The 53,588-nt window shown below is 69.1% G+C and carries 70 protein-coding genes and 2 pseudogenes (1 of these 72 running past the window's edge); 17 read left to right on the top strand and 55 right to left on the bottom strand.

Going from position 1 to position 53,588, the window contains the following annotated elements:
* Window positions 1-907, top strand: partial view of a prolyl oligopeptidase family serine peptidase gene (locus ACIRGA_RS18705; RefSeq protein ID WP_400942588.1) — the end only. Its footprint begins 938 nt before the window's first position; the window shows 907 of its 1,845 coding nt (coding positions 939-1,845); its start codon lies off the left edge, out of view; its stop codon occupies window positions 905-907.
* A gap of 13 nt (window positions 908-920) precedes the next feature.
* Here ACIRGA_RS18705 and ACIRGA_RS18700 read toward each other — a convergent pair whose 3' ends face one another.
* From ACIRGA_RS18700 to ACIRGA_RS18675, 6 genes are all read right to left on the bottom strand, one after another.
* Entirely contained in the window at window positions 921-1,106 is a 186-nt protein-coding gene (locus tag ACIRGA_RS18700) for a 2-hydroxymuconate tautomerase (protein ID WP_016337898.1), read from the bottom strand.
* A gap of 174 nt (window positions 1,107-1,280) precedes the next feature.
* Complete coding sequence (locus ACIRGA_RS18695) at window positions 1,281-1,907, bottom strand: TIGR03085 family metal-binding protein (protein WP_400942585.1); 627 nt, start codon at window positions 1,905-1,907, stop codon at window positions 1,281-1,283.
* Between the two features lie 62 nt (window positions 1,908-1,969).
* Entirely contained in the window at window positions 1,970-3,343 is a 1,374-nt protein-coding gene (locus ACIRGA_RS18690) for a glutamate decarboxylase (RefSeq protein WP_400942584.1), read from the bottom strand.
* A gap of 72 nt (window positions 3,344-3,415) precedes the next feature.
* Entirely contained in the window at window positions 3,416-3,892 is a 477-nt protein-coding gene (locus ACIRGA_RS18685; protein ID WP_400942583.1) for a Dps family protein, read from the bottom strand.
* A 58-nt stretch (window positions 3,893-3,950) separates the two neighbouring features.
* Entirely contained in the window at window positions 3,951-4,373 is a 423-nt protein-coding gene (locus ACIRGA_RS18680; protein WP_400942581.1) for an organic hydroperoxide resistance protein, read from the bottom strand.
* Between the two features lie 138 nt (window positions 4,374-4,511).
* Window positions 4,512-5,081, bottom strand: a complete 570-nt coding sequence (locus ACIRGA_RS18675; RefSeq protein WP_400942579.1) for an NADPH-dependent FMN reductase — start codon at window positions 5,079-5,081, stop codon at window positions 4,512-4,514.
* Between the two features lie 148 nt (window positions 5,082-5,229).
* Here ACIRGA_RS18675 and ACIRGA_RS18670 point away from each other — a divergent pair, with 148 nt between their 5' ends.
* Window positions 5,230-6,276 carry an alpha/beta hydrolase gene (locus ACIRGA_RS18670; RefSeq protein ID WP_400942578.1) on the top strand — a complete coding sequence of 349 codons (1,047 nt, stop codon included), beginning with the start codon at window positions 5,230-5,232 and terminating at the stop codon, window positions 6,274-6,276.
* A gap of 280 nt (window positions 6,277-6,556) precedes the next feature.
* Here ACIRGA_RS18670 and ACIRGA_RS18665 read toward each other — a convergent pair whose 3' ends face one another.
* Together ACIRGA_RS18665 and ACIRGA_RS18660 are read right to left on the bottom strand one after the other, a co-directional pair.
* Complete coding sequence (locus ACIRGA_RS18665) at window positions 6,557-7,087, bottom strand: hypothetical protein (protein ID WP_400942577.1); 531 nt, start codon at window positions 7,085-7,087, stop codon at window positions 6,557-6,559.
* A 432-nt stretch (window positions 7,088-7,519) separates the two neighbouring features.
* On the bottom strand, window positions 7,520-8,962 hold the full coding sequence (locus tag ACIRGA_RS18660) for a catalase (protein WP_400942575.1): 1,443 nt from the start codon (window positions 8,960-8,962) through the stop codon (window positions 7,520-7,522).
* Window positions 8,963-9,169: 207 nt separating this feature from the next.
* On the opposite strand from ACIRGA_RS18660, the gene ACIRGA_RS18655 reads away from it, so the two are divergent.
* Window positions 9,170-10,315, top strand: coding sequence for an MFS transporter (locus ACIRGA_RS18655; RefSeq protein ID WP_400942608.1), 1,146 nt, complete (start codon window positions 9,170-9,172; stop codon window positions 10,313-10,315).
* Window positions 10,316-10,390: 75 nt separating this feature from the next.
* Here the strand turns inward: ACIRGA_RS18655 and ACIRGA_RS18650 are convergent, their stop codons facing one another.
* The gene (locus ACIRGA_RS18650) at window positions 10,391-10,762 is read right to left on the bottom strand and encodes a hypothetical protein (protein ID WP_037336230.1); all 372 of its coding nucleotides are present in this window, start codon (window positions 10,760-10,762) and stop codon (window positions 10,391-10,393) included.
* Between the two features lie 61 nt (window positions 10,763-10,823).
* Window positions 10,824-11,213, bottom strand: a pseudogene (locus ACIRGA_RS18645) (RtcB family protein); the annotation flags it as partial.
* 60 nt (window positions 11,214-11,273) lie between these two features.
* On the opposite strand from ACIRGA_RS18645, the gene ACIRGA_RS18640 reads away from it, so the two are divergent.
* From ACIRGA_RS18640 to ACIRGA_RS18605, 8 genes are all read left to right on the top strand, one after another.
* Window positions 11,274-12,467, top strand: coding sequence for a hypothetical protein (locus ACIRGA_RS18640; protein ID WP_400942574.1), 1,194 nt, complete (start codon window positions 11,274-11,276; stop codon window positions 12,465-12,467).
* A gap of 58 nt (window positions 12,468-12,525) precedes the next feature.
* On the top strand, window positions 12,526-12,762 hold the full coding sequence (locus ACIRGA_RS18635; RefSeq protein WP_400942573.1) for a hypothetical protein: 237 nt from the start codon (window positions 12,526-12,528) through the stop codon (window positions 12,760-12,762).
* Between the two features lie 129 nt (window positions 12,763-12,891).
* On the top strand, window positions 12,892-14,118 hold the full coding sequence (locus tag ACIRGA_RS18630; RefSeq protein WP_400942571.1) for a helix-turn-helix domain-containing protein: 1,227 nt from the start codon (window positions 12,892-12,894) through the stop codon (window positions 14,116-14,118).
* A 63-nt stretch (window positions 14,119-14,181) separates the two neighbouring features.
* Complete coding sequence (locus ACIRGA_RS18625; RefSeq protein ID WP_400942570.1) at window positions 14,182-14,415, top strand: hypothetical protein; 234 nt, start codon at window positions 14,182-14,184, stop codon at window positions 14,413-14,415.
* Window positions 14,412-14,657, top strand: coding sequence for a hypothetical protein (locus ACIRGA_RS18620; protein ID WP_400942569.1), 246 nt, complete (start codon window positions 14,412-14,414; stop codon window positions 14,655-14,657). Before ACIRGA_RS18625 ends, ACIRGA_RS18620 begins: the two co-directional genes overlap by 4 nt.
* A 345-nt stretch (window positions 14,658-15,002) precedes the next feature.
* Window positions 15,003-15,254 (top strand): hypothetical protein, encoded by a 252-nt coding sequence (locus ACIRGA_RS18615; RefSeq protein ID WP_400942568.1) that lies wholly within the window; start codon window positions 15,003-15,005, stop codon window positions 15,252-15,254.
* Window positions 15,251-15,505: a hypothetical protein gene (locus tag ACIRGA_RS18610; RefSeq protein WP_400942567.1), complete on the top strand. Its 255-nt coding sequence runs from the start codon at window positions 15,251-15,253 to the stop codon at window positions 15,503-15,505. The genes ACIRGA_RS18615 and ACIRGA_RS18610 overlap by 4 nt, the downstream gene beginning before the upstream one ends.
* Before the next feature lie 368 nt (window positions 15,506-15,873).
* Window positions 15,874-16,017: a hypothetical protein gene (locus tag ACIRGA_RS18605; protein WP_400942565.1), complete on the top strand. Its 144-nt coding sequence runs from the start codon at window positions 15,874-15,876 to the stop codon at window positions 16,015-16,017.
* 129 nt (window positions 16,018-16,146) lie between these two features.
* Here the strand turns inward: ACIRGA_RS18605 and ACIRGA_RS18600 are convergent, their stop codons facing one another.
* The 41 genes from ACIRGA_RS18600 to ACIRGA_RS18400 form a co-directional block, all read right to left on the bottom strand.
* The gene (locus ACIRGA_RS18600) at window positions 16,147-16,482 is read right to left on the bottom strand and encodes a hypothetical protein (protein ID WP_400942563.1); all 336 of its coding nucleotides are present in this window, start codon (window positions 16,480-16,482) and stop codon (window positions 16,147-16,149) included.
* A complete protein-coding gene (locus ACIRGA_RS18595; protein WP_400942562.1) occupies window positions 16,479-17,231 on the bottom strand; it encodes a hypothetical protein in 753 nt (250 codons plus the stop codon). The genes ACIRGA_RS18600 and ACIRGA_RS18595 overlap by 4 nt, the downstream gene beginning before the upstream one ends.
* Window positions 17,232-17,242: 11 nt before the next feature.
* Window positions 17,243-17,554, bottom strand: coding sequence for a hypothetical protein (locus ACIRGA_RS18590; protein WP_400942561.1), 312 nt, complete (start codon window positions 17,552-17,554; stop codon window positions 17,243-17,245).
* Between the two features lie 12 nt (window positions 17,555-17,566).
* Complete coding sequence (locus ACIRGA_RS18585) at window positions 17,567-18,325, bottom strand: hypothetical protein (RefSeq protein WP_400942560.1); 759 nt, start codon at window positions 18,323-18,325, stop codon at window positions 17,567-17,569.
* A gap of 18 nt (window positions 18,326-18,343) precedes the next feature.
* A complete protein-coding gene (locus tag ACIRGA_RS18580; protein ID WP_400942559.1) occupies window positions 18,344-19,483 on the bottom strand; it encodes a hypothetical protein in 1,140 nt (379 codons plus the stop codon).
* A complete protein-coding gene (locus ACIRGA_RS18575; RefSeq protein ID WP_400942558.1) occupies window positions 19,483-20,700 on the bottom strand; it encodes a hypothetical protein in 1,218 nt (405 codons plus the stop codon). Before ACIRGA_RS18575 ends, ACIRGA_RS18580 begins: the two co-directional genes overlap by 1 nt.
* 15 nt (window positions 20,701-20,715) lie before the next feature.
* Window positions 20,716-21,603, bottom strand: a complete 888-nt coding sequence (locus ACIRGA_RS18570) for a hypothetical protein (protein WP_400942557.1) — start codon at window positions 21,601-21,603, stop codon at window positions 20,716-20,718.
* Entirely contained in the window at window positions 21,603-23,753 is a 2,151-nt protein-coding gene (locus ACIRGA_RS18565) for a tape measure protein (protein ID WP_400942556.1), read from the bottom strand. Before ACIRGA_RS18565 ends, ACIRGA_RS18570 begins: the two co-directional genes overlap by 1 nt.
* A gap of 134 nt (window positions 23,754-23,887) precedes the next feature.
* Window positions 23,888-24,343, bottom strand: a complete 456-nt coding sequence (locus tag ACIRGA_RS18560) for a hypothetical protein (protein WP_400942554.1) — start codon at window positions 24,341-24,343, stop codon at window positions 23,888-23,890.
* A gap of 6 nt (window positions 24,344-24,349) precedes the next feature.
* Complete coding sequence (locus ACIRGA_RS18555; RefSeq protein WP_400942553.1) at window positions 24,350-24,841, bottom strand: hypothetical protein; 492 nt, start codon at window positions 24,839-24,841, stop codon at window positions 24,350-24,352.
* Window positions 24,842-25,252 (bottom strand): hypothetical protein, encoded by a 411-nt coding sequence (locus tag ACIRGA_RS18550; RefSeq protein ID WP_400942552.1) that lies wholly within the window; start codon window positions 25,250-25,252, stop codon window positions 24,842-24,844. It abuts the gene before it with no gap.
* 20 nt (window positions 25,253-25,272) lie between these two features.
* Window positions 25,273-26,007 carry a hypothetical protein gene (locus ACIRGA_RS18545; protein ID WP_400942551.1) on the bottom strand — a complete coding sequence of 245 codons (735 nt, stop codon included), beginning with the start codon at window positions 26,005-26,007 and terminating at the stop codon, window positions 25,273-25,275.
* Window positions 26,008-26,009: 2 nt separating this feature from the next.
* Complete coding sequence (locus ACIRGA_RS18540; RefSeq protein ID WP_400942550.1) at window positions 26,010-26,423, bottom strand: hypothetical protein; 414 nt, start codon at window positions 26,421-26,423, stop codon at window positions 26,010-26,012.
* Window positions 26,424-26,432: 9 nt separating this feature from the next.
* Window positions 26,433-27,032: a phage gp6-like head-tail connector protein gene (locus ACIRGA_RS18535; protein ID WP_400942549.1), complete on the bottom strand. Its 600-nt coding sequence runs from the start codon at window positions 27,030-27,032 to the stop codon at window positions 26,433-26,435.
* Between the two features lie 5 nt (window positions 27,033-27,037).
* On the bottom strand, window positions 27,038-27,331 hold the full coding sequence (locus tag ACIRGA_RS18530; protein WP_400942547.1) for a hypothetical protein: 294 nt from the start codon (window positions 27,329-27,331) through the stop codon (window positions 27,038-27,040).
* A gap of 92 nt (window positions 27,332-27,423) precedes the next feature.
* A complete protein-coding gene (locus ACIRGA_RS18525) occupies window positions 27,424-28,824 on the bottom strand; it encodes a phage major capsid protein (protein ID WP_400942546.1) in 1,401 nt (466 codons plus the stop codon).
* 141 nt (window positions 28,825-28,965) lie between these two features.
* Window positions 28,966-29,724: an HK97 family phage prohead protease gene (locus tag ACIRGA_RS18520; RefSeq protein WP_400942544.1), complete on the bottom strand. Its 759-nt coding sequence runs from the start codon at window positions 29,722-29,724 to the stop codon at window positions 28,966-28,968.
* Window positions 29,721-30,884, bottom strand: a complete 1,164-nt coding sequence (locus ACIRGA_RS18515; RefSeq protein ID WP_400942542.1) for a phage portal protein — start codon at window positions 30,882-30,884, stop codon at window positions 29,721-29,723. Before ACIRGA_RS18515 ends, ACIRGA_RS18520 begins: the two co-directional genes overlap by 4 nt.
* Window positions 30,881-31,096 (bottom strand): hypothetical protein, encoded by a 216-nt coding sequence (locus tag ACIRGA_RS18510; RefSeq protein ID WP_400942541.1) that lies wholly within the window; start codon window positions 31,094-31,096, stop codon window positions 30,881-30,883. The genes ACIRGA_RS18515 and ACIRGA_RS18510 overlap by 4 nt, the downstream gene beginning before the upstream one ends.
* A gap of 14 nt (window positions 31,097-31,110) precedes the next feature.
* Window positions 31,111-32,631, bottom strand: coding sequence for a terminase large subunit domain-containing protein (locus tag ACIRGA_RS18505; protein ID WP_400942539.1), 1,521 nt, complete (start codon window positions 32,629-32,631; stop codon window positions 31,111-31,113).
* 19 nt (window positions 32,632-32,650) lie between these two features.
* Window positions 32,651-33,232: a hypothetical protein gene (locus ACIRGA_RS18500; RefSeq protein WP_400942538.1), complete on the bottom strand. Its 582-nt coding sequence runs from the start codon at window positions 33,230-33,232 to the stop codon at window positions 32,651-32,653.
* A 136-nt stretch (window positions 33,233-33,368) separates the two neighbouring features.
* Window positions 33,369-33,824, bottom strand: coding sequence for an AAA family ATPase (locus tag ACIRGA_RS18495; protein WP_400942536.1), 456 nt, complete (start codon window positions 33,822-33,824; stop codon window positions 33,369-33,371).
* 4 nt (window positions 33,825-33,828) lie between these two features.
* Window positions 33,829-34,125 carry an HNH endonuclease signature motif containing protein gene (locus tag ACIRGA_RS18490; protein ID WP_400942535.1) on the bottom strand — a complete coding sequence of 99 codons (297 nt, stop codon included), beginning with the start codon at window positions 34,123-34,125 and terminating at the stop codon, window positions 33,829-33,831.
* Between the two features lie 397 nt (window positions 34,126-34,522).
* Window positions 34,523-34,687, bottom strand: a complete 165-nt coding sequence (locus tag ACIRGA_RS18485) for a hypothetical protein (RefSeq protein WP_400942533.1) — start codon at window positions 34,685-34,687, stop codon at window positions 34,523-34,525.
* Window positions 34,684-35,451, bottom strand: coding sequence for a hypothetical protein (locus tag ACIRGA_RS18480; protein ID WP_400942532.1), 768 nt, complete (start codon window positions 35,449-35,451; stop codon window positions 34,684-34,686). Before ACIRGA_RS18480 ends, ACIRGA_RS18485 begins: the two co-directional genes overlap by 4 nt.
* On the bottom strand, window positions 35,448-35,819 hold the full coding sequence (locus ACIRGA_RS18475; RefSeq protein ID WP_400942530.1) for a hypothetical protein: 372 nt from the start codon (window positions 35,817-35,819) through the stop codon (window positions 35,448-35,450). The genes ACIRGA_RS18480 and ACIRGA_RS18475 overlap by 4 nt, the downstream gene beginning before the upstream one ends.
* Window positions 35,816-36,043: a hypothetical protein gene (locus ACIRGA_RS18470; RefSeq protein ID WP_400942529.1), complete on the bottom strand. Its 228-nt coding sequence runs from the start codon at window positions 36,041-36,043 to the stop codon at window positions 35,816-35,818. Before ACIRGA_RS18470 ends, ACIRGA_RS18475 begins: the two co-directional genes overlap by 4 nt.
* On the bottom strand, window positions 36,040-37,002 hold the full coding sequence (locus ACIRGA_RS18465; protein WP_400942528.1) for a hypothetical protein: 963 nt from the start codon (window positions 37,000-37,002) through the stop codon (window positions 36,040-36,042). Before ACIRGA_RS18465 ends, ACIRGA_RS18470 begins: the two co-directional genes overlap by 4 nt.
* A gap of 302 nt (window positions 37,003-37,304) precedes the next feature.
* Window positions 37,305-37,739 (bottom strand): hypothetical protein, encoded by a 435-nt coding sequence (locus tag ACIRGA_RS18460; protein ID WP_400942527.1) that lies wholly within the window; start codon window positions 37,737-37,739, stop codon window positions 37,305-37,307.
* A complete protein-coding gene (locus tag ACIRGA_RS18455) occupies window positions 37,736-37,969 on the bottom strand; it encodes a hypothetical protein (protein WP_400942526.1) in 234 nt (77 codons plus the stop codon). Before ACIRGA_RS18455 ends, ACIRGA_RS18460 begins: the two co-directional genes overlap by 4 nt.
* Entirely contained in the window at window positions 37,969-38,352 is a 384-nt protein-coding gene (locus tag ACIRGA_RS18450; protein WP_400942525.1) for a hypothetical protein, read from the bottom strand. The genes ACIRGA_RS18455 and ACIRGA_RS18450 overlap by 1 nt, the downstream gene beginning before the upstream one ends.
* Window positions 38,352-38,699: a hypothetical protein gene (locus tag ACIRGA_RS18445; RefSeq protein WP_400942523.1), complete on the bottom strand. Its 348-nt coding sequence runs from the start codon at window positions 38,697-38,699 to the stop codon at window positions 38,352-38,354. Before ACIRGA_RS18445 ends, ACIRGA_RS18450 begins: the two co-directional genes overlap by 1 nt.
* On the bottom strand, window positions 38,696-39,028 hold the full coding sequence (locus ACIRGA_RS18440) for a hypothetical protein (protein WP_400942521.1): 333 nt from the start codon (window positions 39,026-39,028) through the stop codon (window positions 38,696-38,698). Before ACIRGA_RS18440 ends, ACIRGA_RS18445 begins: the two co-directional genes overlap by 4 nt.
* The gene (locus tag ACIRGA_RS18435; protein WP_400942519.1) at window positions 39,025-39,690 is read right to left on the bottom strand and encodes a DNA translocase FtsK; all 666 of its coding nucleotides are present in this window, start codon (window positions 39,688-39,690) and stop codon (window positions 39,025-39,027) included. Before ACIRGA_RS18435 ends, ACIRGA_RS18440 begins: the two co-directional genes overlap by 4 nt.
* Window positions 39,687-40,160 carry a hypothetical protein gene (locus ACIRGA_RS18430; protein ID WP_400942517.1) on the bottom strand — a complete coding sequence of 158 codons (474 nt, stop codon included), beginning with the start codon at window positions 40,158-40,160 and terminating at the stop codon, window positions 39,687-39,689. Before ACIRGA_RS18430 ends, ACIRGA_RS18435 begins: the two co-directional genes overlap by 4 nt.
* Window positions 40,157-40,609, bottom strand: a complete 453-nt coding sequence (locus tag ACIRGA_RS18425) for an SsgA family sporulation/cell division regulator (RefSeq protein WP_400942515.1) — start codon at window positions 40,607-40,609, stop codon at window positions 40,157-40,159. Before ACIRGA_RS18425 ends, ACIRGA_RS18430 begins: the two co-directional genes overlap by 4 nt.
* Complete coding sequence (locus tag ACIRGA_RS18420; protein WP_400942514.1) at window positions 40,609-40,863, bottom strand: hypothetical protein; 255 nt, start codon at window positions 40,861-40,863, stop codon at window positions 40,609-40,611. The genes ACIRGA_RS18425 and ACIRGA_RS18420 overlap by 1 nt, the downstream gene beginning before the upstream one ends.
* On the bottom strand, window positions 40,860-41,162 hold the full coding sequence (locus ACIRGA_RS18415) for a hypothetical protein (RefSeq protein WP_400942513.1): 303 nt from the start codon (window positions 41,160-41,162) through the stop codon (window positions 40,860-40,862). The genes ACIRGA_RS18420 and ACIRGA_RS18415 overlap by 4 nt, the downstream gene beginning before the upstream one ends.
* Window positions 41,159-41,590, bottom strand: coding sequence for a hypothetical protein (locus ACIRGA_RS18410; protein WP_400942512.1), 432 nt, complete (start codon window positions 41,588-41,590; stop codon window positions 41,159-41,161). Before ACIRGA_RS18410 ends, ACIRGA_RS18415 begins: the two co-directional genes overlap by 4 nt.
* A gap of 87 nt (window positions 41,591-41,677) precedes the next feature.
* Window positions 41,678-41,914: a helix-turn-helix domain-containing protein gene (locus ACIRGA_RS18405; RefSeq protein ID WP_400942511.1), complete on the bottom strand. Its 237-nt coding sequence runs from the start codon at window positions 41,912-41,914 to the stop codon at window positions 41,678-41,680.
* Window positions 41,911-42,294, bottom strand: a complete 384-nt coding sequence (locus ACIRGA_RS18400; RefSeq protein WP_400942510.1) for a hypothetical protein — start codon at window positions 42,292-42,294, stop codon at window positions 41,911-41,913. Before ACIRGA_RS18400 ends, ACIRGA_RS18405 begins: the two co-directional genes overlap by 4 nt.
* A 200-nt stretch (window positions 42,295-42,494) precedes the next feature.
* Here ACIRGA_RS18400 and ACIRGA_RS18395 point away from each other — a divergent pair, with 200 nt between their 5' ends.
* From ACIRGA_RS18395 to ACIRGA_RS18385, 3 genes are all read left to right on the top strand, one after another.
* On the top strand, window positions 42,495-43,004 hold the full coding sequence (locus tag ACIRGA_RS18395) for a hypothetical protein (protein ID WP_400942509.1): 510 nt from the start codon (window positions 42,495-42,497) through the stop codon (window positions 43,002-43,004).
* Between the two features lie 207 nt (window positions 43,005-43,211).
* On the top strand, window positions 43,212-43,523 hold the full coding sequence (locus tag ACIRGA_RS18390; protein ID WP_400942508.1) for a hypothetical protein: 312 nt from the start codon (window positions 43,212-43,214) through the stop codon (window positions 43,521-43,523).
* Window positions 43,524-43,600: 77 nt separating this feature from the next.
* Window positions 43,601-44,866, top strand: a complete 1,266-nt coding sequence (locus tag ACIRGA_RS18385) for a tyrosine-type recombinase/integrase (protein ID WP_400942507.1) — start codon at window positions 43,601-43,603, stop codon at window positions 44,864-44,866.
* An 85-nt stretch (window positions 44,867-44,951) separates the two neighbouring features.
* Here ACIRGA_RS18385 and ACIRGA_RS18380 read toward each other — a convergent pair.
* Window positions 44,952-45,761, bottom strand: a pseudogene (locus tag ACIRGA_RS18380) (RtcB family protein); the annotation flags it as partial.
* Window positions 45,762-45,999: 238 nt separating this feature from the next.
* Between ACIRGA_RS18380 and ACIRGA_RS18375 the strand changes: the two are divergent.
* Window positions 46,000-47,499: a M48 family metallopeptidase gene (locus ACIRGA_RS18375; protein ID WP_400942505.1), complete on the top strand. Its 1,500-nt coding sequence runs from the start codon at window positions 46,000-46,002 to the stop codon at window positions 47,497-47,499.
* Between the two features lie 9 nt (window positions 47,500-47,508).
* Window positions 47,509-48,615: a DUF4034 domain-containing protein gene (locus tag ACIRGA_RS18370; protein ID WP_400942504.1), complete on the top strand. Its 1,107-nt coding sequence runs from the start codon at window positions 47,509-47,511 to the stop codon at window positions 48,613-48,615.
* A gap of 99 nt (window positions 48,616-48,714) precedes the next feature.
* Here ACIRGA_RS18370 and ACIRGA_RS18365 read toward each other — a convergent pair whose 3' ends face one another.
* Together ACIRGA_RS18365 and ACIRGA_RS18360 are read right to left on the bottom strand one after the other, a co-directional pair.
* A complete protein-coding gene (locus ACIRGA_RS18365; protein ID WP_400942503.1) occupies window positions 48,715-49,755 on the bottom strand; it encodes an aspartate-semialdehyde dehydrogenase in 1,041 nt (346 codons plus the stop codon).
* The gene (locus ACIRGA_RS18360) at window positions 49,755-51,020 is read right to left on the bottom strand and encodes an aspartate kinase (RefSeq protein ID WP_125679736.1); all 1,266 of its coding nucleotides are present in this window, start codon (window positions 51,018-51,020) and stop codon (window positions 49,755-49,757) included. Before ACIRGA_RS18360 ends, ACIRGA_RS18365 begins: the two co-directional genes overlap by 1 nt.
* Window positions 51,021-51,247: 227 nt before the next feature.
* Here ACIRGA_RS18360 and ACIRGA_RS18355 point away from each other — a divergent pair, with 227 nt between their 5' ends.
* The gene (locus ACIRGA_RS18355; RefSeq protein WP_400942502.1) at window positions 51,248-51,844 is read left to right on the top strand and encodes a nitroreductase family protein; all 597 of its coding nucleotides are present in this window, start codon (window positions 51,248-51,250) and stop codon (window positions 51,842-51,844) included.
* Here the strand turns inward: ACIRGA_RS18355 and ACIRGA_RS18350 are convergent.
* Complete coding sequence (locus tag ACIRGA_RS18350; RefSeq protein ID WP_400942606.1) at window positions 51,805-53,265, bottom strand: MFS transporter; 1,461 nt, start codon at window positions 53,263-53,265, stop codon at window positions 51,805-51,807. The genes ACIRGA_RS18355 and ACIRGA_RS18350 overlap by 40 nt on opposite strands.
* Window positions 53,266-53,588: the final 323 nt, after the last annotated feature.

Raw genomic sequence — 53,588 nt, 5'->3', positions numbered from 1 at the left:
GGGAGTGCGGCCCGACGGCACCGTCGAGTACTCGTGGTCCAGCGCCGCACAGCCGACGGCGGTACGCGCACGGACCGCGGACGGCGAAGACTCCGTGCTCCTCGAACCGCCGGGCGAGCGCGCTCCGGAGTCCGCACCGGTCACCGACGCGTTCGTCGACGGGATCGGCGGGCAGATCCACGCACTGGTCTCGCGTCCGGCCGACGCGCCCGAAGGTCCGCTTCCGACGGTCTTCTCCTTGCACGGTGGGCCGCACTCGGCCGACGAAGACCGCTTCTCCGCGTACCGCGCCGTCTGGCTCGACGCCGGATTCGCCGTCGTCGAGGTCAACTACCGCGGTTCGACGGGTTACGGCTCGGCCTGGCGCGACGCCATCGAAGGCCGTCCAGGCCTGACCGAGCTCGAAGACGTCGCCGCCGTGCACGACTGGGCTGTCCAAAGTGGACTGGCTGATCCGGCCAAATGTGTGGTGAACGGCGCTTCGTGGGGTGGCTACCTGAGTCTGCTGGCGCTGGGCACCCAGCCCGCGCGCTGGGCGGCGGGGATCGCCGGGGTGCCGGTGGCGGATTACGTCGCCGCGTACGAGGACGAGATGGAGCAGCTCCGGTCGTTCGACCGGGCGCTGTTCGGCGGTTCGCCGGAGACGGTGCCGGCGGTGTACCGGGAATGCTCGCCGATCACCTACGTCGAGGCGGTGACGGCGCCGGTGCTGGTGCTCGCCGGGGACAACGATCCGCGCTGCCCGATCCGGCAGGTCGAGAACTACCTCGACAGGCTCGCGAAGCGGGAGATCCCGTTCGAGTTCTACCGGTTCGACGCGGGCCACGGGTCGCTGGTGATCGCCGAGACGATCAAGCAGACCGCGATCGAGGTGTTCTTCGCGCTGCGGGCCGTCGGGCTTCGCTGACCCCGGCGAGCGGTCAGCGCTCGGAGAAGAGAGTCCCGCCGGACGCCCAGTGTTCGGCGGGAATCTCGTTGATGGTCACCCAGACGCCTTCGGGATTGCCGCCGCAGGTGCGGACGAAGGCGTCGGTCACCTCGCGTACGAGGGCCTGCTTCTGTTCGGCCGTGCGGCCGGGGAACATCGAAACACTGATCATCGGCATGGGCGGAACTCCAGTGTTCTGCGTCGGGAATACGGTGCGTATCTCGGTGGATCCAGGTTTCGGTCGGCAAGGCGCCGGTTCGTCCTCGTACCGGGTTGTACTCGGGCGGACCGGCAACGCGGCCGACGGGAAGCTGGGCCGCCGAGATGCGTGCCGGATTCCCGGCGCTGGACACTAAAGCCCGCGGTCGTGCTTCCGCAGACGGTCGACGGCGTAGGCGTCACCCTCGAAGGTGATCCGGGCGGCGTCGCGGCCGAAGACGAACAGCAGCAGCTCGATCGGCGCGCCGATCACGGTCACCGTGTCCGGGCCTTCCTTCACGCGCGCTTCGCGGCCTTCGGGGGTCTTCAAGATCACGCCGACCGGTGATTTCCGCAGGTTCAGCTTGGAGGCCTGCTTCGCCGACTTCCACGCCGCCGCGTCCCGCGAGGGTTCGGCCGGACGCGGTTCCCAGCCGGGCTGCCCTCGGCGGACGTCCTCGTGGTGGATCAGGAACTCCGCGCTGTTCGCCAGCTCGTCGAGCGCGGCGATCGACGTCGGCCAGTACCAGGCGGGGCCGGACCGGACCTTGCCGACGACCTCGGGCCACGGCTGGGCGGCGTAGGAGTCCTGCACCCGCTGCGTGTACGAAGCGAGCGCGGGCACCAGGATGCCGGGCGCCGCGTCGGGCCGCCGCTCGCGGACCAGCAGATGCGCCGCGAGATCCCGCGTCTTCCAGCCCGTGCACAGGGTCGGCGCGTCCGGGCCGACCTCTTCGAAAAGCTCGCTCAACGCACGACGTTCGTCTCCGGCGACTCCCATACCCCCCGACGTTACGCGCCGGTAGGGCCCGGGGAAATCCGGCGTGACGCAGGGCACCCGGCTCAGTGATGGAACGCGGTCCGCGGTCGCGGGCCGTGATCGAGCTCGGGTAGCAGGCGCCGGAGGTCGGCGAGCAGCAGATCGGCGAGATCGTGCGTGAAACCGTTGCGCACCACGATCCTCAGCACCGCGAGGTCGGTCCGGTTCTCGGGGAACGTGTACGCCGGGACGAGCCAGCCCCGCTCGCGAAGCCGCCGTGACACGTCGAAGACGTCGAAGCCCTCGACGTCCGGCTTCGTCGTGAAGGCGAACACGGGAAGCTGATCGCCTCGCGTCAGCAATTCGAACGGGCCCAGCTCGGCGATCCCGTCCGCCAGCTGGGTCGCGACGTCACGCGAAGCCTGTTGCACGGCACGGAAACCTTCGCGGCCGAGCCGGACGAACGTGTAGTACTGCGCGGCCACCTCCGCGCCGGGACGCGAGAAGTTCAGCGCGAAAGTCGGCATGTCGCCACCGAGGTAGTTGACGTTGAAGACGAGCTCCTCCGGCAGCGCCTCCTTGTCGCGCCACAGCACCCAGCCGACGCCGGGGTAGACCAGCCCGTACTTGTGCCCGGAGGTGTTGATCGACGCCACCCTCGGCAGGCGGAAGTCCCAGCTCAGCTCGGGATCGAGGAAGGGCGCGATCATCGCGCCCGAAGCGCCGTCGACGTGCACCGGGATGTCCCAGCCGGAGCGTTCCTTCAGCCCGTCGAGCGCGGCCGCGATCTCGGCGACGGGCTCGTAACTGCCGTCGAAAGTGGACCCGAGGATCGCGACGACGCCGATCGTGTTCTCGTCGCACCGGGCGATCGCCTCGTCTGCGGTGAGGTGGAAGCGGTCGCCGTCCATCGGCACCAGCCGCGGTTCGACCTCCCAGTATTCGCAGAACTTCTCCCAGCAGACCTGGACGTTCGCGCCCATCACCAGATTCGGCTTCCCGGTGCGGCCCAGTTTCGACCAGCGGCGTTTCAGCGCCATCCCGGCGAGCATGCAGGCTTCCGACGAACCGGTAGTGGAGCAGCCCATGATCGCGGTGGGATCGGGCGCGTGCCACAGATCGGCGAGGATGTTCACGCAGCGCCGCTCGAGCTCCGCGGTCTGCGGGTACTCGTCCTTGTCGATCATGTTCTTGTCGACGCATTCGGCCATCAGCTCGCGGGCCTGCGGCTCCATCCACGTGGTGACGAACGTGGCGAGATTCAGCCGGGCGTTGCCGTCGAGCATCAGCTCGTCGCGCACCAGCTGGAGCGCGGTATCGGGCGGGAGCGGGTCTTCGCCGAGACTGTCGTGCGGGAGGCGGATGTTCGCGGCGAGCGCGGGGTACGCGCCGGCGTACAGCGGGTTGGCCCCGTTCTCACGGCTCGGATCGGGGGCGGTTCCCTTGTGCAGCACCATGAGTCGAACGGTAGCGGCTCGTGAGTGGCAAGGACGGTTAGAACCGTCCTTACCACTCACGAGGGGCGGGGGTCAGGCCTGCTGCGCCTGCCACATCCAGTGCGCCTTTTCGAGCTCCTGGGTGATCTCGATGAGGAGATCCTGGGTGACCAGGTCGCTCTTGTCGGTCTCGTCGATGCGCTTGCGCAGCCGCTCGATCAACGCGGCGAGGATCTCGACGATCGCGGCCACCGTGGACTCGACGGACTGCCAGTTGTCGGGGTAGTCCGGCAGGCCGGAGCTCTCGACGACGGCCTTCGCCTGGCCGTTCGGCGAGATGCCGATGGCGTTGGCGCGCTCGGCGACCTCGTCGACGTACTGGCGCGCGGTGGCGACCAGTTCGTCGAGCTGCAGGTGCGCGCTGCGGAAGTTCGCGCCGACGACGTTCCAGTGGGCCTGCTTCGCGATCAGCGACAGGTCCACCAGGTCGACCAGTGTGGCCTGCAAGGCGTTACCGGTGATCTCCTTGTCGGCTTCGCTCAACGGACTCTGGATCGGAGACTTGCCCATTTTCGGTCTTCCTTTCGGAAATCAGTCGGTTCGGGGGTGGGGCCTGCCGCGGCCGGGATCAGACCGACGCGGACAGTGCGACCTCGATGTTGCCGCGGGTCGCGTTCGAGTAGGGGCACACCTGGTGCGCCTGCTCGACGAGCTGATCGGCCTGCGCCTGCTCCAGGCCGGGCAGCGAAACCTTGAGCGCCACGCCGAGCCCGAAGCCCACGTCCTGCTTGAGCACACTGACCTCGGCCGTGACGGTGGAGCCGTCCAGCTTCACCTTCGCCTGGCGCGCGACGAGTTGCAACGCGGAGTGGAAACAGGCGGAATAACCGGCGGCGAAGAGCTGCTCGGGGTTCGTCTTGTCCCCGCCCGGCCCGCCCATCTCCTTCGGGACCGCCAGCGACTCGTCGATGACGCCGTCGGAGGACGTGACCTCACCGTTGCGGCCGTCGCCGCGAGCGGTGGCCACAGCGGTGTACAGAGCTTCAGCCATTCTTCGCCTACCTCCTGGTCTCAAGACACGCCCCGTTGAGCGTCTCTTCGGTGTCAACGTCCCGCAACCGCGAAACCTTGCCACCCCATGGCAGGCATCACGTCCGGGAATTACCCGGACGATGACCGGAACAAACGACTAGGCGCGGTTCAGCGCGAACTCGGCGACCTGGCTTCCGATCAGGCGGAGCGTGCGGACGCTCTTCTCGTCCGAGGCGCCGCCGGCTTCGTCGAACTTGGTCTCCGCGGTGTTGATCGAACCACCCAAAGGGGTGGCCCAGCCGCGCAGCGCGTGCGTGATCGTGCGCAGCTGCTCCAGCGTGGTGACAGCGGCCTGCCAGCCGTAGGCGACCGCGGCGAGGCCGACCGCGCGGCCGTCGAGATACGGACGGGCGTCGTCGCGCAGGTCTTCGACGTAGTCCAGGGCGTTCTTGACCAGTCCGGACAGCGCGCCGTGGTAGCCGGGCGAGACGACGACGATCCCGTCGGCGCGGCGGATCGCTTCGACCAGCCGGGTGGCTCGCTCGTGCCGCTCCGCCGGCGCGGTGTCGTAGAACGGCAACACCAGTTCGGGCCCGGAGATCAGCTCCGTGGTGACTCCGGCTTCGGCCGCCCCGCCGAGCGCGATGCGCAGCGCGCGCTCGGATTGCGAGCCCTCCCGCAGAGAGCCGCCGATACCGAGGACATGCGCCGTGTTCGTCGAAGTCACGCTTTCGAGGCTAACCCCTCTACTTAAGTGGAGGACCAGGATCTGGAACGGAGTCCTGCGTCACACCCGTTCGCCGCAACCGGGCCCGGTCCCGCTGGACGGCATACCTACTCGAAAGTAACCTGACGGGAAGCCCCCAGGAGGAAGCATGGCGATACCGCTCCAGATCCGTGCCGAGGCCGCGTTTTCGCAGCTGGCGTTCTGGCTCCCGAAGCCGGTCAGACGGGCCATCGCCGGGCCGCCCCTCCGCCTGGACGGGCAGGAACTCGCTCTGGACGCCCAGCTTCTGCTCCGCCTGCAGAAGCTGGCGAAGGCGTCGCTGGTGCGGGGAAGCGTCGAAGAGTCGCGCAGCATGCTCTTGGCGAGCAGGCATCTGGTGAGCGGGCCGACGATCGAGCCGGTCGCCACCAGGGAACTGCTCATCCCCACGGGTGACGGCGACGTGCCGGCCACGCTCTACACCCCGGCCGGACTGCCGGACCCGTCCGGGCTGCTCGTGTTCTTCCACGGCGGCGGCTGGGTGGTCGGCAGCCGCGCCTCCCACGACAACAGCGTCCGCTACCTGGCGAAACAGGCGGGCGTGCGGGTTCTTTCAGTGGAGTACCGGCTCGCGCCGGAGACGCAGTTCCCCGGCGCCACCGAAGACGCGATCGCGGCGTTCGAGTACGCCTACGCGAAGGCGCGGGACCTGGGCGCCGACCCGGCCCGTATCGCCGTCGGCGGCGACAGCGCGGGCGGGAACCTCGCGGCGGTGACGGCGCAGCAGGCGGTGAAACGCGGCGGCGGGGTCCCGGCGTTCCAGCTGCTGTTCTATCCGGCGACCGATTTCACCGTGCGCCGCCGCTCCCGGGAATTGTTCGCGGAGGACCTTTTCCTCACCGATGCGGATATGACCTGGTTCGAGGGACATTACGTGCCGAAGGGCACCGATCTGTACAACCCGAAACTCTCCCCGTTACACGGCGACGTTTCCGGATTACCGCCCGCCTATATCGCGACAGCCGGATTCGACCCGCTGCGCGACGAGGGCGAGGCTTACGCGGAGAAATTGCGGAAGGCCGGGGTGCCGGTGGCGCTCAGCCGCCAGCCGGACCTGATCCACGGGTATCTCAACTTCCTCGGGATCGGACGGCGGTTCCGCGAGGCGACGGCCGAAGCGGCGGGCGCCCTGCGGCTGGGCCTCGCCCCGAAGTAAACGGCCAGATCCGGTGCGGATAAATGTCCGCACCGGATCCGGCCCCCATTTCATGGTCCACCGCCCTGCACGGCGAACCCCTGACGATCTTCTAACGACCCATGCCTGTCTCTCGGGAGCGCGTCAGCGCGACGAGAGACTTCACCCCGCGCGCCTCTTTCGGCCGAAGGCCACGGAAACCTTTTGTAGGGCGCCCCTACCTGCCAACGTGAGCTGGTCGCGATCCCGCGCCCTGCGAAAGGTTTCCGTCAGCGCGCGGCAACAGCACCGCGTGGCGAAATTACGGCGTGGGAAGCGGGACGGGCGGTGTCGGAAGCGGCGGTACAGGTAGCCCGCCGAGCAGGCCGCCGAGAATGCCGGTCACGGCCGCGAGCAGGGCTTTCACCAGGTCGCTGACGATCTTCAGCGGTCCGGGAAGGTCCGGGAGCGACGGGATCGGCACCGGCAGCGGCGGCAGCTGACGTGCCTTCGCGGTCGGGTCGGCCAGCAGCCTGCTGGACTCGACGGAACGACCCTGGGCCAGGTCGCCGAGCTTCTGCGTTTCGGTCTGGATCTGATAGCGCTTGCCCGCGGCGATGTCACCGAGGACGGGGCTCAGCTTGTCCAAGTCCGCCCGCGTCTTGGCGACGTCACCGGCGTAGGCCACCTTGGTGAGGCCGTCCCGCATCTGCAGCACCTGCGCGGCGAGCGCCTGCGTGTTCGACGAACCCTTTCCACCATCGGTGCTAGCCGTTGCGGCGCCGGCTGAGGCCACCGCCAACAGACTGCCTGCGGCGACCGCGGCAATCGTCCGGGCAATGTTGCCTTTCATTCCTTACCTCCTGGCCTCTGGGACCTGACGAGGTAAATCGATACCCGCCGTATCGGCCGAACACCACCCGATCACCGGTTGGAACACTTTTCTAACCCTTACGTGCCGGATTCAATCCAGGGGAAGACGCCCGCAATTGATTAACGGCGAAATCTTGCGCCTCCCCCTGAAGATCATCCTTTTCCCGCCGATTTATGACCACCTGTGACCGATCGACACCGTGGTGCGGTTCGTTCACCCACAGCGGTGTAAACGGTGATCGTTTGGCTTCATCACTCCGTCGGACAGGCGTGTCGCACTGCTCCACTCGGGGTGTCCCCCACGCACGCCACGGCACCTTCTGGTTTCACATGCGAGTGGGGACATGGAACGCCCCCGGTGCGGGCACCGGGGGCGTTCGGTGGTGGGAGCAGCCTCTCGAAAGAGGTCCTTTTACTCGCGGAAGGCGTCCGCGACCTTGTCGCCGAGATCCTTGTCGACGTTGCGCCAGTACTCGAAGACGCGCTCCAGCACCGGCCGGGAGACGTCGTTCGAAGCGTGGCCGATGATGTTGTTCGCGAGCCGTTCACGCTGCGCGTCGTCCATCACGTCGCGGACGAGCGTGCCCGGCTGGCCGAAGTCGTCGTCCTCGGCGTGGAGCTTGTACGCCGACCGGATGACCTCGTCCTCGACGCCGTAACCCGAAGCGGTCTCGGAGGCGATCTCAGCGCTCGCGTGCGGGCCGCCGTAGGAGTTCGGCGCGTACACCGGGTCGCCCGGGTTGTTGTAGCGCATCGCGCCGTCACGCGAGTAGCTGTTCACCGGGGATTTCGGCGCGTTGACCGGGAGCTGCGTGTAGTTCGCGCCGATCCGGTAGCGGTGCGCGTCCGGGTACGCGAACAGGCGTCCCTGCAGCATCTTGTCCGGCGACGGGCCGATACCCGGCACCAGGTTGGACGGCTCGAACGCGGCCTGCTCGATCTCCGCGAAGTAGTTCGCCGGATTGCGGTCGAGCACCCAGCGCCCGACCTTGATCAGCGGGTAGTCGCCCTTCGGCCACACCTTGGTCAGGTCGAACGGGTTGAAGCGGTAGTCCGCGGCCTCGGCGTACGGCATCACCTGGACGTACAGCGTCCAGCTGGGGTGGTTGCCCTGCTTGATGTTCTTGAACAGGTCGCGGATGTAGTAGTCCGAGTCCTCGCCCGCGATGCGGTCCGCGTCGGCCTGCGGCAGATAGCCGATGCCCTGGTCGGTCTTGAAGTGGTACTTGACCCAGAACTTCTCGCCGCCGGCGTTCTCCCACAGGTAGGTGTGCGAGCCGAAGCCGTCCATCTCCCGCCAGTTCGACGGGATGCCGCGGTCGCCCATCAGCCAGGTGACCTGGTGCGCGGACTCGGGCCGCAGCGTCCAGAAGTCCCACTGGATGTCGTGGTCGCGCAGGTGGTTGTCGGCGCGGCGCTTCTGCGAGTGGATGAAGTCGGGGAACTTGATCGGGTCGCGGATGAAGAACACCGGGGTGTTGTTGCCGACGAGGTCGTAGTTGCCCTCGGAGGTGTAGAACTTCACCGCGAAGCCGCGCGGGTCGCGCCACGTGTCGGGCGAGCCGTTCTCGCCGGCGACCGACGAGAAGCGGGCCAGGCTCTCGGTGCGCACGCCCGGCTGGAACAGGGCGGCCTTCGTGAACTGGCTGACGTCCTCGGTGACCTCGAGGAAGCCGTGCGCGCCGCCGCCCTTGGCGTGGACGACGCGTTCCGGCACGCGTTCACGGTTGAACTGGGCGTTCTTCTCGATCAGGTAGTGGTCCTGGAGCAGGATCGGGCCGTTGGCGCCTATGGTCAGCGAGTCGTTGTCGCTCGCGACGGGGATGCCCACGTTGTTCGTGGTCGGCAAGGTCACGCCGGTGCCTCCTGGTTCGTGGTGGTGAGCGGTCAGCCACCACCACCCTCCCGGCTATTCTGGAATCAGTCAAGAAAAGACCCCGGACCGGGTGACCCGTGCCTCGCGAAAAAAACTTGCACGCGCGTACCAAGTTACGTTCTCATCGGACCTATGGCCCTCGCTCCGTATCGTCGCGTGTTAGCCGTGCCCGGAGTTCCCAGCTCGATGCTGCTGATGTTCCTGGCCCGGCTCCCGATGACGGCCATGGGCGTGACGATGACGCTGTACGTGGTCAACGACCTCGGCCGCGGCTACGGCGCGGCCGGTCTGGTCGGCGCCGCCACCACGCTCGGCAGCGCGATCGGGGCGCCGCTCGTCGGCCGGTACGTCGACCGCTACGGGCTCCGGCCGGTGGTCGCGATCTGCGGGCTGGCCTCGTCGACGTTCTGGATCAGCGCGCCGCATCTGCCGTATCAGGTGCTGCTCGCGGTCGCGCTCCCCGCGGGGGTGCTGTCGGTGCCCGCCGGGACACTCGCCCGGCTGGTGCTCACCGCGCTCGTGCCGCTGGAACAGCGGCGAGCGGCGTACTCACTGGACACGATCCTGGTGGAGGCGTCGTTCATGATCGGGCCGTCGGCCGGGATCATGGCGATCACGCAGCTGCCCGCGGTCTACGCGCTCACCGGTATCGGAGTCTGCTTCGCGCTTTCGGCGACGCTGATCTACCGCCAGAACCCGCCGATCCGCGCCGAGGCCGACGCCGAGGTGTTCGCCGGGGAGCGGCCGCCCGTGCGGAGCTGGCTCACCGGACGGCTCGTGATGGCGATGTTCATCGCCGCCGGCGCGCTGTTCTGCCTGGTCGGCATGGAGCTCGCCGCGCTGGCGACACTGCGCGCGAGCGGGGACATCGCCTGGTCCGGGCTGCTGATCACACTGATGTGCGTCGCGTCCGTCCTCGGCGGGGCGATCCACGGCGCGGTCCGTCGGTCGCTTTCGCAAGGCACCCTGATGGTGCTGCTCGCGGTGCTGACCCTGCCGGTCGGGCTGATCGCCGAGCCGTGGTGGCTGCTGGCGATCGTGCTCTTCCCGAGCAACGTGCTGTGCGCGCCGACGCTCGCGGCGAGCACGGAGACGGTCAGCGCGGCGGCGCCGCCGCGGGTGCGCGGTGAGGCGATGGGCCTGCTGGACGCGGCGAGCCGGATCGGGCTGGCGATCGGGAGCCCGATCATCGGGTTCGTGATCGACCACTCCAGCCCCGGCTGGGGGTTCGCGGCGTCGGCTCTGGGCGCGCTGGCGATCGCCGCGGTCGGCCTGTTCTGGCGCCGGTCCCGGACACCCGCCGCCCAGGTGCCCGCACTCACTTCCTCCTGACGCGTTTAGTCCTCTGAATGCGGTAGTTGCGCGTGCGACGACCGCATTCAGAGGACGAAATGCGAGGGGGTGGTGCTAGGCGCAAACCTTGCGGAGGGCGTCGAGCCGGTCGAGGTTGCGCTTGGTCCAGTCCGCGATCTTGCCCGCGTCCTGGATGTTCTCCTTCTGCACCTGCAGGTACGAGTCGGCCATGCCGGTGAGCGCGCTCGCGACGTTCTGCTCGCCGACGCTGTTCGCCAGCTCACGCAGGCGTTTCTCCTTGTCCGCGGCGCGTTCCTTGATGGTCGCCGGGTCCGGATTGAGGTCGGCGAGGCTGAGCGCCTCGGCACAGGCGCCGACCTTCGTCGCGGCCTTGTTCGTCTGATCGACGGCGTTCGTGACCTCGCTGCAGCCCGCCAGCGCGAGTCCGGCGGCCGCCAGGAGCGCCGCGATTCCCAACCTCTTCATAGGAACCACAGTAGCGAGAAACGTGGGTGGTATGTCGGGTTCCCGGCACACCACCCACGTTTCACCCCTTCACGCAGACGACCTGCTTGAGGTGCGCGACCACCTCGACGAGGTCCGTCTGGGCCTTGATCACCGTCTCGATGTCCTTGTACGCGGCCGGGATCTCGTCCACCACACCGGAGTCCTTGCGGCATTCCACGCCGGCGGTCTGCGCGGCGAGGTCTTCGGCGGTGTACAGCTTCTTGGCCTTGTTCCGCGACATCCGGCGGCCCGCGCCGTGCGACGCGGACTGGAAGGACGACGCGTTCCCGAGGCCGCGCACGATGTACGAACCGGTGCCCATGCTGCCCGGGATGATCCCGAGGTCGCCCGAACCCGCGCGGATCGCGCCCTTGCGGGTCACCAGGAGGTCGACGCCGTCGTAGGTCTCTTCCGCCACGTAGTTGTGGTGGATGCAGAACCGCGCTGACCAGCATCGGAGCCCCGATTCTGGGGCAGATCTGGGGCAAACATGCTCGCGTTCGACCTCTACCGGCCGCGCGTTCGGCCGGCGTTGGCCGTCGTCACCGACCCGCCGGTCGCCCGCTTCACGCGGTGGGCGCCGAACCTCCGCGCCGTCGCGGCCTACCTCGCGGTACGCGCCCTCGGCGTGGCGATGCTCGCCGTGATGGCGGCGCCGCGCGACTTGCCGCTGCTCGAGCGGTTGAGCGCGTGGGATGGCTGGTGGTACCTGCAGATTGCCGAGAACAACTACACCGGAGTGCCCGAACCCCTCGACGCGGCGGGCGAGCTTTTCCCTGCTGCGCCAATGGGTTTCTTCCCGCTGTACCCCGGCGCCATGCGGGTACTCGGCGAACTCGGCCTGCCGCTCGTCGCTGCCGGGCTGATCGTGTCGACGGTCGCCGGCGTCGTCGCCGCGTGCGGCCTGCAGCGCATCGGCGAACGCGTGGGCGGGCAGCGCGTCGGCCTGCTCCTCGTCGTGTTGTGGGCGGGCGCGCCGATGTCGATCACACAGTCGATGGTGTACACCGAGGCGCTGTTCGTGGCGCTCGCCGCGTGGGCGCTGGTCGGGGTGCTCGAGCGCCGGTACGGCATGGCCGCGCTGTGCGCGGTGTTCGCCGGGCTGACCCGGTCGACCGCGGTCGTCCTGGTCGCCGTCGTCGTGGTCGCCGCGGCGCTCGCTGCCGTGCGCAGTGGCGGGCGCGACCGTTGGCGGTTGCTGGGATGGGCGGCGATCGCGCCCGCCGGGTTGGCCGGCTACTGGTCGTTCGTCGCCGTGCGCACGGGGAGCCTGACCGGGTGGCAGGACATCGAACTGCGCGGGTGGGGTGTCCGGTGGGACTGGGGTCGCGAGGCGGCCGAGTACACGGTGCAGCTGCTCGCCAAGGAGGGCAGCAGGTTCGAGACGCTCGTGCTGTTCGTGACGGTCGCCGCGGTCGTCCTCGGCGTGGTCATGATCGCGCACCGCATGCCGTGGCCGCTGGTCGCGTACGGGATCGGCGTCGCAGTCCTCGCGATCGGCACCGCCGGATTCCCTCAAATGCGGGGGCGTTTCTTGCTGCCCGCGTTCGTGCTGCTGCTGCCCATCGCCGTCGGCCTCGCGAAACGTCGCCCGTCGACCGCGGTCGCCGCGGCCGGGGCGTTCGTCCTGTTCGGCTGCTGGTACTCCGCGCACTCGCTCACCGCGTGGAAGTACGGCATTTGACCGAGTCTCGCTACTCCCCTTGCCCGACAACTGAAACCCGATCCATGAGGAGACGCCAGTGAGAATCCGTATCGAGGGCACCACGCAGGAGACAGCCGCGGCCGCCGAGCTGCTACGCGAGGTATTCAACGTCCGCGAGGTCAGCAGCTTCTACCCGAACCGCGGCCGGTCGACCCTCGGCCGGGTCTACGTCGACGTCGAGTTCGCGCGGCCGGACACAGTCAGAGCGACCGCGACGCGCGTCGAACACCCCGCCCAACAGGTCGCAGGGACGCAGCCGAAGCAGTTGCGGTGAGGCGCTGCGACTCTCAGTAGCGACACGCGTGCAGTATCGTGGTGTTGCACCTCTTCGCGGAGGGAAGCCCCCGGTTTGGCCACCGGGGGCACGCGAAGAGGTCGACTCCGCGAATGAGGGTGGTCGTTGATGAACGACGTTTTGCCTGCCGACGCTCCGGTCGGCGCACGCATCCGCCACTACCGAGACCGGCGCGGCATGTCCCGCCCGGTCCTTGGCGGCCTCGTCGGAAAGACCGGCGAATGGGTCAAGGCAGTCGAGAACGGTCGCCTGCAGACACCGCGGCTACCGATGCTGCTCCGGATCGCGCAGGCACTCGAACTCGACGACTTGGCGACGCTCACCGGCGACGGGCACGCTGTGCCCGTCTCGCTGTACGCGGGGCCGCGACACTCGGCGCTGTCCGCTGTGCAGACAGCGCTCACCGAATATCGCGTGTCGCTCAAGCTCGAGCCCGTGTCTGTTCCGCACCTTGCCGTTCGGCTGCGTCAAGCGTGGCTGGTGCGCCACTCATCGCCCGACCATCGGACGCAACTCGGCACGCTGCTGCCGGACCTCATCCGCGACGCGCAGGTCGCCGTGCGGGCCCTCCGTGGCGATGAGCGACGCGAAGCGCGCCGGGTTCTCAGCGGTGTCTATCAGCTCGCCGACTTCTACGTCGCCTACCAACCCGCTCCTGAATTGGTCTGGATGGTCGCCGACCGCGCACTGACCGAGGCGCAGGAGGCAGACGACCCGTACATGATCGCGGGCGGCGCGTGGGCGATGGTGCAGGCACTGCGCGAGGCCGGCCGCTGGGATGAGGCGGTAGACCTCGCCACCGACGCGCGGGACTCGCTCGCCCGGTACCTCGACGGGGCGCCGGACGATTGGCGCGGCATGGTCGGTGCACTCGACGCCGAGGTCGCCTACGTCCACGCTCGCCGCGGACGGCATGGGTTGGCATGGGCACATTGGGAGAAAGCCGACCAGGTCGCCCGGCGACTCGGCGCCGACTACCGACACACGCAATCCTCGTTCTCGCAAAGCGTCATGTCCGCCCACGCGGTCACCCTCGGCGTGGAGCTGCGCCGAACCGGCGAGGCACTGCGCGCGGCGAACGGGTTCGACCCGGTCGCCATTCCTTCCCTCGCGCGCCGGGGGCGACATCTCATCGAGGTTGCTCGAGCGCACGCACTCGAGGGAGACGACAACGGGGTGCTAACTCTCCTCGACCGGTCGCAGCGCGTCGCAAACGAGACGATCAGCTACAACGGATTTGCGCGAGACATGCTGCTCAAACTACGGAAACGACCGCCCACCGGGCGGGAATCCGAAGTGCGTCGTCTGTGCGATCGCGTCGGGTTGGCCGCGTAGCCCAACCGAGTGAAGGTACAAACTGTACCCCTCCCCTAGTTGATCACTCCTAGCGTTCATGGCGTGACAACACGGGGATGGCGGATCGAGCGCCCGCAGCAGATTAAGGACGTCAACGGGCGACCTGCCGTGATCACGGTCGGCGTCGTGCGGGATCACTCCGACCATTTCCGGGTCGCTCTCGCACTAAACGACGGGCCAACGCTGCTCCTCAAGTCCGACCAGCGCGACGTGTTGGTCGGACATCTTGACGCTGCCCGCGACGCGGCGGCACGCCTCGAACGGAACGACCGGTGAGCGTCCGCACGCAACCCACCATGAAGGGGTGGCGGCATCTTCGGGAGTTGGCCGGTTTCGGCCTGACCGGGCAGCGTGTCGACATCTTGACCGGCGTGGTTGAGACCCCGGCGGGCCTGGCGCCCGCGCTGCTGGTCGGGGTGTGCGGGCTGGTCGTCGACGAGATGCTCGTCAAGGGCATGGTGACCGCGCTGGAGCAGGCGGCCGAGGACGCGCGCCGCGGTGGTGATCCGCTGTGGTGAGGCATTCGTTGATGGCGCGGCGCCGGCTGTTCGGTCGGCGGCGCCGCGTGCCGACGCAGCACCTGGTCGAGGTCCCGTGTGTGGCGGATGAGTACGAGTGGCGGCAGTTCGCCGGAACGTCGCACCTGTACCCGGTCGCGCGACTTGCCGATGAATGGGCAACGACGGTCATTGCGTGGTGCGAGTGGCGGCGGTCGGCCTGGCCTGTCGGTCACGAGCGGGGCGAGGTCGGCCGGATGCCCCTCGACGCGCGGCACCGGGCCGTGGTGGGCGCCTGCGCGGACTGCGTGCACCTGCAGAGGTTGGCGCACATGGACGCGCGGCGCCGCGCACGGGAGGCGCGCCGTGCACGAGCGTGACCGAAAGCTGCTCGCCGGGATGGCGCGCATCAACGCGGAGCTTGGGAACGTGACCCTTGCACTGCTCTCGACGCAGCCGGACGACGCCGAGTACGCCGCGTCGCTGCGCCAAGTCGGGACCGACCTCATTCGGGTTGGCATCGCGTTGACGTCCCGCGCGGCTGAACTCGACGGCAAGCTGATAGATCTCGACGCCATCATGCCCGCCCCTGCAGCGCAGGAAGGCGATCCGCCGTGAGCGCCGTCGAGGTCGGTAGCTATGAGCACTTCCTCGCCGAAGTGGGCGCGGGCCGGGTGTGGGTCATGGGCTTGGGCGGCGCCGGGTCCGCCGAGATCCTCGTTGGCAGCGGCGGGATCAACGCTCCGGAGTTCGAGGATCGCGGTTACCTGTACCGCGCCCTCGACGACGGCGACGTCCGGATACACGGCGGGCGCGTGATGCTCGCCCGACCGATGGCAGGCCGCGGCGAAAGGCCGTCACCTGCCTGACCCCGAAGAACTCCCGGCGTCGCCCAAACCCTCGAGCGACGTCGGGCCCGCCCCGGTCAGCGTGCCTCCCCTGGTAATCCGCTGACCGGGGTTCCAAACGCCCCGTTCTCTTTCGCGTGGAGGACGGGGAGCCGGGACCGGCCGATGACACCGGTCCCGGCAACCGCCCGCCGCACTGGGGAAATGCGACCCGCGGCGGGCGCCGGGGGGCGGGGCGGCGGTGCCCCGCCCCCCGGCAATCCTTATCCGGAAACCGAAAGTGAAAGAGAGCCTGTTCGTCTTGGCATACAACGAACTCTGGACAGAAGACAACGTGAGGGCGCAGGAGGAAGCCGACCGGAAGCGGCGAGAGGAACAGGCAGGCAACGATGAGGGCTAACGCAGACGGCACGTCTCAGGACGGCAACTACACCGACGAACAGAAAGCGGAATACCGCGCCGCCTACGGCGAGGAACTGCCGGACATTCCCTGCGAGTGCGGGGCCCAGAACTGTGACGGGAGCTGCCCGTGATCATCCATTGGTGGCGAGTCGGCTAAACCGCCGGCGGTCGACCCGGCGCGGGGCCGACCTCGCCGGACACGAAAGCGGCCGCCCCGCGCTGCCCGTCGAACGGGTGGCGCGGGGCGGCCGAGTGGTGTGTCAGGTGCGCGGGGGCGGGTCGTCGAGGACGTTCTGCAGCCGGTCGGTGTCGCCGCCCTGTGCGGCGATGTGGGCCTGCAGTTCGCCGAGCCACTCGGCGAGGTCGGTGGTGTTCCGCGGTGCCCGCCACGTTCCGATGGCGGCGAGGACCAGGGCGATACCGGCCGCGCCGGACGGGCCGACGTCGACCCCGACGGCGTCGAGGACGGACGCGACCCCGACCCCGGTCGCGCCACCGGCGACGGCGCCGATCAGTTTCCAGAACCGGCGGGCGACGGCGGCGAGCCGGGCGCCGAGGCCGGGTTCGTCGACCGGGCCGCCGTGCTGCCCGGTCACGGGATCGCCTGAATGAACACGGAGACGGGCGAGGCGCACGAGTAGCGCATGTGGACCTTGGTCGTCCCGCGAGGGATCGGGATCACCTCGCCTTCCTTGACTTCGGTTCGCCACTTCACCGGGTCGCCGCCGGTGCCCTCGCCGGGGGTGGCGGACCAGTTGTAGAGGTGACCGCCGTGGATGACGGACTTGGACGCGAAGATGAGTTTCACGGCGCAGTCGGGCGGGACGGCGAGAACCTCTTCGTTCTCGTTCATCGCAGCGGGCAGGGTTGCCATGTTGTCCTCCGTCATCAGGATGCGGCCGGTGGGCCGGGGCGGGGTGGGCGGGTTCGGGGCGCCGGCGGCGCCGAGGTTCCACGCGGCGGTGTCGTCGCCGGTGGCACCGGCGAACACGGACACGTGGACGTGCTGTTTGTGCGCGTTCAGCCCGGTGTAGGGCATCCACTGCCACGGGTTGTGTCCGGGCCGAGAGTCGATGATCCGGCCGCGGCTGATGATGTACTTGATCCGCGGATCGCGGTGGGCGACCAGGCGGTCGGCGAGCTGCTGCGCGTCGAGGCCGCCCGCCGGGTCGTGGGTGAAATCGCGGGCGCAGACCTGCCCGGATGCGGTCGGGTTGTGGTCCGAGTACCGCGCCGAGTGGGCTTCATCGCCGATCGATCCGTCGGACGCGCGCGACCGATTCGGCGCCGCGGCGTTGATCTGGCCGAGCAGGATGTCGAGCGAGTGCGCTACATACCAGGACACAAGAGGCTCCCTCACTTTCCGATCAGCGTGAACACCCACGCGAGAACGACACCGATAATCGCCACGGCGAGGGTGCCCCAGAATTTCCAAGAGTCCTTTTTGGACGTTTGCAGTTCGGCGACGTCGCGTTCGACCTCGTCGAGGCGTCGTTTGATGACGGCGATCTCCGGGCCCTGCTGCATCATGTGCGACCGGAGATCGCGGGCGAGGTCGGCGAGGTCCGTCCGGACTCCGCCGAGTTCGCCGTGCAAGTCGGTGCGCAGGGCGGCGAGCTCCTCCCGAACGTATTGCCAGCTAACAGGGTTTCCGGGTTCGGGGAGCATCGCGCGCCCTCCTTACTGTCGCATGTAGACGCTGTAGACCTGGCAGACGGTCGACCCGGCGCCGCCGGTGTCGAGGCTGCAGGTCAGTTGTACGGACACGTCGTTCTGGTCCAGCCACGGCGAGATGTCGTACGGTCCGCGCAGCGAGTTCGAGAGCCCGGTGTCGGTCCACGTGCCGACCTCGACGCCGTCGAACTTGAGCCGGTACCGCGGAACGTGGGTTGCGCCGATCGCGCGGCCGGTCACCGTTCGCAGCTGCACGAACTTGTGCAGGATCGACGCACGGCCTTCCCACATGATCTTTTCCGAGGCCAACTGTGAGTTGTCGATGTACATGTAGTCGTACGTGAAGCCGAGTTCCGGGTTCGGCGGCACATCGCTTTCGATCACGAATTTCGGATACATCGGGATGGGCAGCCACGGGCGCGCCATGCCGCCCGCCCCGGCGGCGTTGTCGGAAAACAAGATCACGTTGTTCTGATCTCTCATCGCGAAGAACGGCTGCCCGGCGAAGTATCCCGACTGCAGGACTACCGAACCGTTCTCGCGGTTGAGCGCGAAGACTTGCTTACCCTCGCTGTTCGGTCCGATGTAGAGGATCTGCGTGCCCTGGTCGTCGACGACCTTGAGGAAACTGTCGTCCAGCAAGGTGATTCCGCCTCGGCGGATGATGGCCGAGGTGAGCCCGGACAGCTTGCGGAACGCCTCGAGCGCGCGCTCGAGCTTGGATACCCGGTCGACCAGGTTCGACGGCTGGTTGAGCTGCCCCACTGTGGTGTTTCCCTTCGGTCAGGCGACGTCGTCGAGCAGGGGGCCGCAGGTGACCCGCACGGTTTCCTTGTCCTCGCCGGGCGAGATGGACATTCCGATGATGCGCAGGCTGGTGTCGATCCCGGTCGGAACGAAATCGTCTTCGATGATCACGTGCGCGTCGTCGCCGAGCCCCCATTCGCCGACGATCGGTGACCGGTCGCCGCGGACCTCGAGTTCCGGCAGGACGACCGGGAGGCGCGAGGCGAACTGATCGGCGTCGGCGTGCTGCTGCAGGGTGTCGACGTTCGACACGGTGGTGTAGGCGGTCTCGGATTCGATGAGGGGGAAACCGCCGGCGTAGCGGGTGGTGTCCTCGGCGACGGCGATCAGGGTTCCGTCGTCGGATCCCTCGCCGGTGGCGAAACCGCGGGAGGCGTACCGGGTTCCGTCACTCGGCCACGTGTAGTCAATGAGGTTCCCGCCGAACTCGAACACCCACGGCGAACCCTGCTGACCGAGCCACGGTGTGCCCTGCCGGAACAGCCGGGTTGGCCGGCCGTTCGCGTCGGGCCCGCCGGAGTCGAACATCATGTCGGCGCCGCCCTCGACCGCGGCGAGCTGCCGCAGCGCCTCGCCCACCCACGGCAGTTCGTACCCGGCGTACTGCCGGGTTCGGTCGATCAGCGAGAGCGACGTGTCGGCGACGATGCCGAGATCGCCGCCTGTGTGCGCTTGCGCCGAGGTGACCAGTCCGCGGGCGATGGCGTTCTGATCGCCGCTGAACGTGAGCCGCAGTTCGGCGATGTCGTAGGCGGGCGCCACCGGGAAAGTCAGCAGCGGCAACACCTTGCGGTGATCGAAGTACGTCCACCAGTCGCCACACCCGACCTCGACCGTGCGCGAGGTGGAGTTGTAGCGGCGGGTCCAGATGATGCCGCCCCACATCACCTTGTCGTCGCGGTAGACGTACAGGCACCGGCGGCCGGGCATCGTGAGGTCGTAGGGATCTTTCACTTTCCGGAACGGGTTGGTACGCGACTCGACCCCGAACGTCCCGCGTGCCGACCCGGAATCGTTGAGCCGCTTGGAATACTCCACATTGGACAAGGGGAGTTCGGCGAGCGGTGCGTTGGTCAGCAGGTCGTGCACCATGTAGGTGTAGAGCGGCGCCGCCATCAGAGACCCGCATCCTCGACCAGCAGCTGCCGCCCGCGAACGGCGTCGATCGTGGCCGTACCGGAGTTGACCGCGGACGAGACCCCGAACGTGATCTGCCCGCTGAACGTCGCTCGCCAGAACGACACGCGCGTCGTGGTCCGGTAGCTGCCGGGTGGTGCGTCGGTGTGAAACTCGAACTCGGTACTTCCCGCGAGATCGATCGTGGCGCCCGCCTTGTATCGGTAGCGCATGGTCAAGATGTTCGACGCGCCCGCTTCGCTGCGCACGTGCGTGATCTTGTAAAAGCGGCCGTTCACCACCGTGCCCGTGGCGCGTTCGGTCTGCAGGGTGTCGGCGCCGGTGACGGTTCCGGATCCCAGGTGCACGCCGAAGGCGACGATTCCGCGCGGGGCCGCGGCGTCGACCACGCTGATAGTCGCGTTCCACGCGGACCCGGTCCACCGGTACAGGATGTTGTCGGTGGTGAGGATCGCGAGTTGCCCGGTGAACGGGTTGGTGATGTCGGCGAGCGCGCCCGTGGTCACGGTGCCCTGGCACTGCCACGTGCCCGACGTCGAGTTGTAGACCTCGGTCCATCCCTTGTCTCGCCGGTAGATCGTGAGCCCCGGAACCGCCGGCAGTGCGGCGCGTTCGGTCAGGTTCGCGACCGGGACGACACCGCCGAGGGCGACGACGCGCGCCGGGCGCAGGTCGTCGATCATCGCGCCGGTGACCGTGGTCGCCCCGGCGCCGATCCGGATCCGAGCCAGCAGCAGGTAGTCGGGGTAGAGCCCGCCCTGTGTCGGGTCGGGGTCGACCGGGCTACCGGTCGCGGTGCCCTTGACCCGCATCACCGTGTACGCGGTCGACCCGTCGGCGTAGTAGGTATCGGTCTGCCGGGCGATGATCAGGTCACGCCTGGCGTTGGACGGGTCGGCCGGGTCGGTGCCGAGGACGTTGAGGGTCTTGTCGCCGTCGAGCGTGGCGATGTACGGGCCCATGCCGCGGCTGGCACGGATGACGGACCGGAACGCGGACACCTTGACGTTGACGTCCGGAGTCGGCGAGGTCGCGGCGACCAGTCCCGGAGTGCCGGCGGCGTTGATGATCCCGACGCTGTTCGCGATCGCGGACGCGCCGGGCTGCAGCAGCGCGCCGAACGCCACGCGGGAATCCTCGGCGTCGACCACACGGGTAGACCCGTTCATGGTCGCCCAGCTATCGCGCTCTGCCACGGGGAAACCTCCTTCTCATTGGTAGGCGTCGTGCCAGATGACACGGAGTTCGGCGGCCGGGTCGTAGGCGCCGCCGGTGAACTGGATCCGGGTTGGCTCGCCGTCCGCGAGCGGTGTCCACTGCGCGACGAACAGCCGTTGCCGCACGCTCACGCCGTTGATCTCGACGGTGCGGGCACCGGGCGCGGTGTCGATCCGCAACGTCTGTCCGGCGAGGACGGTCCACGCGGGATCGAACATCAGCACGCGGCCGCCGTAGATGATCTGTGGTCCGGACACCGGGCCGTCGACCTCGAGCACCGGCCACGTGGGCACGTGCCCCGCGTTCGTGGCGATGGCCTGCCCGCCGGTGGTGCCGATACCGAAGTCGAGACCGCCCCCGCCGAAGTCGAGCCCGCCGGATCCGAAGTCGAGACCGCCACCGGCAGGCACCGCTAGCCGGGTGCTGACCGTCTTCTCGGCCACGCTGTACAGACGCGGGTCGTTGGCCTCCCAGGAGACCGCACCGGCGACGTAGCCGACGTTCGCGTACTTGAGGTCGGTCGGGATCGCCCGGCGCTTCACGCGGGCGTTCACGCGCACGGGCAGCCCGTCGAGCTGGATCACCAACGGTTCGTTGTCCGGGTTCTCGCCCGGCGCGGTGATCCGGCGCAGCGTGTCCAGCGCGGCCGGAAGTCCGGGATGGTCGCCGCGGTAGATCCATTCCCACACGACCTCGCGGTCGGTCGAGAGCAGCTGACCGAGGTAGCTGCCGTGGTAGCCGGGCAGCGCGGTGTTTCCGCCACGCTGCCCCGGCAGGTCCCACAAACCGCTGATCCGGGTGGTGCCGAACACGGTGTCGCTGCCGAGCAGCGTGTCGCGCCACTCGAGCTGACCGTCGAGGGTCACCAGCTCGCCCGCCATCAGTAACCCCCGCTCTTGGAAAACCAGTCGAGATCACGCGCGACCTCGCCGGGCGGCGCGTCCGCGGGCGGGTGGTAGTTCTCGATGTGGACCAGCGACCGGCCGCCGGATCCGCCGGCGGCCGCGGCCGAGCCGGGCGCACCGCCACCGGCCACGCCGTACCCGGCGCCGAGCGTCCCGCCGAGACCGCCCGCACTGGCGGCGATCGACGGACCGATGCCACGCACGAACCCCTGCACAAGACCGAAGTTCTCGACAAGGCTTTCGTGAAAGCCCTGCATGATCGCTTCACCGGCGGGCTGCAGCAGCGTCCGGTCATACGACAACGGTCCCTTGTGGTCAGCAATCCAGCTTGCGATGCCGCCCACAAAATCGGTGACCGCGCCCCACGCGTTTTTGAGGCCACGCAGGAAACCGTCGATGATCGCGCGTCCGGCGCGGACCAGCAGCCCGGCGAGATCGCCGAGCGCGTCGAGGATCCGGCCGGGGATACCAGCCACGAAACTGACCGCCTCGTCCCACCGGGTGCGGATCCAGCGTGTGATCTCACCGAACCAGCCCGAGATCTTGCCCGGCAGGGACCCAAACCAGCCGATCGCCGCCGCGATCCCGTCAATCGCGCGGGACGTCGCGCCCTTCACCCATTCCCAGGCGCCGCCGAAAACATCGACGACGAACTTCACGACCGCGCCGAGCAACGCGAGGCTGAACGCGTGGAACTGCGCGATGTGCGTCACCAAGAACGTCAGTGCGGGCGCCAGGAGGTTGATCAGGAACGCGGCGAGTTCGGCGACCATCGTGATGATGGGCGTGAGCGCGACGACCAGTTCGGCGATCGGTGGCAGCAGCCCCACGAGCGGCGGTAGCAGCTGCACGAACGCGCCGATGAGCGCGCCGAGCACGGGCGAGATCGCTTGCAGGATCTGGAGAATCGCGCCGCCGAGGGTGGTCGCGAGCTGACCGAGGGTCGGCAGGAGTGGCACGATGGCGGCGGCGAGCTGCCGCAGCGTGTCGGCCGCGAACTGCGAGATCAGCGTCGCGATCTGCGACACGATCGGCACCAGTTGCACCAGGATCGGCGCGAGCGAACTAGCGAACTGCGCGGCGATCTCGGCGATAGCGGGCACCAGCGGCATGATCGGTGACAGCAGCGATAGAAATGCTGGCACCAAAGGGGTTACCGCCTGGAGGATCTGCGTCAGTGCCGGGATCAGCGAGCCGGTGAGCAGCCCGCCGAGCTGCGAAAAGATCTCGGTCACAGCGGGTCCGGCCGCCTCGAACACCCCGACCAGCGCGTCGGCGAGCGGACCGAGAGCGGTCGCGACCTGCACGAAAATCGGTCCCAGGCTCTGAATCACCGGAATCAGGGCGCCCGCCAAACCGTCCACAAGGGACGAGATCACGGGCAGCAGCGCCTCGAGGATCGGGCCTCCCGCTTGGGCGAGGGTGCCGAGCACGGCGCCGACCAGGCCGAGGATCTCGCCGAGCGCGGGACCGAGCGCGGAGAACGCCTGCCCCACGGCCGTCGCCGCCGGGGCGAGGTTGGCCGCGAACTGACCCACACCAGCGCCAAGAGAGGTCAGGAAATTCGCCAATCCGTCGAACACGGGTCCGGCCGAGTTGATCGCGGTCAGGAAACCCGGCATGGCCTGCGACGCGAAACCGGTGATGCCGTCGGTGAGGGTGGTCAGGTACGGGCCGATGGCTGAGAACGCCTGTCCGATGGACGGCGCGAGTTCGTCGAACGTCGCTCGCAGCTGCCCGGCGATCTGCGCGAAGTACGGGACCAGCGGCGCCGCCAACGTCGTGAGCTGCGACTTGACGTGTGTTCCGAGCGAGGTGAACGCCTGCGCCACAACGGCGTTCTCCTTCAACACCATGGCGCCGATACCGGCGAACGCCAACGGCACCGCGGCGAGCGCGCCACCGGCGACCAACGCACTAGCGGCCGCGGCCGCGCCGAACATGCCGAGTTTCTGCGTGAGCCCGAGGATGCTCTGCGCGTTGCTCTGCGCCATGCCCGCGGTCTGCTCGCCCGCGGCGCGCATCACCCCCGCCGTGACGAGTGCCTCCCGCCGGATTTCCCGGAACACGGAAGACACGCCGTCACGGCCGAGGATGTCGAACAGCAGGGACGTATCGGAGGCCATGACACCCCCTCGCCTCTATGTAGTTTTTTGTTGTGCCTCAACGATTTGATCGATGTACGCACACGCCGCGTGGAACTGCGAGACCGTGAGCAGCCCGAGCTCCCACGGGCGGATGTGCAGGACCTCGGAAATTCTCAGGCAGTACTTGCGGCCTTTTTCTTCGATGGCGCTTTTCCCGCCGGGGCGGGCACCTCGTCCGCCTGGTCCTCGTCGCCGTCGTCGCTCTTGTCGAGCTGCGCCTTGAACGCGGCGACCGCGGCGCGCCGCTTGTCCTCCGAGATTCCGGTCGCGGTCTGCGCGGCGGTGTGCAGCTTCTCCAGCAGTTCACGGCCGAGGATGACCTCGACCTCGCCCGCGCGGAAGTCGACGTCGTCATAGCGCAGTTCCTTGTGCTGCTGCCGCAGCACGTGCCACAGCGCTACCCGCTTCGCGCGGATGGAACCGGACATGAGCGACTGCTGCAGCTCGTCGAGGCTGCCCTCGAACTTGCGCTCGAGGTCCTCGGCCGCGGCGACCCGCAGGTCGTCCGGGTCGAAGTCGTACCGCTGCGCGGGCCCGTCGTCCGGGCTGTAGGCGATGACGAATTTCAAGGGAGTTCACACCTTTCGGGAGAGGCGGCGCGCGGTGGCATCCATCGCTTCGACCACGCGGCGGCGGGCGTCCATCGCCGCGCCGCGCATGGCGTCGTCGAACCAGTCCGGCTTGCCGACCTGGTGGGATTCGGTTCCGTGGTTCCAGTTCGGATGCGACCAACCGGCCGCGGAGTTCGTGCGGCGGGGAGCGTGGGTGAAGCCGCGGAGTTTGATGGTCTTGGTGATCGCGCGGGCGCCGGCTGCCTTGCCGGACATCTTCGCGACGACTTGGATTTTCGAGGCGATCGCCGACCGCAGCGACCGGCCGGGGTGCTTGGTCTGCGACGGCATCGACCGGATGGCGGCGCGGGCCTGCTGCCGGGCCGGTTGCAGCGCGGTACGCAGGTTCCGCGCCAGATCCTTGCGAAGAGCCTTACCGTCCTCTTCGGTGCGCAGGGCCCGCGCGATGTCGCGCAACCGCTTCTCCGGGCCCGACAGGTCGAGGTCGACCGGCATCTACGACACCGCGCGGGAAACCTGTCCCGACGTCGGCCACTCGACGTCAACCTCGGCGATCGACCCGACCTGCCCGGCGATCGGCGCCCACTTCTTCATGAGCACGGTTCCGGTGTACTTCGGGTTGGACGGGCCGACCGCGGCGTCGGACAGCCGCACCTCGAACGGGACCAGGTTCCCGATCAGCGGCCACATGGTCGCGTCGAGTTCGCCGGCGGCGATGTCCTGTTTGAACGTCGCGGACAGGCTGCCTTCCTTGATTCCGCCGAGGACCTCTTTCCAGCCCAGCGACCGGTACGTCGTGGCGTCCTCGTCGGACACCTCGACGCTGAGTTCGATTTTGCTCGAGTGTTCCGACACGTCGACCGCGTTGATCGACAGATACGCCGAGAGCAGCACCATGTGCGGCATGGGGTTTTCTCCTTACAGGGTCAGGCGATGCCGAGGGCAACGACGAACAGGAACGACGGCGCGCCGCCGGTGATGGTCCACTTGGGACGGAACCAGGTATCGGTGACCGGGCCCGGTGCGCGGGCGATCTGCCCGCTGAGAACACCCGCCGCCCCGAACGTGGCGACTGTGGTCGGGGAGGCGAACGTGTTGTCGGCGTCGGACTCGATGCCGAGCGTGATCGACGGCGAGCCGGTGCCCGCGATCGACAGGACGTGAGCCGCGGCGTAGAGATGTTTCCCGGCGGGGACGGCGCCGAGCTGGATCCCGGAACCGGTGCCGGTCGCGGTGCGGGCGGTGCCGGGCGGGTGCGCGATCTGCCCGCGGACCAGCGGCCACGTTCCCTTGGCCTCGCCTTCCCACGGCGCGACGGCGCCGACCTGGTCGCCGAGCTTGTACTTGCCCGACATCGCCGACGTGAAGTAGGCGAGGCTGCCGAGGTCGGCGCGGTCCGGGCACGCCGTCCACGGGCCGAGGCCGCCGAGTTCGGTCCACCGGGCGTCGTCGACCCGTCCGGGGTCGCCCGCCTCCCACTGGCCTCCGCCGGACAGTTCGGTCTCGCGCAGGCCGCCGAGAACCTCTTTCCAGCCGCCGGACGCGAAGTTCGTCCTTTCCTCGTCGGACACTTCCGCGTTCAGCTCGAGCTTGTTCGAGGATCCGGTGAGGTCGGCGCCGCCGGTGAACAACCTGCAGTTGAGCAGCACGAAATGCGACACGATCAGTTCCCCCGCCCGATGATCAACACGCGCCATTCGGCGCCGTAGTAGTGGCTGTTGCTGTGCTCGTACAGGCCGTAGCCGGAACAGCGTTGGACCCGCACGGCGTCGCAGGTCCCGCCGAGCGACGGGTCGACCTCAAGCGCGGCCTTGACCGATTTCGGTCCTGTGCCCACGAGATAGCCGTCGAGTTGCTGCTGCCCGGTGCGGTCGGTCGCGTGCGACACCAGCAGACGACACGTGAGATAGACGGTGTCCATGCCGCGGCCGAACGTGGTGTCGTACTCGACCTCGACCTCGGCGACGAAAAAGGCCGGCGGGCTGATCGCGTCCGGGACGAACGGGAAACAGCGCAGCCCCTCGACGTGAGCCTCGACGGCGGCCGCGGCCGCGGCCTTGACTGCTGCGATCTCCACCCGCGCCCCCTATCCGAATCCGGGGAGCACGAACGGCGAGAGCAGCGCGGCGACGTCCGGGTCGGAACGGCTGATCCGGATCAAGCCCCATTCAGCCGACCCGCTCACCCCTTCCGGCGAGTCCTTGCGGCGATGCAGCCGCGCGGCCTGCAGCAACGTCGCCTGCACGATGTCCTCGGGAACGGCGGGCCATCCCCATACCGCGGTGACCCGCACGCGCCCGGTCGGGCCGTGCGGCCATATCCGGTCCGTGGCTATCCCGGTGTGCGGCCAACCGGGATCCGGTGCGAGCGGCGAGAGCTCGAACCGGGTCACCTCCGTGAACTGGCCGTAGGCGTGCCCGTCCTCGACGACCACCCCGGCGGGGGTGGCGATGTCGCCGGTGAGCAGCAGATGCCCCTCGGGGGCGAACAACGTCCGCCCCACGACCGGGAACGTCTTGGTGGTGGCGGTGTCGTCCCGGTAGAAGTGCCGGCCGCATGCCCGGTCGATCCCGCGCGACGCGGTCGCCAGGTGCCGAGCAAGCGCGGCATCTTCGCGGGTGTCGGTCGCCGGGATGTTGAGCGCCTCCTTGAGCGGCGCCACGGTGGCGTAGACCGTCTCGGCCATCGCGGTTACCGGGTCTGCTGACGCTTCGCGGTGGCGGGCTTCGGATCCTTGGGCGCGCCGTCGCCCTGCGCGGCGTTCTCGGTCTCGGCCGGATCCGTGTACCCGCGCAGGTCGAGTTGCTCGTCGACGGCCTTCACGCGGTCGTCCATGCCGCCCCGACCGGCGTAGGCGGCGCGTTCGCGCAACAGCGCGGCGATCATCGCATCGTCGGTCGCCGCCGTAGCGGCGCCCGACGCGGTGCCCTCCGGCGCGGTGGCGTCCGCCGTGGTGACGGCGGGGGCCTGGTCCTCGTTGCTCATTCCGCTTTCCTTCCTGCGACAGGGTGAAACACGCAGCGGCGAGCACGGTCCGGTGTGGACAGTGCTCGCCGCTGCAGGTGGACGGGGTTGGATCAGACTCCGGTGAACGCGGGCGTGATCAGCCCGGTACCGGAGATCTTGCGGGCGTGCGCGTAGCGGTTGTGGGTGAAGGCGTAGTAGCCGTAGACCACCAGGACGATGCCGAGTGATTCGGCCTTGGCCTGCTCCGCGCGAATGAGAACCGGCGCGTTCGGGTCCTCCCACAGGTGAAACTCGTTCTTGTCGCCGAGGTAGATCTCGTCCTCGTTCGTGCCCGCGCCGAGGTTGGTAGCGATGTTGTTGTCGACCAGAACCGGGGTGCCGTTGGGCAGCACACCGCGGATGCCGGATCCGTACCGTTCGGCGTAGTTCGTGCCGAGGGTCTTCTCGACAATGCCGGGCTGCGAGATCAGCGGCCACTTGGTGCTCATGGCGTTCTGCAGCCAGTACCACCGGCGGGAGTGCATCACGGCGATGTTCTCGCCGGACGCGACGTCGAGCAGCGCGCCCTCGACCCCGGCGAGCGCCTCGGGGATCTTCGGGTACAGCTCCTCGGCCGTCGGGGTGGCGTCGGTGTAGGTGACCGGCGTCGCGACGGCAGACAGCCCCGTACCCGCAAGGTTCAGGGTCTTCGAGTCCACGTTCGCGTGGTACCGCTTGTACAGGTCCTCGACGACCGTGTCGTCGACCTGCACGCCACGGTCGACACCTTGGCGCGACACGGTCTGGCGGCCGGCCGCGGTGCGAACCGGGATGGTCAGCAGCGTGTCGTCGTAGTCGGTCTCGGACACGTTGGTGTTCTCGGCGGTCTGGTCGTCCACGCTCGTGCCGGTGGTGCCGCGGCCGAGGTTCACGGTCATGCCGGTTTCCGGCAGGTCGTGGTGTCGGCAGGCATCCGCGAACGGACGGCCGGTCGTGGCCATCGGCGCGTACATGTCGACCAGGTACTGCGGGACCACCAGCCCGGTGAACGCGCCGGTACCGACCGCGCGCTGCTGCGCGCCCTCGACCTGCGCGCCCCGTTCGACCCGTTCCTCGTCCATGTGCCGGGCGAGGCGGGCCTGCGCGCCGTAGTCGCCGAGGAACGCCGAGGCGACGTCACGGGCGAACCCGGCGCCCTTGCGGTCCTGGTCGGCGCGGTAGGTGCGTTCCTCGGTGCCGACACGCGCCACCTGGTCGTAGGCGGGGCGCGGGGCGCCGGGGTTGGTCTCGCGCTGCAGCCGGTCGGCTGCGTCGTCGCGGGCCTGTTCCGCCTCGAGATCGGCGACCCGCGCCTGCAGGGCGTCGAGTTCGGTGTCGAGGTCGTCCTTGGCCTTGCGGGCCTCGGTGACCTTGGCCTCGTCGACCGTGTCCTGCGAGCGCAGGTCGGCGAGCGTCGAGGCGAAACCGTTGCGCTGCTCCAGTTTGGTGGCCATCTGGCCCCGGAGCTGCGCGATGAGCTGAGCGAGCGTCATGGTGACGTCGTCCTCCCTCCCGCGTGGCGGGGATCGTTGTTCGTCGGATGGCCCTGCGGGCAGCAGGCGGTGACTCCCAGACCAGGCCACGCGGGCGCGGTGCGGGGTTCCTTACGCGAAGCAGCAGGGAAAGCGCGCCGCCTACAGGCGGCGCATCCTCGTGTCCTCGTCGGTGATGAGGACACGAGACGGTGCGGGGGTCGTGGTGAACCGGGCCTGCAGCGCGGCGAGCGCGGCGCGGGCCTGGTCCTCGTCGAGCGTGCGCAGCGCGTCGAGCGGATCGGCGGCGCGCAGCCCGGCGCCGGCGGTGTGCGGGTTGGCGCCGTAGCCGACGATCGCGACGTCGCCGCGGTGGATGTCGAACTGCGTGATCCGGTATTCGGTGTAGTCCGGCGACCACTGCCCGGACGTGATCCGGAACTTGAACGACATTTCGTCGATCAGCCCGGCGCGCAGCTTGGGCACGATGTAGGCCACGTCCTGGTCCTCGCGGTCGAGGTTCGGCGCGAACACGCGCAGCCCCTCGTCGGACTCGGTCAGCTGCAGCGACCCGTTCGTCGTGCGCGCGATCCGGCGCAGATCTTGGTGCTGCAGCACGAGCGGCACGTCGAGGTCGGCGCGGGCGAGGCTTTCACTCGCCGCACCGGCGGACACCACTTCGGTGTAGGGGCCGTAGTAGTCCCACATCTCGTAACCGCGGTCGTACACCGTGGCGAACCCATCGAACTCGAGCCCGCCACCGGCCGCGGAGTCGCGCAGCTGCAGCCCGCGCAGCTGCGCGGACACCCGCGGCGGCGCGGTGTCGTGTTCGGCCGCGCGCCGCTGCGAGGGCCGGTCAGCCCGCGCGGCAACGGCGCGGCTGCGTTCGGCGGCCGCGGCCGCGCAAGACTTGGGGGTCATGTCGTCGCTCCTGACTCTGCAGTAGTGGGCTGCGTACGGGGGTTGCCGAACAGCCGGTCGAACTCGGCGAGCTGCTCGTCGGTGAACGGCATCCGGTTTTCCAGCGCGCGGGCCTCGGACGGCGCGAGCTGCCGGGTAGCGATCTGCTTACCGATCACCTCGGCGCGGGTTTGCGGGTCCATCCGCAGCAGGGCGTCGCTGTTGAGCTTCACGAACCGCGGCCGCGGCAACAGATCTGACAGCGCGGACTCGCGCCGGAAGATGGCCGGGCCGATGTTCATGATGAGCAGCTGCAGGTTCCGTTGGCTGATCGACGCGTACGTGATCGACCCGGTAGCGACCGCGCCGTCGATGACGTCGGCCGGGCAGCCGAAGAACCGGGCGATGTCGACGATCCCGAACTGCTGCACCTGCAGGAAATTCGCGTCCGACGCCATCGCCTGGATGGGCTTGTATTCCCAGTCCTTGCCGTGCACGAACAGGTCGCGTCCGGCGACGGATGCTTTGAACCGCTGCTTAATCGCGGTCGCCTCCACCGGGCTGACCGTCTTCTCGGTGTTGCGGAGTTCGCCGGCGGGGATCGCGCCGTCGGTGAACCAGTCGAGCGCGAACTGCTGCGCCGAGAGGTACTGACCGATGCTCATCGCCGAGTAGGAGGTCGGCGACAGTCCGATCGGGAGACCGGCGACTGTGAACTGCTTTTCGTGCCAAATCTGCGTAGGCGCGTACTTCTGCCGACGGATCCGGAAGTGGTCGATCTGGCCGTCGATGATCCGCACGGTGACCTCGCCGAGGTCGACCAGCTCAATCCGCGCGGGGAGGCCGAGACCGTCGAACGCGGTGATGATGCCGAACGTGTTGCCCGCCCGGTCGAGGTCGACCTGCGTCGAGTACAGGAACTCGTGCAGCTTCATCCGCTCGCCGCCCGGCGCGATCAGCACCGGCGGTTTCTTCGTCTCGACCTGGATCCCGTCCACCATGCGGTAGGCGTCGACCGGCATCGTGGAAATCAGGTCGCCGCGCAGCCGCAGGCACGCCCATACCGCGGAGTGCTGCATAGCGGATTTGTTGGTCACCACGGCCGTACCGGTGCGGCCAGACACCGGCCGTGCGGGAATCTCGGAATCGTCCACGGTGGACCCGCGAGAGAACAGGCTCACCAGCGACCACCCCCGCGAAGCCTCTTCCACCACGCGGGCGCGGCGGCCGGCGTGCCGATCCACACCGCGACCCGTGAACCGGCGAGCAGCAGGACACCGACCGGGCCGAGCGTCGCCCACCCGATGACGGGGAACAGCGCGGCGCCGATCCCGGCGGCGACCAGCAGCAGCCCGGCGAGGTCGAGCAGCGTCGTAACCAGGTCACGCGACATCCGAGATTCTCCTTTCACCACACCGAATCCAGCACGTCGTAGTCGTCGATCACCAGGTGCGCGCGGCTCTCGTATGCCCACCGGGCCACGGTCCCGCCCACCAGCGGCGAAATGTTCGAGTCGCTCGTGCGGCGGGCCCATGCCCACGCGTCGCCGAGGACGCGCGTACGGGCACCGGTCAACGCCTCGTTGAGCGGTCGTTGGTTGAGGTGGCGCAGGTGGTCGTGCTCCACAGCGTCGGCGAACGCGCCGCACGACGCGGCGAACTCTCGCGCCGTCGGGATCGCGAGCTGCCCGCGCCCCGGCTTCATCGGATCCTTGGGCGTGGTAAATCCGGCGTTGTTGAGCGGGACCAGCAGCGAACCGGCGGGCCCTGCGACGTCGAGACCGACCGCGATCGGGTTGTGCCGGTCGCGCAGTTCGACCAGCCTCTCGACCACGCCGTCGGTGCCGTCGCGCAGCTCGATCACCTCAACGTGCCCGCGGCCGTCCGGACGGTGCCCGTAAGCCATGATCGCGGTCTTCTGTCGGTCCGGTGTGATATCGACCGCGAGCGCCACGTCGACCGCCGTAGAGCGCGCGTCGTGCCGGTCCGCCCACCACTTGGTGGGCACGTTCGGGTCGTCGGCGACGACCACCACTTTTGTGACGTTGAGGTACGCGCGGTCGAACTCGCCCGCCTCCATCTTGCCCCGCTCCGAACGCACGGCTGCCTCGGCGACGGTGTGGCCGAGAGCGGGCATGCACGACCACCAGGTCGCCGGGTCGTCGCGGTCGTAGACGTCGCCGACGGTCCAGTCGAACACGGCGAACGTGGACGGCTCGCCCGCTTCGATGATCTCGCGGCCGCGCTTGCGTTTGCCGTTGAGGAAATGCGACTTCGCTTTCGTGCCCGCGGTGGACACCAGCCACTGTTGCGGTTGCGGCCGCGTGATCATCGCCGGAGAGAATGCCTGTTCCAACCGGGAATCCTCGAGCGCGAAGGCTTCGTCGATCGTTCCGTCGTCGAGGGTCTCACCGTGGCCGGCGGTCTCGGTGTTCGAGGTGATGCCGTGCCGCGACCCGTTGCGCCACTTGATCGATTCGTTCCCGTTGACCTTGCGAACGGTGTAGCGGCCCCGGAACCGCGGCGCGGCGTCGAGGGCGGCGACGTGTTCCTCTTCCCACTTCTTGCGGGCCGAGAGACGGTTCTGCGCCGAGTAGAGAATGTTCTGCCTATTCCACGCGTTCGCCCGCCACACCATCTTGGCGAGCAACAGCGTGGTCTTGCCCGACTGCCGGGGCACCATCAGCAGGATGTCGCGATAGGCCAGACGTCCGGTGGCGGGGTCGACCTCGAGCGCGACGTCGGCGACGTAGCGCTGCCACGGCATGAACGGCGTACCGAACGCCTCGGCGATCCGCGCCACCTTGGGCCCGTAGGTCTTCCGTGACAGATCGCGCGGCGTTCCCCACCGGGGAACACACCGCAGCCCGTACAGCTCGAGCAGCTGCGCTTTGAGGGCTTCTGTTCGGTCCTCTTCGGACAGCGGCACGCGGGGGCCTCCCCTCGAGCTACTCCGGGTCGCCGAGGTCGCCGAACTCGTCGTCGTCATCCGGCGCGGTGCGCACGGCTACGGCGTCGGTCAACGTCTTGAGCGTCGCCCGCAACTCCTTGGCGAGCGGCGGTATCGGGTTCTCGTCGGCGCCGCGGTCGATCCCGGCGGCGAGCGCGTAGGCGAGTTCGGCGAGACCGGGTTCGGTGTCGGCGAGGTCGCCGAGCTGCGCGATGTCCGCGCGCACCTGCCGCTCGAGCGCGCCCGTTTCCGCGGCGCAGCGCGGGCACTCCGGTGGCTCGTCGCCGCCGAGCAGCGCGGCGTGCTCGCCGAGCAGACCGAGCGGCGTCGTACCTGCAGCGGCGGCGATGAACCGCAGTTCGTCGACCGTGACCTCGCGCCGCCGGCGGCCTTCCTTGTCCGGGCGGCCGGTCTCGATGTAGCCGACCACGGCGGCCGAGAACGACTCCGGCGCGCCCTTCTCCCACGCGGCCGCGGCGAACTCGCCGCGCGTGAGCCCGGCGCGCTTGCGCGTCGCCTTGATCTCGTCGGCGATCACATCGCTAATCGTCGTGATCCGTTCGGCCGTCAATGTGATCACCCTCCGCCCTGTGATTTTTTGCCGGGGAGAAATTCAGGGATGGTGGGCGCGGGGTCTCCCGTGGCCCCGCGCCGAAAAAACCCAGGTCAGCGCGGTGCACATCGATGAGCGCGGGTGTGTCGCGTGTGGACAGTGGTCACCAGTCACGCGAGGTCGCGAAGTGCTCCTCGGGTTCCTGTTCCTCCGTGCCGGGCAGGTACCGCGCGTACCACCGGTGGATGGCGGGCACGCTGCCCGGTGGCCGGCGGTCTACTCGCGCGCGGCGTATGCACTCGTCGCGTCCGGGATCCAGCAGGATCAACTCGGCGCGCAGCCGGTCGACCAGCGCGGCGCGCTGTGCCGCCACGGGCAGGGAGCGCACCACGTACACGATGCCCTCACGTGCCTTGGCGATCTGGTCGAGCTCGAGCCGCATCACGTGTTCGGCCTGTCGGCTGTAGGTCTTGCTGTGCAACCACTTGCGCGGGCTGCCCATCGCGCGGGCGATCTCGTCACGGTCGAGCACGCGGCCGCCGTTCTCGTCGGCGAGCTTGTGGGCGAGCGTGGTCTTGCCCGCGCAGATCGGCCCCGCGATCACCACTACCTGCCGCACCTGATCACCACCTTCGCGAGGTCGGCATCGGCGCTTCGTGCGCGCGGTTGCCGCGGCTCGAGTTGCACGTGCGATGCGCGGGGCGGGCGTTGTCGAGGGTGTCCTGCCCGCCCTTGCTGCGCGGCACGATGTGGTCGGCGGTGAACGACATCTTGTGTTCGGCCGGTAGGTCGAGGTCGATCCGGTGCCCGCACAATCCGCACGCCGCGCCGGACGCTGCCGCGAGTTCGCGCAGCTGCGCCGTGACCCGGCGCCACGGGCGCCCGTTCGCCGAGGCCATGCTCACCCCCTGCGCGGTCATGGCCCCGGCATACGACAGGACCCCCGACCGGGTGGGTCGGGGGTCCTGGTTGCGGGCACACTGCGCCTAAGTGCCTCCAGTATGCAGAACGATCACGGTCGTGTCGAACAGGGGTTCGGCTACCGCGTGTCGAGCGTGGGCCGGTCGTCCGGCGGCGGGGGTTCGGTGCGGCAGTCCGCACACTTGCCGTCGCCCTTGCAGACTCCACACCGTGCGGCGAGGTTCCTTCCGAACCCCAAGCACGCCCAGCATTTTTTGGAGTCCCCGCACGCGTGGCACGGTTCCGTCTCGGCCTCGCTGCTCACGTCTTCTCCGCTGGTCATGCTGCCGATCATGTCCGGTCGCCGCGCGGTCGCGCTGCCCTCGGCGGTTTGTGTCCAGTTATTGACCACTGCGCCTACCGGTCGATTCCCTTGTGCCGCTCCTCGCTGTGGTTCCAGCAGCCCGACGTCGAGCAGTTCCCCGTGCTGGGGTGGGCCGGATGTCCACACTGGCCGGTCGTCGGTTTCGGCGCGGTGGGCGGCGGCGTGCCGATGTTCGGGCGCCATCGGTTCTTGCTCATCGGGTACCCCCATGGGTTTCGGTGTTCTCGGCTGCACATCGCGCGGCCGTCTGGTCGTCGTTACCGGTCGCTCCGGTCGGGACTTCGGATCGGTGTCCGTTGCCCTCGGCGCTGCTGCGCAGCCGCGGCCGCCGGGCCTGTTCCACGGTGAGCACGCCCTGCAGGAACTCGAGGTTTTCCGGGCCCCACACCTGCCCGCAGCCGAGGCACGTGCAGCCGGTGCGGGCGTCGAGGGCGAGCGCCGGGGCCTGGACCAGTTCGCCGGTGCTGGGGTCGAGGCGCCACACCATGCCTTGCCCGCACGCGGGGCACGCGGCGGCGATGTGCAGCCGCCGGGGCGGGTCGAGTAGCTCCTCGATCCGCTCCACCATGTACCGCAGCTCGAGCACGGCGGCCGCGACCTGGTGGACCTCGGCCCATCGCCCGGCGATGCCGGCGGCCGCCCGGATCCGGGACACCGTGTCGGCGTCCTGCACCAGCACGTTGAAGTGGAGGGTGGCGGCCTCGCGGTCGAGGTTGCGCTGCAGGTCTGCCGCGGCGACCCGGATCGGGACACCGGGCGAGCTGCCCGCAGCCTTGCCGGTCTCGCCGCCGTGCGCGTGCGCCTGGCGCAGCTGCTCGAGCAATCCCGGTTTGGTGTGCGTCGTGGTCGTCATGTCGTCGCGGATCACCTTGAGGGTGATGGGGTCGGTGAGCTTGGCGGCGAGGGCGGCGAGTTCGGCCTGCCACTGCCGCAGGTTCTTCGGGTCGGTCGGGTTGGTCACGGGCGGGTTCCCCTCGCGTTGATCGTGCGCGGCGGCCGAGGCTGCCGGGCGGGGCCGGTGTTGCGGGTACGGGTGAGTTCGAGCGCCCGCGCGAACCGGTCGTCGCGGGCGGCGATCTCGTCGAGGGCGGCGAGCGCGGGCAGGGAGTTGGCGAGTTCGGCGAACGCGCGGCCGAGCTTCTCGGCGGCGGCCGCGACTCCGGGCACGATCGCGGCGAGCGTCGACCGGGCGACGTTGTCGATCCGCCGGGCATGGGCGAACTGGGCCTCGGTGAAGCTGCGCTGCCACGGCTCGAGGTCGACACCGACCGCGCGCTCGATGAACTCGACGACGTCGGCCGGGGCGGGGCGTTCGGGTTCGGTGGTCATTGCGGGTGGCTCTCCTGTCGGTGGTGGTCGGCCGCCCGGATCCGTCGCCAGTGGGCGGGGGCACGCAGTGGTTGGCCGTCGGGGGTGAGGCACGGGTGGCCGGCGGGCTGGTCGCATTCGGGGCAGTCGACGGCGAGAGCGAGTTCGCGTTCGCGCCCGAGGAGTTCGGCCGCGGCGAGGGCGTCGAGTTCGCGGGCGTTGAACTGGCCCCGGTAGCGGGTCACCGGACATCCCCCGGTGGTCTCGGGGGCGGGGTGGCGGTGCGGGTGTAGGGGTTGGGGGCGAGTTGGTCGCGGGGTGTGTCGGCAGGGCCCACGATGGGGCGGTGTCCGTTGGGTCCTGCATCGCCTACGCGGTCCCGGTAGGTGGTGGGGCCTGTCTGGGGAGCTACCCCGTCCCGTCCCCTACCCGTCCCGGTAGTCATCGCGTCGGTGATTCCGTCGGTGATCATGGGGTTCTGTGGCTGGTTTTGGGCAGGGTCGGGCCTGGTGTTGGTGGTGTTTTCCGCTGGTGGGGCTGGGTTTCCGGTCGGGTTGGTGTTCTGCGCGGGTTCCGGGTCGGTTTCTGGTCGATCCGGTGATCGGTCGGTGATCGGCGGTTGATCCGGCGTTGATTCGGCGTTGATCGCGGCGAGGGGGGGCGGGGGCAGCAGGGTGAGCCCGGCGGCCTCGGGGGTGCAGTCCTTCTTGCGGCCGTTGCAGCCGCGGCACGCGACGACCAGGTTGTCGGCACCGGCGGCGATCTTCGGGTCGACGTGGTCGAGCACGCCACCGGCCGGGGTCTTGCGGTCGGCCCACTTCACGGTGATGCCGCAGTACCGGCAGGCCATGCCGTCGCGCGTCTTGACCGCGGCGCGCAGTTCCTTGTCCTTGAGTTCGCGCGTCTTGGCGCGGTGCACGTCGTTCTCGGCGCGGGAAGGGTTCTCGTCGAGGAAGGCGTGCACCCAATACCCGCCGAGTTCGGTGGTCCACTTCTTTCCCTCGAGGCATCGGCACTCGTCGCCGGGCTGGTGGATCATCGGCGGGCCGTCGCCGAGACGGACGTTGGTCAACGCCTTGAGTTCGCGCCGTGTGGCGATCTGGCGGGCCTTGAGGGCGGGCAGCCACCCGTCGGTGCGCTGCGCGCTCGCGTACTGCTTGAGGCGCGTCAGGGCCCCGTACGCCGAGTTGCCGACGGCGTGCACGAGAGGGTCGTCGTATCCGACGTCGTTGAGCCTCAGCCACGGCATGAGGCACCGCCCGGAATACGCGCGGAAACCCGGCGCCGCGCGGGCGCCGGGTCGGCGGGGTCGTGCCGGTGGATCACGTTTTCTCCTTGTCCCAGTTGGAAAGCGGGGCCGGGTCGCCGTAGCGACTCCGGCCCCGCCCGGTCAGCGACCGCCCGTGTCTGCAGGGCGGTCGCCGGGATCGGCGACGACGTCGTCGTCGGGGAAGGGCACGCTGTCGATGTCCTCGCGCCACTTGCGCAGCAGGTCCTCGGGGTCGGTCACGGCGTCGTCTCCGATCCCCAAATCGCGTTGAGCCGGTAGACGTCGAGGAACGCGCGCAGCAGGTCGACCAGACCCTCGAGTCCCTCGGCGGCCACGTGGCCGGTGACGACGTCCTGCGCGGCCTCGCCGTCGAGGTTCACCTGCGCCGTGATCGCCTTCATCGCGGTCAACTCGGTCAGGTCGGGGGTTTCCTCGGCCTCGAGCACGACCGGGCCGGGCGGGTTCATCAACGCGCGCAGCGTCTCGCCGACCACGACCAGCCCGACCGAGATCAGCGACCACAACCGGCCGTAGCGGTCGATCGGGTCGCCGTCGCCGAGGTACTCGGCGACCACGGCGTCGGCCGTCTCCGGCGAGTCGGCGCCGGCGGCGCGCAGGAACACCTCGGCCGTGACGACCACGTCCTCGCGGGTGTCGTTCTGGTCGGTCATGCCGTCGGCCCTTCGCTGTGCGGGGCGGTGTCGTCGGCGACGACGGCGAGGTCGGCGAGACCGTCGATCACCACGTTGGCGCGCGGCACGCGCAGCGTGACCTCGGCGGGCTGCCCCGGCGACAGGGAGACCTCGACCCCGGAGACGACTCCGGAGATGTCGACGCCGTCGACCAGCACGCGGGCGGCGCGGTCGAGCGCGACGATGCGGACGCGTTTCCGTGCGGCCATCACGCGCCCCCCGCCGTGGCGGTGGGGTCGTACAGGGCGACGACGTCGCGCACGACCGTGGCGAGCAGCCGGTTGAACGCGGCGACCGGGTCGGGCGCGGCGGCCGCCGCGACGATCGCCTCGAGCGATCCGGCGTTGTCGCACACGGCGCCCCACACGGGGTGTCGGGAGTCGTCGAGGTCGATCCGTTCGGCGGGGCGGGCGAACGCCTCACGCACGTGCGTGTCGTTGAGCCCGGCGAGCAGTCGTTTGGTGGCGCCGCGGGCGAGGTCTTCCATTCCCTCGAGTTCGCGGGCGGTCGGCGGCCGGTAGGCGGTCTGCAGGGCGATCACGTACCGGAGTACGGAGTTGGCCGAGTTCGCCTCGGCGACGTTCAGTCCCATTAGGACACCGCCGAACCGGTCGGGGCCCACGACGCGCGCCACGCGCGCAGCCGCTCGCCGAGTTCGTCGATCCGGCGCTGCGAGATCCAGCCCGTGCGGCGGGCGGGCTCGCCGGGGTTGCCGCGCTCGCCGGTGGCGAGGTAGCCGAACAGCGTTTCGAGCAGCCCGTCGGCGGCGAGCAGCTGCGCGTGCGCGGTGTTGACGGTCTCGAGCGCCTCGACCAGGACGGCGAGAACCGGGGCCATATCGGCGGCGCGGACGGGTTCGCGCGCGGCGTGGGCGAACCGCTCGCGCCACAGGTCGCGATCGGCGTCCGTCATGGACGGCGCCGGGTCGGTGGTGGTCATGCTGATTCCTTCTCGTCGAGTTCGGGGGTGGTCTGGCGGGATTGCTCGAGTTCGGCGATGGCGGTCTCGGCGGCGAGGGTCTTTGCCTTGAGCGCCTCGCCGAGGCGGGCGGTCTCGTCGGCCAACATGGAGTTGTCGGCCTCAACTTCGGCGATGTAGGCGCGGCTGTCGGCGAACAGCGGGTCGATCACCCGGTGCTGCACGTTGTCCGCGAGGTAGGCCGCGAAGTCCGGCAGCGGGGCCTCGGCGTTGTGGCGGCGGGCCCACTGCGCGGTGGCCTGCCGGATCACGGTCGTGAGGTCCTCGCGCGGGCGGGGCGCGCAGGTCACGACTCGTCCGGATCGATGTCGTCGGCGGCCTGGTCCTCGTCGGCGCGCGGGCCGCGGATCGCCTCGACGATCGCGGGCAGGTCGGCGGCCTCGGCAAGCACCGGCGGCTCGCCGGAGTCCTCGGCCTCGCCGACCACGCCCCGGCGCCGAAGCTCCTGCATGAGCCGTTCGGCGGACGCGTGCCCGATGCGCATCTTCCGGGCGAGCATCGTGGGCGAGGCGAGGTTCGCCGAGATCACCAGATCGGCGGCCTGGCAGATCAGGTCTACCTCTTCGGGGGTCTTGCTCGAGCTCGAGCTCGAGCCGGGGAACGACACGACCACCCCGGCGCCGTCGCGCAGCAAGTCGCCGGCGGCGTCGGCCGGGGCGGTCGCGGTCTTCTCGAACGGCAACGCCTGCAGCCCGGTCCGCTGCTCGTACGCCTCGCGCAACATCCGGCGCAGCTGCTTCGCGTCCGCGCTCGAGCCGGGGAACGCCTCGACGGCGACGATGCGCGCGGTCGGGATCACCTCGCCGGTGTCCATGTTGGTCGTGACCGTCGCGCAGTCGACGACGGCGACGATCAGGTGCGTACTCGCCGAGTCCTCGACCAGCGTCGAGGAGATCCTGCCGAGACCGTTCTTGTCGTCCTTGGGCAGCCGCCCGGACAGGCTCACGCTCATGGCGTTCCCTTCGTGGTGTCGTGGTGCTCACCGGGCGGGAGCGCGGTGAACTCGGCTTCACGGGCCGAGGTAGGAGTGCCGCGCGGGTGGAGCGCGACCAGGTACACCCACCCGACGGCCGTCCACTCGCGACGGGTCACGGCGCAGCGCAGGTTGCCGCGCAGCAACAGCGGCTGGTCGACCTCGAACAGGGGCGGGCTGGTCGGGTAGTCCGTCGGATCCGGGGCGGCCACGGCGGGGTGGCCGTAGTAGTCCGCCGCGGCCTGCCACGTCAGGTGAACCGGGCAGAGTTCGACCTTGCGCCACGCGCATGCGGGGCAGCCGGTGGGATCCGGGCCGGGCTTGTACTGCAGCAGCGGGTTGCGCGGGTAGTCGTAGCCCGACACGACCGTCGTGTCGGTCTTGCGGCGGCGGGCGGGACGGCGCTCGCCGTCGCCGCCCGCCACCGACAGGTGCGAACGCGTGCTCACGCCACGCCATACGCGATGCGTGCGAGTTCGGCGTCGACCGCGGCCTCGTCGACCTGGTCGGCCTCGGCGCCGAGCGGCACAAGCTGCTCGGTCACGTCGAGCACGTTGTCGATCTCGCTGTGATCGAACGAGAACAGCGCGACCGACGTGCACGTGCCCGTGCCGCAGGTGCAGCGCACCGTGACCTCGACCCACTGCGACAACAGCGGCTGCACGAACACCTGCCCGACGGTCCCGGCGGGTTCGATCCGGCCGCGGTCGAGCAACTCGCGGGCGAACCGGTACACGTACGCGGTGCCGGTCAGCTGCATGGTGATCGCCCACGGTTCGGCGCGGTCGTAGTGCCACTCGATCGCGACCGGGCGCGCCTCGGCGGGCCCGCCCGCGCCGAACTTGCGCACGACCAGCCGAGCGCGGGTCGGGTACGTGACCCCATCGGCGTCGATCATCAGGACTTTCCTTCCTGGACAAGGCGGACCCACCCGGCGACCTGGTCGTCGCGGAGGGCCTGCAGGACGTAGGAGAGGCGGAAACCGGGCGGCACGTAGACCACCGACCACGGGCTGCGCAGGCACCCGCCGCGGCCGCTCCGGATCGCGACCACGCCGTCGAACGACTCGCGCACCTCGAGCAGCGGCGGGACCGGGACCGGTCGCGGCGGCGAGGGCGGGGGCGGCGGCGGGATGTCGAGGCGGACCGTCATCGCTGCCCACCCCGCTCGCCGTCGACCACGGCCGCGCGGTCAGCGCGGATCGCGGCGACCGTGCGGTCGAGCTCGCCGAACACCTGCCGCGTGCGCGTCTCGGGGTCCTCGCCGAACTCGCCGCGCGTCAAGGTCCACAGCAGCGTGAGCGCGGTCGACAGGCCGCCCACGCGGGCGCCCTCGCGCCACGCGCCGCCCTTCGCGATCGCCGCGCACTTGTCGCGTTCCTCCTGCAGCACGCTCGTGAAGTCCTCGAGCGCCTCACGCAGCCGTTCCTCGGTCAACCGATCCGCGGTCACGGGCACACCTCGAGACGGATCGGGCGCGTGTAGTCGATGCGCTCGATCAGGGCCTGCCTGACCGGGCCGTAGGGGCGCATCGCGCAGACGTGGCACACCTCGGCCACCTGCAGCGGGTCGCGCGGGTCTTCCGGATCCGGGGCGCCGTGCACCCGCACGGTGGTGATCCGGCGCGATCCGGGGCACCATCCGCACTCGCCCGGCAGGAACTCCGGGGAGAGCTTGACCTCGACGTCGCCGAGCGCGCGCAGCTGCATCGCTCGCACGTCGGGGTGGTCGATCAGGTCGCCGACGGCCGGAAGGATCCGGGTCGCCTCGACCGGGGCGCCGTAGACACGGCCGGTCACCCGGCGAAACCACGCCCGGAACGACGTCGGGCGACACGAACGATGGCGGCCGACGGTGGCGGTATCCTTCGCTGCGATCATGAGGGCATCTCCTCTGGTCGGGGCCCCGCGGGGCCCATGCCCGTCTCGCGCCTGCATGCGCGAGGCGGGCTCTTTTCTTGGGGGAAGTCAGGAAGCGACGGAGAACCGGCGGATGCCGCGCGACGGCGGCTGCTTCTCCATCCAGCGGTTGGCGTCGTCGATGTGCACGAACCGCTTGCCGTCCGGGCCGGACGGCTGCATGTTCTTGAGCCCGCTCTTACCGCCCGATCGGTCGTACTCGAGCGCTTTCTGCTGCACGGTCCGGAGGTGCAAGCGCAGGTAGTCCGCGGCCTCCTGCAACGTCATCCACGGTGAGCTGGTCACGCTGCGACCTCGGCGTTGTTCCGGCGGGGGCCCTTGGTCTGTTCGGTGTTCTCGCGCCGGGTGGGCCCGGTGTTCGTCCGGGTCGGCTGCTTGGGCGGCGTGTCCGGTACGCCGTCGTTGTTGTTGCTGGCGAGGATCTCGGCGGCGACTTCGGGGTCGGCGACGATGTCGGCCGCGACCTTGACCGGGTCCTCGCTGTGCTGCGCGAGAGCGCGGCCGAGCGCGTAGATGCGGGTGATCTTCATCGTCTGGGGGCGTTCCGCCCGCGTGCTGTTCTGCACTGCGCGAACGGGGAGCGCGGCCTCAGCCGCGAGGGTGTGCAGGTCCCAACCGAGCAATGCCGCCCGGTGGCGGACCCTCTGTCCATTTAGGAGGGGCATGCGGCACATCATGCGCGACCATGCGCGACAGGTCAAGCATGATCCGGCATCATCGCCTAATTAAGGGTTGAACCATGCGCGACCATGCGGCATGATGCCTAACCATGCGGACCTTACTCAGGGAGTTTGAGGGCAAGGGCAAGTGGAAGCATCAACCGGGAAGACGTGCATCATGCGGGGGCATGCGGCATGATGCGCGCATGGCCAACGGCAGAACGCGCACGGCGAACTACTCGGAGACAGCGCGCCGGCGCCTCGGTGACGCCGTCGCGATCGCCCGACAAGCGGCCGGCCACAAGTGGCGGACGACGTTCGCACGGGAGCATGAGGGGCTCAACGTGAGCAGCCTCGAGCTACTCGAGAACGGCAAGCCCGGAGTAGCCGAGGCGGTCTTGGTCGCCGTCGGGCGGGCACTTCCGAACTGGAATGAGGACACCGCGCGGGTGATCCTCGAGGGCGGGCCGATCCCGCCAACCGCCGGCCCCGCGGGCCCGCCGTCGGCGAAGCCTCACCGGGCGCATGAGTGGTCGGCGAGTTTCCGCGCGCGGGTACTGGAGACCTCCGATGAGGACCACTTGGCCGAAGCGCGGCGCATCCGAATGGAGGACGGGCGGCTAGCGCAGCTGAACTACCTCAAGGCCGTTTTCGAGATCAAGGCCGAGGCCGCCGAGGCTGCCGCGGCCCTCGATGATGAGGGCCGGAAACCCTAAAGCGGCTGGTCATCCTAGGTGCTTCGATAGAGTTCGCAAGCGAGTTACCGAAGATTTAACCCGCACACTAGGCCACATGGGTGAAGGCGTCTCCGGTGGTTTACTCCAATCAGGTTGCGTATTCGTCCGACGTCTAACACGCAGCTACCGGTCGCCGAAAAACCTTCTGCCAAACGGGTCACCCCCGTTGGCAGAAGGAGGCTCAACATGCACAAGCGCCCCGTACCAGGACCCACCACTGTGCCGCTCCATCGCATGCTGTTCTGGCTCGCCGGGTTTCTCACTGCCGAACTGACCGCACATGCAGTTACCGCCCACCACTTTGAGTGGAGCGCGCCGCTGCTGATCTTGAATTGCACGGTGGTCGCCGTCGTTTGGGTCGCGGCGATTCTGACCCTGTGCACACAAAGCGTGATCATCGCACTGCGACAGGACCAGATCGACCAAGCCGACCACCCGGTCGGCGACGCGACCGATTTTGAGATAGCTCGATTGGAACGCCGTTTCCGCGGTGCTTAGCGCCGGGGGAGAGCGGCGCCACGGTCGAGCCGCTCTCCCCCGGCTCTTGCAACGTAGAAACATAGGAGGTCGAGAGAATGCCTTGGGCCGATCCGTACCCCGGAGGTGGTTTCCGTGGTGGCTACCGCGATAGCGCGGGCGCAAAGAAGTACGTAAAGGATCTCGACGGGAAAACCGTCCGGTACGAGACCAAGAAGAAAGCGAAGGCAGCCGCCAACGAGAAGGAAGTCGACGCGCGCCGCAAGGCTGCCGCGCCCTCCGAGGTGCCGATGGAGGCCACCACGAAATGGGGCGTGTGGTGGGATCACCTCGCCGGGGGGCGCAATTCTAACGATACGGACACCGCAGCGACCGAGGGATACATTGTCGAGGGCTACCTGCGCCCGAAATGGGGCGATGTCCCCCTATGCGAGATCTCGTACAAAGCGGTCAAACATTGGGTACAAGAGGGCGAACTGAAGGTTCGCCCCGGCATGTCCCCCGGCTACGTGCACCGCATTTTCAGCGTGTTCAACGTGTCGATTAAAGCAGCGTTGGATGAGGAGGTGCTCACAGCCTCGCCGCTCGCCGGGGTCAAGCTCCCCAAGCGGTACAAGAAACCCAAGCCGTACCTGTCGACGAAGTCGAACGCGGCCATGAGCGAGCACCTACGCGAGGACTACCGGGACGCACTGGCGTTCGGCCTCGAGACCGGCCTGCGCCCCGGCGAACTGTGCGGCCTGCACTCCGACCGACTCGACCTCGACCGCGGTTGGATGCTGGTCGCCGAAACGTTCGTCAAACGGCGCCGGATCCTCCGCCCGTACCCGAAGGACGGCGACGTGCGGTGGGTGCCGCTGACCGACTTGGCATGCGAGATCGCCGAACGGCGCATAGGCGGACGAGACGAGAGCAAGGGGTGCGGGTTCGCCCACAGCGACGGCCTGCCGTGTAGCGGTGTCTTGACGTTCCTGACCGTGCGCGGTCGGATCATGCACCCCGACACGATGGGCTGGCACATGAACAACGCTGCCGAGACTGCGAAGGTGCCGCGACGCAGCCCGTACGCGATCCGGCGAGGGTGGGCCACCCGCGCCGCCGAGGGCGGCCTGGACGCGTTTCAGATCGCCGAGATCCTCGGACACGCCACCCTCGACCAGGCACAGGAGTACGTGCAGCAGACCCCCGCCGCGCGAATGAAGCTCGTTGCGGCGTTGTCAAAGTATCCGCAGCTCACCGTGCTTGAGGGTGGCTTGGGGCAGACGTCGGATACGAAGGCCGGATCTGGGGCAAAGTCTGGGGCAGACGTCGACTCGCAGGCACTCGCACAAGATCGCGGACACGTTCGCCGATCTGCCGGTTGACCAGGGAATACATTCGCGTAATCTGACACAGACTCGCAGACGCTCGTAAACGTAAATCCGCTGGTCGGCGCGGTGCTGCTACCTAGTTGTGGTGGCAGGAGATCGCGTCGTCGAACGTCGTCTGCGGCACGACGTCCTTCAGCGCCTGCTTCACGAGCGCGACCATGGTGGCGCGGTTGCGCGCCGCGTAGTCCTGAGCCCAGAACAGGTCTCGCCGGTACGCCTGCATCTCCGGCGTGCCCGCGACGAACACCGCGAGGTCCGGATCCGGCAGGTCCGCGTTGTGCGGCAGTTTCCGCGCGACGGCCATATGCCGTTCCGCGAGCTCCTTGCCGATGTTGCGCGAACCGGAGTGCAGCATCAGCCACACGCGGCCTTCGTCCTCGCCGCCCTGTTCGAGGCAGACCTCGATGAAGTGGTTACCACCGCCGAGGCTCCCGATCTGGCGCGACGCGCGGTCATGCAGGTCCTGGACGCCGGGATGCAGGTCGCCGAAGGACTTCCAGAACGCGTCCCAGCCACCGACACCGTGCACCTTCGCCGGGTTCACCGGGGTCTTGTGCAGGCCGAACCCGACCGGGACGGCCGATTCGATCCGGCGGCGGAGCTTCAGCAGGTCGTCGGGCAGGTCGGCGGCGGTGAGCGAGGTCCGCACCGCGCTCATCCCGCAGCCGATGTCCACGCCGACGGCGGCCGGGGACACCGCGTCGCGCATCGCGATCACGCTGCCGACCGTCGCGCCCTTGCCGTAGTGGACGTCGGGCATGACCGCGACGCCGTGCACCCAGGGCAGGTTGGCGACGTTGTGCAGCTGTCGCATGGCCTGGTCCTCGACCGATGCGGGGTCCGCCCACATCCGGATCGGAACCCGCGAGCCTTCGACCGCCGTGTACATGACTTTCCCTTCGTGGAAAACGTTTTGTCGCCCTTGAGCATGCACGGGCCGGACGAACCGGACAAGGCAATTAGCTGGCTCCACAATGGACAGTCCACATGCGACCCCGAGGCCAGGGTGATGTTCATCGCGAAGTCTTCGATCGTATTCGAAAAGTGATCGGTCGTGGGAGGCGCTTCGGGCACAATGAGCGCTCGGTGTCGGGGGTACACCAACTCTGGGGAAGGTCCGTTTCACAGTGAAGTCTTTTCGTGGGCTGCTCGCTGCCGTCCTGCTGGCGGGGTTCCCGCTGCTCGTGCTCGCGTTCGTGGGCGGGATCGTGGCGCTCGAAGTGCTGGCGCTGCGGCACAACGTCTTCGCGGCGGTGAAGCTCGGCATCATCACCGTCCCGGTCTGCTGGATCCTGCTGAAGACCCTGCTCACGGTCGAGCGGGTGACCGGCGACGACGTACCCGGCGTCCAGGTGACGCCGGAGTCCCAGCCCGCCCTCTGGGCGCTGGTCCGGGAACTGGCGGCCGAGGCGGGTACCCGTCCGCCGGACGAGATCTACCTCGATCCGGACGTCAACGCCGCGGTCACCGAGCGCACCTCGTGGCTCGGGCTGCGGGTGCTGCGGCGCCGGATGATCATCGGCGTGCCGCTGATCATGGGCCTGCGCCAGGACCAGTTCCGCGCGGTCCTCGCGCACGAACTGGGGCACTACAGCAACAAGGACACGCGGTTCTCCGCCTTGACCTATCGCGGGCGCAAGTCGATCGCGCGGGTGGTCAACGGCCTCGACCGCGACGGCTATTTCGAGCGCTTCGTCGGCTGGCTCTTCAAGCAGTACGCGAAGCTCTATTTCATGGTCTCGATGAGCGTCTGCCGAGCCCAGGAGCTCGCGGCCGACGCGGTCTCGGCGCGGCTCGCGGGCACCGACGCGGCGACCTCGGCCCTGCGCGAGATCGAAGCACTGGCCGTCACTTGGCGGTTCTTCATGAACAACTACGCCGCGATCGGCTGGGACGCGGGCTATCTCCCGGACCGGTTCGGCGAGGGCTACCGCGCGCTGCTCACCGACCCGACCAGGGCCGAGCAGATGGAGGAGATGCGCCGGAACCCGTCGGAGGACGAGACCTCGCGGTGGGACACGCATCCGGCCATCCGAGACCGGGTCGGGGCACTCGAAGCGGGCACCCGGATCCCGGTCCGTCCCGGCGGCGAGCGCCCGGCGACCGAACTGCTGACCGGCGCCGAGGCGATGCTCGACGAGGCGCTGTTCACGGTCTTCTCCGACGAGGCGCGCACCAAGCGGCGGACGGACTGGCAGTCACTGGTCGCCATCGGCCGCCGCCACGTCGCCGCCGAAGCGGCCGCCGAGATCCTGGGGGAACGCACCTTGGACATGGCGCTGGACCTGCTCGAAGCGGGCCGGCACGAGGAAATCGCCGACCCTGAGCGGAAGCCGCCCGCCGGGGCCGGTCCGCGCGCCCGTCGTGAGTTCGACGCCGTCTCCGTCCGCGGGCGGCTGACGATCGTCGTGCACGCGGCGCTGACCGACGTCGGCGCGGGGCGATGGTCACTCTCGTGGTCCGGACCGGCGCCGTTCACCGTGGACGAGCGGCTGGAAGAGCAGCTCGCACCGGCGCTCGACAAGGCGACCGCGGCCGAAGCGGACACCGCGCCACTGCGCGCGCTCCTGACGGCCGCCGGGGTGCCCGCCGGCTACCGGCCGTCTTCCACTCTTGTTCGTTCTTAAGGAGTTTCCATGCTTTGGCTGCTCAAATCCCGTCAGCGCAAGGCCGTCTTCGCCGTGATGAAGGAAGCGAAGCGGCGCGGCGTCAGCATCGACGAACTCAACAACGTGCTGACGCCGGAGGAGTTCGCCGCGCTGCTGCCGCCGGAGAAGCCCAAGTTCAAGGGCAAGATCCCGGATGTCACGCGCTGGGGCCTTCCGCCGGACAGCGAGGTGTCGGCCGAGGAGTACTGGACCGACGGGGAGATCCTCGCCGCGCGGGAGTCGATCGCGCGGGGCGACTGGCAGGGCGCCGCGGCGCTGCTGGCGTCGACCTGGGGGAACTGGGACCGCCGGAACATGGTCACCGGCGTGCTCGGCGAGGCCGCCGCGAAGGACGACGAGTGGCTTCGGGCGTGGCGCAAGGCTCGTCCCGGCGACGCGGGAGCGGCGCTGGTCAACGCGGAATCGCTGGTGCACGTGGCCTGGGAGGTGCGCAGCGGGCTCCAGGCGAAACACGTCACCGACGAGCAGTTCGCCGCGTTCTTCCGGGTGCTGGAGCGGGCCGAAGAGGCCGTGCGCGAAGCCGCGGCGCTCGCCCCCGAGGATCCGACGCCGTGGGCGACCGCGCTCGCGGTCGGGATGGGGCGGCAGTACGACAACGACCGGTACCTCGAGGTCTGGGCGGAAGTCGTCGCGCGCGATCCGCTGCATCACGGGGCGCATTCGCGGGCCTTGCAGTATTGGTGCCCGAAGTGGTCCGGCTCGGCCGAGCTGATGTGGGAGTTCGCCGAGACCGCCGCGGCGAAATCAGCGGCGCTGGCCCCGCTGCTGCTGGTCGCCGCGCACGAATCCGAGCTCCAGGACGTCCCCGCTTGGCGTGACCCGCGGGTCGCCGGCGCGCTCGACGGAATCGTGGCCTGGCTCAACGGTGAAGGACGCGACCACCCGGCGACGCGGGGAGACCGGTCTTACGCGGCGAAGGCGCTCGTGGAGAACGGGCGGTTCGACGAGGCCGTCGAGCAGTTCCGGTTCATGGGGACCCGGGCCGACGGCGGGATGTGGTCCTACAGCTGGGATCCGCGCGGCGACTTCCTCGCCACGCGGTACGCGGCCTGCGCCGGTGCCACGCGCGTTTAGTCCTCTGAATGCGGGCCGTCACCCGCCGCTGCGACGATCCGTGAAGGCCTCCTTCACTACCTTGAGGGTAGGGAAGGAGGCCTTCACGGACTTGGGTCGTCAGGAGTTGGCGGCGACCAGTTCCGCGATCTGCACGGCGTTGAGCGCCGCGCCCTTCCGCAGGTTGTCGTTCGACAGGAACAGCGCCAGGCCGCGACCGCCGTCGACACCCGGATCCGTCCGCAGCCGCCCGACGTACGACGGGTCCTGGCCCGCGGCCTGCAGCGGGGTCGGGATGTCCGACAGCTCCACGCCGGGCGCGCCGGCCAGCAGTTCGGTCGCGCGGGCGACCGAAAGCGGCTGCGCGAACTCCGCGTTGATCGAGATCGAGTGCCCGGAGAACACCGGCACCCGCACACAGGTGCAGGAGACCAGCAGCTCCGGGATGCTCAGGATCTTGCGGCTCTCGTTGCGGAACTTCTTCTCTTCGTCCGTCTCGAACAGGCCATCGTCCACAATGGACCCGGCGAGCGGGAGGACATTGTGTGCGATGGGCCGCGCGTACTTCTTCGGCTCGGGGAAGGTCACCGCCGCGCCGTCGTGGGTCAGGGCGCCCGCGTTCGGCGCCGCCGCGGCGAGCTGGCCTTCCAGCTCCTCGACGCCGGCGAGCCCGCTGCCGGACACCGCCTGGTAGGTGCTGGCGACCAGCCGCACCAGTCCCGCTTCGGCGTGCAGCGGCTTGAGCACCGGCATCGCGGCCATGGTGGTGCAGTTGGGGTTCGCGATGATCCCCTTGCGCGCCTCCTTGATCGCCTCCGGGTTGACCTCGCTGACGATCAACGGGACGTCCGGGTCCATCCGCCAGGCCGACGAGTTGTCGATCACCGTGGCGCCGGCGGCGGCGAACCGCTCCGCCTGCGCCTTGGAGGTCGCGCCACCGGCGGAGAACACGGCGATGTCCAAACCGGACGGATCCGCGGTCGTCGCGTCCTCGATGACGATTTCCTGGTCCTGCCAAGGAAGTTTCGAACCGGCGGACCGCGCCGAAGCGAAGTACCGCATTTCGGCGACCGGGAAACCCCGTTCGGCCAGCAGACGGCGCATGACGCCGCCGACCTGGCCGGTCGCCCCGACCACGCCTACCCGCAAACCTTCCGACATCAGCGACCACTCCCCGCGTAGACGACGGCTTCTTCGTCGCCGCCGAGTTCGAACGCCTCGTGGATCGCGCGCACCGCGTCGTCGAGCTGCGCGTCCCGGATGAGCACCGAGATCCGGATCTCCGAGGTGTTGATGATTTCGATGTTGACGCCCGACTGCGCGAGCGCTTCGCAGAACGTCGCCGTGACACCGGGGTGCGACCGCATCCCCGCGCCGACGAGCGACACCTTGCCGACATGGTCGTCGTAGAGGACCGACTCGAAGCCGATCTCGTCCTTGATCTTCTCCAGCGACTGCACGGCCTTGGCCCCGTTGGCCTTCGACAGCGTGAAGGTGATGTCGGTGCGGCCGGAGACGGTGCTGGACACGTTCTGCAGCACCATGTCGATGTCGATCTCGTCGTCGGCGATCACCCGGAAGATCCTGGCGGCGGCACCGGCGTGGTCCGGCACTCCGGTCACCGTGATCTTGGCTTCGGAGCGGTCGTGCGCCACACCGGTGATCAACGCTTGTTCCACGGGGATCTCCTCGATAGAACCGGTCACCGTGGTGCCCGGCTTGTCACTGTAGGAAGAACGGACTCGGATCGGGACGCCGTAGCGGCGCGCGTACTCCACCGAGCGCAGGTGCAGGATCTTCGACCCGCTCGCGGCGAGCTCCAGCATCTCCTCGTAGGCGATGGTGTCGAGCTTGCGGGCGTCGGACACGACCCGGGGATCGGCGGTGTACACACCGTCCACATCGGAATAGATCTCGCAGACGTCGGCGTTCAGCGCCGCGGCCAGCGCGACGGCGGTGGTGTCCGAACCGCCGCGGCCCAGGGTGGTGATGTCCTTCGTGTCCTGTGACACGCCCTGGAAACCGGCCACCAACGCGATGTAGCCCTGGTCGAGGGCCTCCGTCACGCGGCTGGGGCTGACGTCGATGATCCGCGCGTTGCCGTGCACCGACGTCGTCACCACGCCTGCCTGCGAACCGGTGAACGACCAGGCCTCCGCGCCCTGCGCCGAAATCGCCATCGCGACCAGCGAGTTGGAAATGCGCTCACCCGCTGTGAGCAGCATGTCCATCTCACGCTCCGGCGGCGCCGGGTTGACCTGCTGAGCCAGGTCGAGCAGCTCGTCCGTCGTGTCGCCCATGGCGGAGCAGACGACGACCACGTCGTTGCCCGCCTTCTTGGTGGCGACGATGCGTTCCGCGACGCGTTTGATCCGGTCGGCACTTTCCAGCGACGAACCGCCGTACTTCTGGACCACGAGGGCCACGCCCGAACCTCCTCGACGGGCCGGGCGTGCTCCTCGTGGGCACCGAGGAGCCCCCGCGTCCCTTATTTGGGCGAAAGCCTACCGGGGTCGCGCACGCTCGCCACCCTCGTAAGTGGTCCTGACCACCACTTAGAGGACTTCCCGAAGTAAATCTTCCTTAACACCAACGAAATAGTCGGAGGCCTTTCACTTTAGTGACGGAGAGCACCCCTTGTTATGGTCCGGCGGTGCACAAACCAGCCGACACAAGTACCCCGATCGCGTCGATCCTGGCCGCCAGGTGGAGCCCGCGCGCCTACGACGAGGCCGCCACGGTGACCGAAGATCAGCTCCGAGCGCTGCTCGAAGCGGCCCGCTGGGCGCCGTCGTTCGGCAACACCCAGCCCGCCCGCTACCTGGTCGGGCTGCGGGGCACGCCGTCGTTCGACCGCATCCTCTCGACGCTCAACTCGGGCAACCGCGCGTGGGCCCACCGCGCCGGGCTGCTGCTGCTCGGCGTGATGGTGACCACGAACGAGAAGGGCGACGTCCCGTACGCCGAGTACGGGCTGGGGCTGGCGAGCGAGAACCTCGTGCTCCAGGCCGTCGACCTCGGTCTCATCGCGCACCAGATGGCGGGCTTCTCCGCCGAAGCGGCGAAGGACTCCTTCGGCCTTCCCGACGACGTCGTCCCCAAGGTCGCCATCGCGGTCGGGCACCCCGCGGACCCGTCGGTGCTCGAAGAGGACTGGCGGATCGAGCGCGAGAAGGCGCCGCGCGAGCGGATTCCCCTGGCCGAGTTCGCCTACGCCGACGCGTGGGGCACGAGCGCCTTCTCCGGCTGAGGGAGCCAGCGCAGGGCGAGGCTTCCGAGCCCGACGTGCAGCAGGCTGAGCACCGCGGCGGCGGTGTGGAGGCCCGCGACGAAGGCCTCCTTCGCGTCAAGAGCCGTCGTGGGCGCGATCTCGAGGGTTTCGCCGAGGGTGGGCGCGAGGCCTGGGCCCACCAGGCGGAACACCAGCGCGGCGAGCGAACCCACGAGCGCGATGCCCAGCGCGTTGCCGATCTCGTTGCTCGTCTCGGCGATCGCGCCCGCGGCTCCCGCGCGTTCGGCGGGTACCGCGGCGACGGCCGTGTCGGCCACCACGCTGAACGAGATGCCGTAACCGACCCCGGCGACCACCGTCGACGCGACGTACCAGCCCGCGCCGCCCGTGGCCCCGGTCATGAGCAGCAGCGCCAGCCCGGCGGCGATGGAGAAGTGGCAGCCGACCAGCGCCGCTCGCTTGCCGACGCGGTCGACCAGCGCGGGCGTGACCACGCACGTGATCGTGAGCACGGCCGCCCCGGGCAGCGCCAGCAACGCCGCGGACAGGACGGGCAGGCCGAGCACGGACTGCAGGTGGATCCCCGACAGGTAGGCGGCCGCCGACCACGCCGCCAGCGGCACCAGCCCGGTGACGATCGCGATCGTGAAGACCCGGTCGCGGAACAGGGAGAACTCGATCAGGGGGTACTCCAGACCTCGCTGCCGCCGGACGAACCACGCCAGCAGCCCGGCGCCGGCGATCCCCGTGGAGACCGCTAAGGCGGACAGGCCGTCGGCGGCCGCGTGCTTGATCCCGTGGATCGCGAGCAGGAGCCCGACGGCGGAGAGCAGCACGCTCAGCACGTCGACACGGCCTTGCCGGGTGGAACGCGCCTCCCGCAGCAACAGCGGCGCGAGCGCCAGGAACACCGCGATCACCGGCAGGTTGACCAGGAAGACCGTGCCCCACGCGAACCGCTCCAGCAGGACCCCGCCGACGACCGGGCCGATCGCGAAACCGGCGGCGAACGCGGCCGCGAAGACCCCGATGGCCCGCGCCCGGCGCCGTGGATCGGGGAAGAGTTCGCTCAGCACGGCCAGCGCGGACGGCAGCAGCGTCGCGCCCGCCAGCCCCATCAGGGCGCGGAAGGCGATGAGCGCTTCCGGATTCGGGGCGAAGGCCGCGCCCGCCGAGCCGAGGCCGAACACGGCGGCGCCGGTCATCAGCAGCTTGAGCCGCCCGTACCGGTCGCCGATGGCGCCGAACGCGATCAGCAGCGAGCCGACCGCGAAGCCGTAGACGTCCAGGATCCACAGCGCCTGATCGGCCGTGGGGGTGAGCGCCTGGCTGATCCGGGGCATCGCGAGGAACAGGATCGATCCGTCCATCGAGACCAGGAGCACCGGGCAGAGGATCACGAGCAGGCCGAACCAGGCCCGGGTGTGCGGTCGTGTCATGACCTCGACGATGTGCCGGTGCCGCCGCGGCAGCCATCCCCGTGCCGTGGGTACACCTCGCGGGTACACCCACGCGGCCGTCAGGGTGCGGGTGGTCACGTGGCCCTCCATGGCCCGAGTGTCCACATGGGACACTTTTCGACTGCGTGGCGTCGGGTTTATATCTATATGTACGATCCTGGTCGAGGTCGTGAGTGTTAATGAGGGTTATTGAGGGGTAAGGCAAACGTGGCATGGTCGGTGCGGGTGGGTCGTGGGTGGGGGGGGGGGGGGGGTGGGGGAAAAACCCCCCCACACCCCCCCCAAGGACCCGCCGCCGGGCC

It is taken from the genome of Amycolatopsis sp. NPDC102389, assembly GCF_044765885.1.
Lineage (GTDB): Bacteria > Actinomycetota > Actinomycetes > Mycobacteriales > Pseudonocardiaceae > Amycolatopsis.
This window is presented reverse-complemented; position numbering and strand designations above follow the sequence as displayed.

Bases quoted from the DNA above. Each gene is read 5' to 3' on its own strand.
- ACIRGA_RS18390 (WP_400942508.1), top strand. From the start codon at position 43,212: ATGCACAAGCGCCCCGTACCAGGACCCACCACTGTGCCGCTCCATCGC.
- ACIRGA_RS18555 (WP_400942553.1), bottom strand. From the start codon at position 24,841: ATGCCGGTCGACCTCGACCTGTCGGGCCCGGAGAAGCGGTTGCGCGAC.
- ACIRGA_RS18450 (WP_400942525.1), bottom strand. From the start codon at position 38,352: ATGGGACTGAACGTCGCCGAGGCGAACTCGGCCAACTCCGTACTCCGG.
- ACIRGA_RS18530 (WP_400942547.1), bottom strand. From the start codon at position 27,331: ATGAGCAACGAGGACCAGGCCCCCGCCGTCACCACGGCGGACGCCACC.
- ACIRGA_RS18395 (WP_400942509.1), top strand. From the start codon at position 42,495: ATGGCCAACGGCAGAACGCGCACGGCGAACTACTCGGAGACAGCGCGC.
- ACIRGA_RS18685 (WP_400942583.1), bottom strand. From the start codon at position 3,892: ATGGGCAAGTCTCCGATCCAGAGTCCGTTGAGCGAAGCCGACAAGGAG.
- ACIRGA_RS18475 (WP_400942530.1), bottom strand. From the start codon at position 35,819: ATGACCACCGAACCCGAACGCCCCGCCCCGGCCGACGTCGTCGAGTTC.
- ACIRGA_RS18565 (WP_400942556.1), bottom strand. From the start codon at position 23,753: ATGGCCTCCGATACGTCCCTGCTGTTCGACATCCTCGGCCGTGACGGC.
- ACIRGA_RS18590 (WP_400942561.1), bottom strand. From the start codon at position 17,554: ATGCTCCCCGAACCCGGAAACCCTGTTAGCTGGCAATACGTTCGGGAG.
- ACIRGA_RS18410 (WP_400942512.1), bottom strand. From the start codon at position 41,590: ATGATCGCAGCGAAGGATACCGCCACCGTCGGCCGCCATCGTTCGTGT.
- ACIRGA_RS18485 (WP_400942533.1), bottom strand. From the start codon at position 34,687: ATGAGCAAGAACCGATGGCGCCCGAACATCGGCACGCCGCCGCCCACC.
- ACIRGA_RS18640 (WP_400942574.1), top strand. From the start codon at position 11,274: ATGCTCGCGTTCGACCTCTACCGGCCGCGCGTTCGGCCGGCGTTGGCC.
- ACIRGA_RS18690 (WP_400942584.1), bottom strand. From the start codon at position 3,343: ATGGTGCTGCACAAGGGAACCGCCCCCGATCCGAGCCGTGAGAACGGG.
- ACIRGA_RS18520 (WP_400942544.1), bottom strand. From the start codon at position 29,724: ATGACCCCCAAGTCTTGCGCGGCCGCGGCCGCCGAACGCAGCCGCGCC.
- ACIRGA_RS18425 (WP_400942515.1), bottom strand. From the start codon at position 40,609: ATGATCGACGCCGATGGGGTCACGTACCCGACCCGCGCTCGGCTGGTC.
- ACIRGA_RS18460 (WP_400942527.1), bottom strand. From the start codon at position 37,739: ATGACCGACCAGAACGACACCCGCGAGGACGTGGTCGTCACGGCCGAG.
- ACIRGA_RS18535 (WP_400942549.1), bottom strand. From the start codon at position 27,032: ATGGCCGAGACGGTCTACGCCACCGTGGCGCCGCTCAAGGAGGCGCTC.
- ACIRGA_RS18400 (WP_400942510.1), bottom strand. From the start codon at position 42,294: ATGCCCCTCCTAAATGGACAGAGGGTCCGCCACCGGGCGGCATTGCTC.
- ACIRGA_RS18490 (WP_400942535.1), bottom strand. From the start codon at position 34,125: ATGACCGCGCAGGGGGTGAGCATGGCCTCGGCGAACGGGCGCCCGTGG.
- ACIRGA_RS18350 (WP_400942606.1), bottom strand. From the start codon at position 53,265: ATGACACGACCGCACACCCGGGCCTGGTTCGGCCTGCTCGTGATCCTC.
- ACIRGA_RS18510 (WP_400942541.1), bottom strand. From the start codon at position 31,096: ATGTCGCGTGACCTGGTTACGACGCTGCTCGACCTCGCCGGGCTGCTG.
- ACIRGA_RS18365 (WP_400942503.1), bottom strand. From the start codon at position 49,755: ATGTCGGAAGGTTTGCGGGTAGGCGTGGTCGGGGCGACCGGCCAGGTC.
- ACIRGA_RS18650 (WP_037336230.1), bottom strand. From the start codon at position 10,762: ATGAAGAGGTTGGGAATCGCGGCGCTCCTGGCGGCCGCCGGACTCGCG.
- ACIRGA_RS18670 (WP_400942578.1), top strand. From the start codon at position 5,230: ATGGCGATACCGCTCCAGATCCGTGCCGAGGCCGCGTTTTCGCAGCTG.
- ACIRGA_RS18570 (WP_400942557.1), bottom strand. From the start codon at position 21,603: ATGGCGGGCGAGCTGGTGACCCTCGACGGTCAGCTCGAGTGGCGCGAC.
- ACIRGA_RS18420 (WP_400942514.1), bottom strand. From the start codon at position 40,863: ATGACGGTCCGCCTCGACATCCCGCCGCCGCCCCCGCCCTCGCCGCCG.
- ACIRGA_RS18700 (WP_016337898.1), bottom strand. From the start codon at position 1,106: ATGCCGATGATCAGTGTTTCGATGTTCCCCGGCCGCACGGCCGAACAG.
- ACIRGA_RS18370 (WP_400942504.1), top strand. From the start codon at position 47,509: ATGCTTTGGCTGCTCAAATCCCGTCAGCGCAAGGCCGTCTTCGCCGTG.
- ACIRGA_RS18655 (WP_400942608.1), top strand. From the start codon at position 9,170: ATGCTGCTGATGTTCCTGGCCCGGCTCCCGATGACGGCCATGGGCGTG.
- ACIRGA_RS18630 (WP_400942571.1), top strand. From the start codon at position 12,892: ATGAACGACGTTTTGCCTGCCGACGCTCCGGTCGGCGCACGCATCCGC.
- ACIRGA_RS18455 (WP_400942526.1), bottom strand. From the start codon at position 37,969: ATGGCCGCACGGAAACGCGTCCGCATCGTCGCGCTCGACCGCGCCGCC.
- ACIRGA_RS18385 (WP_400942507.1), top strand. From the start codon at position 43,601: ATGCCTTGGGCCGATCCGTACCCCGGAGGTGGTTTCCGTGGTGGCTAC.
- ACIRGA_RS18695 (WP_400942585.1), bottom strand. From the start codon at position 1,907: ATGGGAGTCGCCGGAGACGAACGTCGTGCGTTGAGCGAGCTTTTCGAA.
- ACIRGA_RS18665 (WP_400942577.1), bottom strand. From the start codon at position 7,087: ATGAAAGGCAACATTGCCCGGACGATTGCCGCGGTCGCCGCAGGCAGT.
- ACIRGA_RS18550 (WP_400942552.1), bottom strand. From the start codon at position 25,252: ATGCCGCACATGGTGCTGCTCTCGGCGTATCTGTCGATCAACGCGGTC.
- ACIRGA_RS18435 (WP_400942519.1), bottom strand. From the start codon at position 39,690: ATGAGCGTGAGCCTGTCCGGGCGGCTGCCCAAGGACGACAAGAACGGT.
- ACIRGA_RS18680 (WP_400942581.1), bottom strand. From the start codon at position 4,373: ATGGCTGAAGCTCTGTACACCGCTGTGGCCACCGCTCGCGGCGACGGC.
- ACIRGA_RS18605 (WP_400942565.1), top strand. From the start codon at position 15,874: ATGAGGGCTAACGCAGACGGCACGTCTCAGGACGGCAACTACACCGAC.
- ACIRGA_RS18525 (WP_400942546.1), bottom strand. From the start codon at position 28,824: ATGACGCTCGCTCAGCTCATCGCGCAGCTCCGGGGCCAGATGGCCACC.
- ACIRGA_RS18445 (WP_400942523.1), bottom strand. From the start codon at position 38,699: ATGACCACCACCGACCCGGCGCCGTCCATGACGGACGCCGATCGCGAC.
- ACIRGA_RS18580 (WP_400942559.1), bottom strand. From the start codon at position 19,483: ATGGCGGCGCCGCTCTACACCTACATGGTGCACGACCTGCTGACCAAC.